The sequence below is a fragment of the Mesorhizobium sp. M1342 genome (genome assembly GCF_040317955.1).
Lineage (GTDB): Bacteria > Pseudomonadota > Alphaproteobacteria > Rhizobiales > Rhizobiaceae > Mesorhizobium.
The window spans coordinates 114,615-158,255 of sequence record NZ_JAMYLI010000016.1; the positions used below are offsets into that span (position 1 = coordinate 114,615).

The 43,641-nt window shown below is 63.3% G+C and carries 31 protein-coding genes (1 of these 31 cut by a window edge); 24 read left to right on the forward strand and 7 right to left on the reverse strand.

Annotated elements, in window-relative coordinates; translation table 11 throughout:
* The 3 genes in view from NKH06_RS18295 to NKH06_RS18305 are tightly spaced (at most 6 nt apart) and all read left to right on the forward strand, a layout consistent with a single transcriptional unit that may run on beyond the window.
* Positions 1-2,093, forward strand: partial view of a transglutaminase family protein gene (locus NKH06_RS18295; RefSeq protein ID WP_352893628.1) — the 3' portion only. It extends 1,267 nt beyond the left edge of the window; the window shows 2,093 of its 3,360 coding nt (coding positions 1,268-3,360); its start codon lies off the left edge, out of view; the stop codon is at positions 2,091-2,093.
* 6 nt (positions 2,094-2,099) lie between these two features.
* Entirely contained in the window at positions 2,100-4,511 is a 2,412-nt protein-coding gene (locus NKH06_RS18300) for a circularly permuted type 2 ATP-grasp protein (RefSeq protein ID WP_023809975.1), read from the forward strand.
* Between the two features lie 3 nt (positions 4,512-4,514).
* Positions 4,515-5,399, forward strand: a complete 885-nt coding sequence (locus NKH06_RS18305) for a transglutaminase family protein (RefSeq protein ID WP_023809974.1) — start codon at positions 4,515-4,517, stop codon at positions 5,397-5,399.
* 56 nt (positions 5,400-5,455) lie between these two features.
* Here the strand turns inward: NKH06_RS18305 and NKH06_RS18310 are convergent, their stop codons facing one another.
* Entirely contained in the window at positions 5,456-5,632 is a 177-nt protein-coding gene (locus tag NKH06_RS18310; RefSeq protein ID WP_245463595.1) for a hypothetical protein, read from the reverse strand.
* On the opposite strand from NKH06_RS18310, the gene NKH06_RS18315 reads away from it, so the two are divergent.
* From NKH06_RS18315 to amaB, 5 genes are all read left to right on the forward strand, one after another.
* Positions 5,601-6,479, forward strand: a complete 879-nt coding sequence (locus NKH06_RS18315) for a glycosyltransferase family 2 protein (protein WP_352893635.1) — start codon at positions 5,601-5,603, stop codon at positions 6,477-6,479. The genes NKH06_RS18310 and NKH06_RS18315 overlap by 32 nt on opposite strands.
* Before the next feature lie 99 nt (positions 6,480-6,578).
* On the forward strand, positions 6,579-7,685 hold the full coding sequence (locus NKH06_RS18320) for a DNA topoisomerase IB (protein ID WP_352794715.1): 1,107 nt from the start codon (positions 6,579-6,581) through the stop codon (positions 7,683-7,685).
* 107 nt (positions 7,686-7,792) lie between these two features.
* Positions 7,793-8,167, forward strand: a complete 375-nt coding sequence (locus tag NKH06_RS18325) for a YciI family protein (protein WP_023809971.1) — start codon at positions 7,793-7,795, stop codon at positions 8,165-8,167.
* Positions 8,164-9,438, forward strand: coding sequence for an RNA polymerase sigma factor (locus tag NKH06_RS18330; protein ID WP_023809970.1), 1,275 nt, complete (start codon positions 8,164-8,166; stop codon positions 9,436-9,438). Before NKH06_RS18325 ends, NKH06_RS18330 begins: the two co-directional genes overlap by 4 nt.
* Before the next feature lie 230 nt (positions 9,439-9,668).
* Positions 9,669-11,183 carry an L-piperidine-6-carboxylate dehydrogenase gene (gene amaB / locus NKH06_RS18335; RefSeq protein WP_502895292.1) on the forward strand — a complete coding sequence of 505 codons (1,515 nt, stop codon included), beginning with the start codon at positions 9,669-9,671 and terminating at the stop codon, positions 11,181-11,183.
* A 44-nt stretch (positions 11,184-11,227) separates the two neighbouring features.
* On the opposite strand, the gene NKH06_RS18340 is transcribed toward amaB, so the two are convergent.
* Together NKH06_RS18340 and NKH06_RS18345 are read right to left on the reverse strand one after the other, a co-directional pair.
* Positions 11,228-12,082 carry a hypothetical protein gene (locus NKH06_RS18340; RefSeq protein ID WP_502914500.1) on the reverse strand — a complete coding sequence of 285 codons (855 nt, stop codon included), beginning with the start codon at positions 12,080-12,082 and terminating at the stop codon, positions 11,228-11,230.
* Positions 12,083-12,246: 164 nt separating this feature from the next.
* Positions 12,247-13,110 (reverse strand): hypothetical protein, encoded by an 864-nt coding sequence (locus tag NKH06_RS18345; RefSeq protein ID WP_164893012.1) that lies wholly within the window; start codon positions 13,108-13,110, stop codon positions 12,247-12,249.
* A 368-nt stretch (positions 13,111-13,478) separates the two neighbouring features.
* On the opposite strand from NKH06_RS18345, the gene NKH06_RS18350 reads away from it, so the two are divergent.
* The 3 genes from NKH06_RS18350 to NKH06_RS18360 are packed head-to-tail and all read left to right on the forward strand — an operon-like array spanning position 13,479 to position 21,961.
* Complete coding sequence (locus tag NKH06_RS18350; RefSeq protein ID WP_352892952.1) at positions 13,479-15,269, forward strand: ShlB/FhaC/HecB family hemolysin secretion/activation protein; 1,791 nt, start codon at positions 13,479-13,481, stop codon at positions 15,267-15,269.
* Positions 15,270-15,279: 10 nt separating this feature from the next.
* Positions 15,280-18,711: a two-partner secretion domain-containing protein gene (locus NKH06_RS18355; RefSeq protein ID WP_352893631.1), complete on the forward strand. Its 3,432-nt coding sequence runs from the start codon at positions 15,280-15,282 to the stop codon at positions 18,709-18,711.
* Positions 18,668-21,961, forward strand: a complete 3,294-nt coding sequence (locus NKH06_RS18360) for a beta strand repeat-containing protein (RefSeq protein WP_352893632.1) — start codon at positions 18,668-18,670, stop codon at positions 21,959-21,961. Before NKH06_RS18355 ends, NKH06_RS18360 begins: the two co-directional genes overlap by 44 nt.
* 288 nt (positions 21,962-22,249) lie before the next feature.
* Here the strand turns inward: NKH06_RS18360 and NKH06_RS18365 are convergent, their stop codons facing one another.
* The 3 genes from NKH06_RS18365 to NKH06_RS18375 all read right to left on the reverse strand — a co-directional run bounded on the left by NKH06_RS18365 (position 22,250) and on the right by NKH06_RS18375 (position 25,070).
* Positions 22,250-22,585 carry a hypothetical protein gene (locus tag NKH06_RS18365; protein WP_128304944.1) on the reverse strand — a complete coding sequence of 112 codons (336 nt, stop codon included), beginning with the start codon at positions 22,583-22,585 and terminating at the stop codon, positions 22,250-22,252.
* Between the two features lie 62 nt (positions 22,586-22,647).
* A complete protein-coding gene (locus NKH06_RS18370) occupies positions 22,648-23,496 on the reverse strand; it encodes an endonuclease/exonuclease/phosphatase family protein (RefSeq protein WP_352722599.1) in 849 nt (282 codons plus the stop codon).
* Between the two features lie 110 nt (positions 23,497-23,606).
* The gene (locus NKH06_RS18375; protein ID WP_352441926.1) at positions 23,607-25,070 is read right to left on the reverse strand and encodes a phospholipase D-like domain-containing protein; all 1,464 of its coding nucleotides are present in this window, start codon (positions 25,068-25,070) and stop codon (positions 23,607-23,609) included.
* A 304-nt stretch (positions 25,071-25,374) separates the two neighbouring features.
* Here NKH06_RS18375 and NKH06_RS18380 point away from each other — a divergent pair, with 304 nt between their 5' ends.
* The 12 genes from NKH06_RS18380 (at position 25,375) to NKH06_RS18435 (ending at position 40,414) form a co-directional block, all read left to right on the forward strand.
* Complete coding sequence (locus NKH06_RS18380; protein ID WP_164779989.1) at positions 25,375-25,578, forward strand: hypothetical protein; 204 nt, start codon at positions 25,375-25,377, stop codon at positions 25,576-25,578.
* Between the two features lie 437 nt (positions 25,579-26,015).
* Entirely contained in the window at positions 26,016-26,504 is a 489-nt protein-coding gene (locus tag NKH06_RS18385; protein ID WP_352722597.1) for a hypothetical protein, read from the forward strand.
* Between the two features lie 190 nt (positions 26,505-26,694).
* Positions 26,695-27,210, forward strand: coding sequence for a helix-turn-helix domain-containing protein (locus NKH06_RS18390; protein ID WP_352866544.1), 516 nt, complete (start codon positions 26,695-26,697; stop codon positions 27,208-27,210).
* A 313-nt stretch (positions 27,211-27,523) separates the two neighbouring features.
* Positions 27,524-32,134: a YadA-like family protein gene (locus tag NKH06_RS18395; RefSeq protein ID WP_502896764.1), complete on the forward strand. Its 4,611-nt coding sequence runs from the start codon at positions 27,524-27,526 to the stop codon at positions 32,132-32,134.
* A 7-nt stretch (positions 32,135-32,141) separates the two neighbouring features.
* Positions 32,142-32,699, forward strand: a complete 558-nt coding sequence (locus NKH06_RS18400; protein WP_023809958.1) for an invasion associated locus B family protein — start codon at positions 32,142-32,144, stop codon at positions 32,697-32,699.
* 13 nt (positions 32,700-32,712) lie between these two features.
* Complete coding sequence (locus tag NKH06_RS18405) at positions 32,713-33,381, forward strand: hypothetical protein (RefSeq protein ID WP_023809957.1); 669 nt, start codon at positions 32,713-32,715, stop codon at positions 33,379-33,381.
* 38 nt (positions 33,382-33,419) lie between these two features.
* Positions 33,420-33,881, forward strand: coding sequence for a DUF4189 domain-containing protein (locus tag NKH06_RS18410; protein ID WP_023809956.1), 462 nt, complete (start codon positions 33,420-33,422; stop codon positions 33,879-33,881).
* Positions 33,851-34,414 carry an invasion associated locus B family protein gene (locus NKH06_RS18415; RefSeq protein ID WP_196815310.1) on the forward strand — a complete coding sequence of 188 codons (564 nt, stop codon included), beginning with the start codon at positions 33,851-33,853 and terminating at the stop codon, positions 34,412-34,414. The genes NKH06_RS18410 and NKH06_RS18415 overlap by 31 nt, the downstream gene beginning before the upstream one ends.
* A 419-nt stretch (positions 34,415-34,833) precedes the next feature.
* The gene (locus tag NKH06_RS18420) at positions 34,834-36,282 is read left to right on the forward strand and encodes a TolC family protein (RefSeq protein WP_128304949.1); all 1,449 of its coding nucleotides are present in this window, start codon (positions 34,834-34,836) and stop codon (positions 36,280-36,282) included.
* Between the two features lie 39 nt (positions 36,283-36,321).
* Positions 36,322-38,454 (forward strand): type I secretion system permease/ATPase, encoded by a 2,133-nt coding sequence (locus NKH06_RS18425; protein ID WP_023809953.1) that lies wholly within the window; start codon positions 36,322-36,324, stop codon positions 38,452-38,454.
* A 42-nt stretch (positions 38,455-38,496) separates the two neighbouring features.
* Positions 38,497-39,786 (forward strand): HlyD family type I secretion periplasmic adaptor subunit, encoded by a 1,290-nt coding sequence (locus NKH06_RS18430; protein WP_352441934.1) that lies wholly within the window; start codon positions 38,497-38,499, stop codon positions 39,784-39,786.
* Positions 39,776-40,414 carry a ribbon-helix-helix domain-containing protein gene (locus NKH06_RS18435; protein ID WP_128304952.1) on the forward strand — a complete coding sequence of 213 codons (639 nt, stop codon included), beginning with the start codon at positions 39,776-39,778 and terminating at the stop codon, positions 40,412-40,414. The genes NKH06_RS18430 and NKH06_RS18435 overlap by 11 nt, the downstream gene beginning before the upstream one ends.
* A gap of 23 nt (positions 40,415-40,437) precedes the next feature.
* Here the strand turns inward: NKH06_RS18435 and NKH06_RS18440 are convergent, their stop codons facing one another.
* Positions 40,438-41,370 carry a transglutaminase-like cysteine peptidase gene (locus tag NKH06_RS18440; RefSeq protein ID WP_352441935.1) on the reverse strand — a complete coding sequence of 311 codons (933 nt, stop codon included), beginning with the start codon at positions 41,368-41,370 and terminating at the stop codon, positions 40,438-40,440.
* A gap of 324 nt (positions 41,371-41,694) precedes the next feature.
* On the opposite strand from NKH06_RS18440, the gene NKH06_RS18445 reads away from it, so the two are divergent.
* Positions 41,695-43,641 (forward strand): Ig-like domain-containing protein (locus tag NKH06_RS18445; RefSeq protein WP_352722591.1); only part of this gene is annotated, 1,947 nt, incomplete at its 3' end.

The following is a 43,641-nucleotide window of genomic DNA, read 5'->3' on the forward strand; positions in this document are numbered from 1 at the left end:
CGAAGCAGGCCGAAAGCCTGCTCACCGCGATTGCCGGCGAACTCGGCATCGACAAGGCCATGGTCAGCGAAGCCTATGAGGATCCGGCCGAATGGCTGCTCAAGGAAGGCAAGCTGCCCGACAATGTCGATCCGTCCAACTCCAGGCTGGAGGATCCGGAAGAACGCAGCCGCATGGCGAAAGTGTTCGAACGCGGGCTGACCAAACCGTCCGGCTATGTGCTGCCCGTCCAGCGCTGGAACAGCCAGGCATCGGATCCGCGCTGGCGCTCGGAAAAATGGAAGACGCGGCGCGGCCGGCTGTTCCTGGTGCCAGGCGATTCACCGGTCGGCTACCGGCTGCCGCTCGGCACGTTGCCCTATGTGCCGCCCGAGCAATTCCCCTATATCGTGCCGGTCGACCCGTCGCTACCACGCGGCCCGCTGCCCGCGCGTGAAGCCATACTGGCCGGACCGACTCCAGCCGAACTCGAAGGCGCCGACGAGATGGCGCGCCGCCAGCAGGCGGCATCGTTCACCGCTGCGACCGGCCAGCAGGAGCGGGTCGAGCAGGAGATCACCGAGATTGGCGGCGCTGTGCGCACCGCGCTTTCGGTCGAACCGCGCGACGGGCGGCTGTGCGTGTTCATGCCGCCTGTCGAGGCGCTGGAAGACTATCTCGAACTGGTCGCGGCGGCCGAGAACGCGGCAAAGGCGATCGGCCTTCCCGTGCATATCGAGGGCTACGGCCCGCCTCACGATCCGCGCCTCAACGTCATCCGCGTTGCGCCTGATCCCGGCGTCATCGAGGTCAACATCCATCCTGCTTCCAACTGGCAGGATTGCGTGGCGACGACGACGGCGATCTATGAGGAAGCGCGGCAGACACGGCTTGGCGCCGACAAGTTCATGATCGATGGGCGCCACACCGGCACCGGCGGCGGCAACCATGTCGTGGTCGGCGGTGCGACACCCAATGACAGCCCGTTCCTGCGAAGGCCGGACCTGTTGAAGAGCCTGGTGCTGCAATGGCAGCGCCATCCGTCGCTGTCCTATCTGTTCTCTGGCCTGTTCATCGGGCCGACCAGCCAGGCGCCACGCTTCGACGAAGCGCGTCACGACTCGCTCTACGAGCTTGAGATCGCGATGGCGCAGGTGCCGCATCCAGACCAGGGCAACGCACCCTTGCCATGGCTGGTCGACCGGCTGTTCCGCAATTTGTTGACCGACGTCACCGGCAATACGCATCGTTCGGAAATCTGCATCGACAAGCTGTTTTCGCCGGACGGACCGACCGGTCGGCTGGGGCTGGTCGAATTCCGCGGCTTCGAGATGCCGCCCAATGCACGCATGTCGCTGGCGCAGCAACTGTTGGTGCGCGCCATCATCGCACGTGCGTGGAAAGGCCCGCTCGATGGCCGCTTCGTGCGTTGGGGCACCTCACTGCACGATCGTTTCATGCTGCCGCATCATGTCTGGGCCGATTTCCTCGACGTGCTCGACGACCTCAAGCTCAACGGCTTCGAATTCAGGCCCGAATGGTTCGACGCCCAGCTCGAATTCCGTTTCCCGTTCTGCGGCGAGGTTCAGCATGCCGGCATCAAGCTGGAGCTGCGCCAGGCGCTGGAGCCGTGGCATGTGATGGGCGAGCAAGGCGCGATCGGCGGCACCGTGCGCTTCGTCGATTCCTCGGTCGAACGGCTGCAGGTCAAGACCGAAGGGCTGAACCCGGAGCGCCACGCAGTCGTCTGCAACGGCCGCATCGTGCCGATGAAGGTCACTGATAATCGCGAAGTGGCGGTGGCGGGTGTCCGCTTCAAGGCCTGGCAGCCGGCATCGGGCCTGCATCCGGCGCTGCCGGTCAACACGCCACTGGTCTTCGACATCTATGACCGCTGGTCGGGGCGTGCGGTCGGCGGCTGCGTCTACCATGTCGCCCATCCCGGCGGGCGCAATTACGACACCTTTCCGGTCAATGGCAACGAGGCGGAAGCTCGGCGGCTCGCCCGCTTCGAACCGCGCGGCCATACGCCATCCGCCTATGTGATCCGTGAAGAACAACCGGCGGAAGATTTCCCGATGACCCTTGACCTTCGGCGGCCGGCAAGACTCTGATCAGCGATGGCAAAGGGGAATCACAAGAGGGGACACGGCAAGCCGCGGACCCACAGCCTGCTGGAGCACTACCAGCCGATCGACGGCGTCGTCGACGAGATGGTCGATGCGTCAGGCAATCCTCGCCCGGTCTGGAAGCATTTTGTCGAGGCGCTCGAGGAACTCGGCGCTGAAAAGCTCGGCCAGCGCTTTGCCCGCGCCGACCAGTATCTGCGCGATGCCGGCGTTTATTACCGCGTCTACGACAAGGCCGGTGCCAATGAGCGCGAATGGCCGCTGGCGCATGTCCCGGTTCTCATCGAGGAGAGCGAGTGGGCGGCGATCAGCGCCGGCCTCGTGCAGCGCGCCGAACTGTTCGAGGAAACCATCGCCGATATCTACGGGCCGAACCGGCTGGTCGAGAAAGGCATCCTGCCGGCGGGATTGATCGCCGCCAGCCCCGAATATTTGCGGCCTGTCGTCGGCACCAGGCCGGCCGGCGGCCACTTCCTGCATTTCTGCGCCTTCGAGCTCGGCCGTGGACCTGACGGCCAGTGGTGGGTGCTGGGCGATCGCACGCAGGCGCCGTCCGGCGCCGGTTTCGCACTGGAAAACCGCGTCGCCACCACACGCGCGCTGTCCGACATCTATGGCGAGATGCATGTGCACCGCCTTGCCGGCTTTTTCCGCCGTTTTCGCGATGCGTTGATCGGCATGGCCAAGGAGACCGACGGCCGCGTCGCCATCCTGACGCCGGGGCCGCTCAACGAAACCTATTACGAACACGCCTACATCGCCCGCTACCTCGGCATCATGCTGCTCGAAGGCGAGGATTTGACCGTCTCCGACAGCCGGCTGATGGTGCGCACGGTTTCCGGCCTGATGCCGATCAGCGTGTTGTGGCGGCGGCTCGACGCCGCTTTCGCCGACCCGCTCGAACTGCGCCCGGATTCGCAGATCGGAACGCCGGGCCTGGTCGAGGCGATCCGCCAGGGCGCGGTTGCTACCGTCAATGCGCTGGGCTCTGGCCTGATGGAGACGCGCGCGCTGCTTGCCTTCCTGCCCAAGATTTCACGGGCCTTGCGTGGCGAGGAATTGCTGCTGCCAAGTGTCGCGACATGGTGGTGCGGGCAAGCTACCGAGCGCGCGCATGTGCTGGCCAATATCGATCGCATGGTGATCGGGCCGGCGCTGTCGACGAGGCTTGCCTTCGAGGACGACGATTCAACGAAGCTAGGCTCGGCTCTGTCGGCCGGGGAGCGGGCGGAACTGGTGGCGCGCATCGAACGTGATGGCGGCGATTTCGTCGGCCAGGAAGCGGTGACGCTTTCGACGACGCCCGTCTATGTCGGCGGCTGGCTGGAGCCGCGGCCAGCGAGCCTGCGCGTCTACCTGGCGCGAACGCCGGAGGGCTGGACGGTGATGCCGGGCGGTTTTGCCCGTATCGGCCTGTCGCTCGACCCGACGGCGATCGCCATGCAGCGTGGCGGCCAGGCGGCGGATGTCTGGGTTGTCAGCGACAAACCGGTGGAGCGCGAGACGCTGCTGCCGCAAGAAGGCGACAGTTTCAGCCGCACCAGGCCCGGCAGCCTGCCCAGTCGCGCGGCGGAGAACCTGACCTGGCTCGGCCGCTATATCGAGCGCTCGGAAGACACGGTGCGCATCCTGCGCGCCTACCATGTGCGGCTGGCCGAAACCTCCGACCCGGATATGCCGCTGCTCGCCGACATCAGGGATTATCTCGAACCTTTCGGCATCGATGTGGAGACAGCGATCCCGTCAGGGCTGATCGGCACGCTGGATAGCGCGGTCTACAGTGCCGGGCAGATCCGCGACCGCTTCTCGCCCGATGGCTGGCTGGCGCTGAAGGACCTGTCGAAAACCATCCATCAGTTCGCAACGACGGTCGCGCCCGGCGACGACGCGACCCGGGCGATGACAGTCATCCTGCGTAAGCTCGCCGGCTTTTCCGGCCTGCTGCACGAGAACATGTACCGCTTCGCCGGTTGGCGCTTCCTCGAGATTGGCCGCCGGCTGGAGCGCGGTATCCAGATCTCCCGCACGCTGTCGCGGCTGACCAGCGCCAAGGCGCCGGACGGCGCGCTCGACATGATGCTGGAAATCGGCGACAGCGTGATGACCCATCGCCGCCAATATCCGGTGCAGGCCGGTCGGCGCACGGTGATCGACCTGCTGGCGCTCGATCCGCTTAACCCGCGCTCCATCCTGTTCCAACTTGAAAGGCTGAAGGCCGAAATCGGCCTGTTGCCGTCGCTCGGCGGGGAGGGGCAAATGTCGCCGGCGGCGAAGGAAATCCTGCAGCTCAACACCCAGATCGCCATCAAGGAGCCTTCGGACATGACCGCAAAGGCGCTGGACGACCTCGCCTATGAAATCGGCGGCCTCTACAACAGCCTCGCCAAAGCCTATTTCGGATAAAGCATGCTCTACGACATCAGGCTTCATCTGCATTACGATTACGCTGCGGCGGCCGGCGGCGGTCGTCATCAGGTGCGCGTACTGCCGTCGACGATACCGGGCGTGCAGCGTGTCATCGCCGCATCCCTGTCCTTTGCGCCGGCACCCAACGAGCGTTCCGACTTTTCCGATTTCTTCGGCAACAATGTCACCTCGATCGTCTTTCGCGACGCGCATGACGCGCTCGACATCAGGATGAGCGCCCGCGTGTCGGTGTCTCGGCCCGAGCCCGGGCTCGACGTGTCGCCCGATATCGCCCGGCTGAGGCAGGAGCTCGCCGCGGTGCGGTCTCTGGCACCTGATGCACCGCACCATTTCCTGACGGCCAGCACCCATGCCGGCATCGACGATGCGATCACCGCTTACGCACGCGACAGCATCGCCGGCTCTGCCGCCGGCACGGTCATGAGCCTGTGCAATCGCATCCATCGCGATTTCACCTATGACGGCGAAGCGACAACGGTGCGGACCCGGGCCAGTGATGCCTTCAAGTTGAAGCGCGGCGTCTGCCAGGACTTTTCGCACATCATGATCGCCGGCCTGCGCGGGCTCGGTATTCCGGCCGGCTATGTCAGCGGCTTCTTGCGCACCATCCCGCCGAAGGGCAAGCCCCGGCTGGAAGGCGCCGATGCCATGCATGCCTGGGTCAAGGTCTGGTGCGGGCGCGATGCAGGCTGGCAGGAATTCGATCCGACCAACGGCATGCGGGCCAGCAACGACCATATCACCGTCGGCCACGGCCGCGACTATTCGGACGTGGCGCCGATCGTCGGCGTGCTCAAGACCACGGGGGGACAAGTTGGCGAGCAAGCTGTCGACGTCATTCCGGTCGTGCTCGAAAGAGCCTGAAGCAGGTCGTACACGCAGGTATTTGCGCTGCAATTCGGGATGGACAAGACTGCTTCTCAAATACCGATGCGGCCGCTAGTCTGTATTCGTTTCGGGGTGACGGTAGTTGTATCCTCAAGCGCATGGCGCGAGGTTTTGTAATTGAGAGCAATCAGCGTCGTCATTCCTGCCTGTAACGCGGCGGCGACCATCGCTGCAACGCTGGCGTCGCTACGCAGCGAGGCCGAGATCATCGGCGAGATCTTGCTGGTCGACGATGCGTCGATCGATGGGACGGCAACCATCGCGCGGGAGGCCGCGGCGCAACTGTCGTTGCCGCTGCGCGTGCTGTCGGCCAAATGCCGCGATGCAGGCGGTGCCCGCAATTTGGCGCTGGCCGAAGCGGTCTATTCCTGGGTCTACCTGATCGATGCCGACGACCTGCATCTGCGGGGCGGGTTGCGCGCACTGCTCCGCAAGGCCCGGGAGCAGCCGGAGGCCGACATGATCGTGGGTGCCTACCGGCGACGGGTGAACGGCCAGGACCGGCAGATCAAGATGCCGAACGGCTACCAGGCTGCGTGCCTGGCAAATGCTTCGGCCTATGTCAAAGGCGACATACGTTCGGTCGCCGTGGGCAGCGTTCTGGCATCCCGGACGCTGATCGGCGAGACGCGGTTCCCGATCGGAATGGCCTATGACGAGGACACGCTGTTCTGGGCACGGCTGATGAGCAAGGCATCGCTCGCCATGGTTTCGCAACCTGTCATGGTCTACGAGGTTTCGCCGGTACGTTCCGATGACCGCTTTGCCCTCAATCCGGTGCGGCGCTTCCTGGACTGGCGCCGGGAACTGCGCACACTCACCGACTGCAACATCCCGTTGTCGGCCCTCAAGGCCAGGGAAGGCCTTGTCGCCCTCAAGATCGCCCGGGTCCACTATGCGCGCGGCGATCTGGGCACCGCGGCGCGCTTCCTGGCGGTAGCCGCGGCCGCGCCAAAGCGGCGCTCAGAAGCTTGGCGCTGCCTGCGCTACAGGTTCAAGCTCGCGGCGCGGCGGCGTTTGTCCGCGCCGCCGATCAAGCTGGAAGGCGCTCTGTAGGCGCCAGCCAACACGATATCGGCGCGAGACGCTTTTCGGACGGCGCGTGGAACCAGCGGTCGGCCAGTGGCTTATCTACGGAATTCGCGTGGAGCCGACATGTTGCAAAAATCCGGATTGTCGCCCAGCCGACCGGCTGGCCAGGATGCTGTGTCGCCAGATGGCGCGCCCAAAAACGGGGCACAAAGCTCGGCCGACCATGCGTCGCTTAGCTATGTCAGTGATGCTGAGCCCGGTATCCGGCGGCTGAAAACAGGCAAGGGGTTTTCCTACCAGGGACCGGACGGAGGGACAGTTTCGGACACTACCAGGGCCCGCATCGAGGCGATCGTCATTCCGCCGGCCTGGACCGATGTGTGGATTTCGCCGGATGCGGACGGCCATATCCAGGCAACCGGCAGGGACCAGCGCGGACGCAAGCAATACCGCTATCATCCGCAATGGGCCGAAGAGCGCGATGGTGCCAAATATTCGAGCCTGGTTGCTTTCGCCGAGAGCCTGCCGGACCTGCGGCACAGGATCGACAGCGATCTGCGCCGTCGTGGCCTGCCGTTCGAGCGTGTCGTCGCCGCGGTCGTCTGGCTGCTCGACAACACGATGATCCGCGTCGGCAATGCCGCCTACGCCCGTGACAACAAGAGTTTCGGGTTGACCACGTTGCGCGACCGGCATGTGGATATTGTCGGTTCAAGCCTGCGCTTTGCCTTCAAGGGCAAGTCGGGCAAGGAGTGGAAGCTGAAGCTGGTCGACCGCCGCATCGCCAGGATTGTGCGCGGCGCGCAGGACCTGCCAGGCCAGAAGCTGTTCCAGTATCTCGATGAGGACGGCAACAGGCGGCCGGTCCGCTCCGAGGACGTCAACCGCTATATCCGTGAGGCGGTCGGTGACGCCTTCAGTTCGAAGCATTTCCGCACCTGGGGCGGCACCATTCACGCCGCGTCGCTGTTTGCCCAAACGGAACTGCCGCAAAGCCCGGCGCAGCGAAACAGGGCGATGAACAGCGTTATCGACAAGGTTGCCGAGCGGCTGGGCAATACGCGTGCCGTCTGCCGCAAATGCTATATCCACCCGCGGGTCTTCGAAGCGTGGTCGCAGGGGCGGTTGCTGAATGAAATGGCGCAAGCCAACAAACGCAAACGCTCCATCGATGGTCTCGATGACGAGGAAGCTCTCGTGCTGCGATGGCTGAAACCGCGAGAAAGCTGACCAGCGCGGCCGGCTGTGGCCAAATCCGCCACATCTGGATTTTTTTATCGACGTCGTGTCGGGATCGGTCTTACTGTTTCGTCCTTTGACAGAGAAAAGGACCAGCCATGCTCTACGCAATCCTCTGCTATGCTTCCGAAGATGTCGTCTGCTCCTGGAGCAAGGCACAGGACGACGAGGTCATGGCCAATATCCTCGGCGTTCAGGAAAAATATGCCAAGGCCGGCCGGCTTGGCCCGGTGGCACGACTTCTGCCGACGACCGCCGCGACGACCCTGAGAAAGGTCAAGGGTGAATCGGTCGTCATCGATGGGCCGTTCGCCGAGACCAAGGAACAGTTTCTCGGCTTCTACACGCTCGAATGCGCTGATCTCGACGAGGCGGTGGAGTTCGCCCGCGAGCTTTCCGAGGTCAACCCGAGCGGTGGGTCGTATGAAATCCGGCCGGTTTCGGTCTTTAACCCAACAAGGGTTTCCGCATGACCGAAATGGCCTGGATAAGCTCCGCGATCAGCGCCGCCCGCCCGCAGGCCATGGGTGCGCTGCTGCGTTATTTCCGCGATCTCGATACGGCGGAGGAAGCTTTCCAGGACGCGTGCCTCAGGGCGCTGAAGAACTGGCCGCAGAACGGGCCGCCGCGCGACCCGGCGGCCTGGTTGATCTTCGTCGGTCGCAACAGCGGCATCGATGCGGTGCGCAAGCGCGCCAAGCAGGCGCCGATGCCGGAGGAAGACCAGGTTTCCGATCTGGAAGACGCCGAGAGCGATATCGCCGAGCGGCTGGACGGGGCGCACTACCGCGACGACATATTGCGGCTGCTGTTCATCTGCTGCCATCCTGATCTGCCGGCAACGCAGCAGATCGCGGTGGCGCTGCGCATCGTCTCCGGTCTTACGGTCAAGCAGATCGCGCGCGCCTTCCTGGTTGGCGAAAGTGCCATGGAGCAGCGCATCACTCGCGCCAAGGCGCGCATTGCGGACGCCGGCGTGCCGTTCGAGACGCCGGGCGCGGTCGAGCGGTCGGAACGGCTCGCCGCCGTCGCCGCCATGGTCTACTTGGTCTTCAACGAGGGCTATTCGACCAACAGCGGCGAGGCGCCGGCCCGCGCACCGCTGTGCGAGGAGGCAATCCGGCTGGCACGGCTGTTGCTGCGGCTGTTTCAGACCGAGCCGGAGATCATGGGGCTGACGGCGCTGTTGCTTCTGCAGCATGCGCGCGCACCGGCCCGTTTCGACGAGAGCGGCGAGATCGTGCTGCTCGAAGACCAGGATCGCAGCCTGTGGAGCCGCAAGATGATCGATGAGGGGCTGGCGCTGGTCGACAAGGCGCTGCGCCATCGCAAGCCCGGCCCCTACCAGGTGCAAGCGGCGATTGCCGCGCTGCATGCGCGGGCCGAAAAGGCCGAGGACACCGACTGGAACGAGATCGATCTGCTCTATCGCTTGCTCGAGCAGATGCAGCCGTCGCCGGTGGTCACGCTCAACCGGGCCGTCGCGGTCTCGAAGGTGCGTGGACCGGCAGAGGCGCTCGCCATGATCGAGCCGCTGGAAGAACGGCTTTCCGGCTATTTCCATTTTTTCGGTCTCAAGGGCGGCCTTTTGATGCAACTCGACCGGGGCGACGAGGCGCGCGTCGCCTTCGACCGCGCCATAGCGCTTGCGAACACGGCGGCGGAAGCTGCCCATATCCGCATGCATATCGACCGGCTGATCAAGGACGGTGCGGTACGCCCAGCGGCCAAGAAGGCAAACTGAGCGCCATCTGGCTCAATCGTGCAGTTTGGGCTTAGACCATGCCGGGGTGGTGATTTTCCCTTGAACCGAGTAATGCCACGCGATGATCGTGTCTGAGGTGCCTTTGTGCACGCGGGCAGCATGGCGCCAGGCTTTGACCGGCGTGCCTTTTGTGCATGTCGTTGTCCCAAAACCGCTGGGCACTTTTGGGCGACATGCATTATGAGCGACTGGATCTGAAAGGGACAAGAATGACGATAGGCAAGGAAACGACCGAACTGCTGGCGAAACTGGGTGTGGCCAAGGAGACGCTTGTCGGCGGCGACCTGATCGTGCGCAGCCCGGTGACGGGCGAGCAGATCGCGGCGCTGAAGACGATCTCACCGGCTGACGCGGCCAAGGTGATCGATGCCGCGCACAAGGCCTTCCAGGCCTGGCGCATGGTGCCAGGCCCGCGGCGTGGCGAACTGGTGCGGCTGCTCGGCGAGGAGCTGCGTACGCACAAGGCCGAGCTTGGCCGGCTGGTCTCGATCGAGGTCGGCAAGATCCCGTCCGAGGGGCTCGGCGAAGTGCAGGAGATGATCGACATCTGTGATTTCGCCGTAGGCCTCTCCCGGCAATTGTACGGCCTGACCATCGCCACCGAGCGCCCAGGCCATCGAATGATGGAAACCTGGCATCCGCTCGGCGTCGTCGGCGTCATTTCCGCCTTCAACTTCCCGGTGGCTGTGTGGTCGTGGAATGCCGCCCTGGCACTGGTCTGCGGCGACGCAGTGGTGTGGAAGCCGTCGGAAAAGACGCCGCTGACCGCACTTGCTTGCGAAGCCATCTTCAAACGTGCGGTCAAGCGCTTCGGCGCGGACGCACCTGATGGCCTGGCGCCGGTGCTGATCGGCGATCGCGCCGTCGGCGAGATACTGGTCGATCACCCTAAAGTGCCGCTGGTTTCGGCGACCGGCTCGACCCGCATGGGCCGCGACGTCGGTCCGCGGCTGGCCAAGCGCTTTGCGCGCGCGGTGCTGGAACTCGGCGGCAACAATGCAGGCATCGTCTGCCCGACCGCCGATCTCGACATGGCGCTGCGCGCGATTGCCTTTGGAGCGATGGGCACGGCCGGCCAGCGCTGCACGACGCTGCGGCGCCTGTTCGTGCATGACAGCGTCTACGACGCCTTGGTTCCGCGCCTCAAAAAGGCCTACGAGAGTGTGTCTGTCGGCAATCCGCTGGAGACCTCCTCGCTGGTCGGGCCGCTGATCGACAAGGCGGCCTTCGATGCCATGCAGAAGGCGCTGAAGGAAGCCGCCGCCCATGACGGCAAGGTGACCGGCGGCACGCGGGTCGAGAACGGCCACCCCGATGCCTACTACGTGCACCCGGCGCTGGTCGAAATGCCAAGCCAGGTATCCCCGGTGACGGAAGAGACCTTCGCGCCGATCCTCTATGTGATGAAATATTCGGATTTCGACGCCGTGCTCCACGAGCACAATGCGGTGGGCGCCGGCCTGTCGTCGTCCATCTTCACCCGAGACCTGCAGGAATCCGAGCGTTTCCTGGGTGTCGACGGATCGGATTGCGGCATTGCCAATGTCAACATCGGCACCTCGGGCGCCGAGATCGGCGGTGCCTTTGGCGGCGAAAAGGAAACCGGGGGCGGCCGCGAGAGCGGCTCCGACGCATGGAAGGCCTATATGCGGCGCGCCACCAACACGGTGAACTATTCCAAGGCGCTGCCGCTCGCCCAGGGCGTGTCGTTCGACATCGACTGAAGGGCTCGCCGGCTTGGGCATCCCGCACGGGGGATGCCCACCGGTCAGCTGCCTGCTGGCGAGTCAAAGGCCTTGACGAACGCGGCATCGATGATAGCCAGCTTGACGGCCTGGGCGGTCATGTACTCCCGGTAGAAATCGCCCGACACCCACATCACCGAATTGCCGCGCTGGCCAAGCCAGCCAACGCTGCCGAGGTCTTCGGCATCCCGCAGTTTGCGTGCCAGGTGGGTTCGCGACAGCTTGAGCCATTTGGCGAAATCGCCGATCGAGACGACGCCAGTCGGTATTGCAGCGAGGCCGGCATGGTCGGGATCGACGCCCGATATCAGCCAGTCCATGACGACGCCGCCATTGTTAAGCCAGGTGAACAGCGAAAAGGTCTGCTTGGGCTCGCGCACGGGACTGGAGGAGATCAGCCCGTCAGCCACCAGCGGTTGCACCCTGGCGAGCGCATAGGGCCGCTCCAGAAACGTTGCCAGACGGTTCGCGCCGTCGAGACTGTCCAGTGTGTGCAGATGAGCCATCATCCAGCCGGCGAGCGTGTCCAGCGTGTTCACTGTAGGCTGTATGGGGCGGATGCGGCCATCCTGAGCTGCCGAGAGGTGCTCGATGAAATTGTAGTGCAGCATCTCCTTGAGGAAGGCGTCGGCGGTGTTGCGGCTGGCGACGGAATTCTCCCGGATGACGTCGATGAAACGCGCCGCCGTCAACTGCTTGCGGTAGTCATCGGGCTCCCGTCTGAAATGCAGGGCAAGGCCGATATGCGCCATCAGCCAACGCTGCTGGGTGGCAAATATCGAGGCAAGCCTCGGGTTCGTCTCGTAGGTCTGGATAAGCGCCTGCGCCTGGGCACGGAAACAGCGATGCAATGCCGGGTGACCGGCAATATGGTCCAAGGTCAGCGCTATTCTCCCCCCGTGCGTCAAGCCCCCCAACGCGAAGACGCAGATCACATTTTCAGCCTTCAAGGCCCGTGTCCAGACGCGCCCGCTCTATAACAGGTTATGATCGCCAGTAGACAATGTTCACGGCCCGGGCAGATATCGATCGCGCCGATCCTTCAGCGGTCTTCCGGAGCTGGAAAACAGGCGTCGAAGGCCGCATCGACAATGGCCAGCTTGGCGGCCTGGACGGTCATGTACTCCTGGTAGAAAGTGTTCGATACCCACATCACCGAATGGCCGCGCTGGCCGAGCCAGCCGATGCTGCCGAGTTCCTCGGCAGCGCGCAGCTTGCGGGCGAGGTGGGTCCGCGACAGCTTGAGCCATCTGGCGAAATCTCCGATCGAAACCACGCTGGTCGGAATCCGGTCCAGGCCGGCATGATCGGGGTCGATGCCCGACATCAGCCAGTCCATGACGATGCCGCCATTGTTGAGCCAGATGAACAGGGAAAAAGTCTGGTTGGGCTCGCGCACCGGCTTGGAGGCAAGCAGGCCGTCCGCCACCAGAGGCTGCAGCCTGACAACCATGTCGGGCCGCTCCAGGAACCTGGCCAGCCGGTTGCCACCGTCGAGATGATCCAGCGTCTGCAGATGGGCAAGGACCCAGCCGGTGAAAGTCTGCACGGTTGCCGCCGTTGGCTGCAAAGGGTGCGTGCGCCCGTCGCCACCCGAAACATACTCGGCGACATGATAGTGCAGCATCTCCTTGATGAAAGCGTCCGCCGTGTTGCGGCTGGCCACCGCGTGCTGGTGTACGAACTCGATGAAACGCGATACCGTCAGCTCCTTGCGGCGGTCGTGCGGATCGCGCCTGAAATGCATGGCAAGGCCGACATGACCCATCAGCCAACGCTGCTGCGTGGCGAAAATGGAAGCCAGTCGCGGGCTCGTTTCATAGATGTTGATCAGCGCCAACGACTGTGCCTGGACACAGCGATGCAGGGCCGGATGGCCGGCAATGTCTTCCAGATTCAGCGCCATCCTCCTCATGTTCCGAGTTAACTCCAACAGCGGAGTCGCGTCCACATTTTCCAGCCTTCGATAGCTGTGTCCAGAGGCACCAAATGCGAAGAGCAAGCCCAACCCGAACATGGGGCCGGCCACGATCGGTTCATGGGATCCGCTAACCGATTGCTATGGCTTGGAAAACCCCTCCCAATAATAGTCAGCCGGAGGGCCGCCCGTTGAATTGACCTTCACCAGGGCCCGGCATAGTTTCCGCGACATCCGAGCGGCGGGGGCACGCCTTCCCGGAAGTGAGTTCGAAAGCAGAAGCCAATTAACGAGCGATGAAATCTCGCGCGGTGGCGAAGCTTTGCCGAACTCTACCTCGAAGGACGAGTGATTGAGTGAAGTATACAAGCAAGATCGCGGTTGGCAGAGATAACGACTGTCACCCAGTTTTCGGCGGGCTGGCAGCCCGTAAGGGATGGTTGATCCTGTTTGCCGTCTCGGCGTGCCTGTGGCTTCAAGCCGGCGCGTTTGCGCAGACAGCCAGCCAGATCACGCCGCCCAGCTTTCGGCCGCCGCCGGCAGCCAACACGGCAGGTGTTTCCATTCCCGAAGGTGAGGGCCTCGAGGCGCCGGCGGGCGCCGGGAAGCTCAGGGTCAAGCTCGGGGATGTCAGGGTCGAAGGCGGCTTGCCCGACATGGCTGACGCAACACGCAAGATCGTTGCCGGCCTTGCGCACCGCACGGTGACGGCGGCGGAAATCTTTGCTGCGGCGCGAAAACTCGAAACCGAATATGGACGGGCCGGCTATGCGCTGGTGCGGGTGGTGCTGCCGGCGCAGAAGCTCAACTACGGCGCAGGGCTCCGGCTGGTCGTCGTCGACGGCTTTCTCGAACGGATCGACACCAGCAATCTGCCCGAGCGCATACGCGGGCGGGTCGAGGCAACGCTGGCGCCGCTCGTTGGACAAAAGAGCATCAAGCTGTCGGCGATCGAACGCAAGCTGCTGCTGGCTGGTGATACGCCCGGCGCCCGGCTGCGCTCGACCTTGCAGGCCGGGACAGCCAAAGGCGCCAGCGTGCTTGTCATCGACGGCAAATATCGCCCGATCGGCGGCCAGGCGACCGTGGACAACTCGTTATCGCCGTCGTTGCAGCGCTGGTCTACGGGCATCGGCGTCGATTTCAACTCATTGCTCGGCCTCGGCGAACTCGTCTATGTCAGGGCAGGCGGCTACCCCGATGGCGGCGAGAGCGGCCTGTTCACGGATGGCCCACGCAATCGCAATTATGCCGCCGGCATCGTCGTGCCGATCGGCTATGACGGGCTGACGCTCAACCTGGAAGCCAGCCGCACGCAGGCCAATCCGACAGCCGAGCCCGGCACGCTCGGCTTCGGCAGCGCCTTCGAGCGTTATTCGGCGCGGCTTCGATATCCCTGGATCCGCAGCCGTGCGCTTACGATCAGCACCGAACTGTCCTTCGACGTGCAGAACGACACGCTCGACGCGGTGACGCCGATTTCGCTGCCGATCGCCGAGGACCGGCTGCGCATTGCCCGGCTCGGTCTCGACGGCACCTGGTTCACACCGCTTGGCGGTGTCTTCATCGGCAATGTCGTTGCGTCGTTCGGCATCGACGGGCTCGGCGCGCGCTCGGCCGCCGATGCCACGCCGCTTTTGCCGCTGTCGCGCCAGGGGGCCGACGCGGCGTTCCAGAAGCTGGAGGTCTCCGCCAGTTACAGCCAGCCGCTGGCTACCCATCTCGGCCTCGACCTCTACGCCCGCGCGCAGACCTCGTTCGGCAAGCCGCTGCTGCAGTCGGAACAGATCGGGCTGGTCGGGGCGAGCGGCCTGTCGAGCTTCGACGCCGGCGCGCTGCAGGGCGATTCCGGCTATGTGCTGCGCGGCGAGCTGTCCTCACCCTGGTACGTGCCGTTCACTGGCGGCATCGTTTCGGTGTCGCCCTACGTGTTCGGCGCTGTCGGCCAGGTGCATCTCGAAATGCCGACCGCGCTCGAGACGGCCAACATCGTCGGCGCGTCATACGGGCTTGGCCTGAAGGTCGGCACCGCGCTGGCGGGCGACGCGACCAACGCCAGCCTGACGCTGGAATGGGGCCGCCAGCATCGTGACGACCAGTTGCCGACAAGCGATCGCTTTTCGCTCAGCGGCGCCGTCCAATTCTAGAGAGATGACCATGCAGCGCAAAGCCCACCTCCCACGGCGGCACCTGAACCGCACCGGCGCGCCGTTGATGGCGCTGCTTTTGACGTCGACGGCGCTTGTCGGCTTCACGTCGGCGCGGGCACAGGAACTGCCGACCGGCGGCAGCGTAGCATCCGGCGGCGTCACCATCGCCAACCCATCGTCGTCGCAACTGAACATCAGGCAGTCGACCAGTTCGGCGATCGTCAACTGGCAGAGTTTTTCGATCGGTGCCGGCGCGACAGTCACTATCGACCAGCCATCATCCTCGGCAACGATGCTGAACCGCGTCACCGGCGGTACCAAATCGACCATTGCAGGCCAGCTCAATGCCAATGGCCAGGTGTTCCTGGTCAATCCCAACGGCATTGCCATCTCCAAGACCGGCAAGGTTAGTGCCGCCGGCTTCGTCGCGTCCTCGCTGGGCATCAGCGACGAGGATTTTGGGGCCGGAAAGCTGGAATTCGAGGGCAAGGGAGCTTCAGCCGCCGTCTCCAACCAGGGTGCGGTCAGCATCGGGCGTGGCGGCTATGCCGCATTGATCGGCGGCAGCGTCGACAATGCCGGCTCGATCACCGTGCCGCTTGGCAAGGTCGGGCTCGGATCGGGTGAGAAGGCAACACTTGATTTGTCCGGCGACGGCTTCCTGCAGGTTTCCGTGCCGAGCAAGGCTGACGGCAGCAATGCGCTGGTCAGCAATTCCGGCTTGATCAGTGCCGATGGCGGGCTGGTCGAACTCAAGGCGGCTGCGGTGCGCGATGCCGCACGCCAAGCCGTCAACATGTCCGGTGTCATCGAGGCACGCACGGTGTCTGGCCAATCCGGTGCCATCGTGCTCGGCGGCGATGAAGGCTCGGTCGAAATCACCGGCATGCTCGACGCTTCGGCCCAGACCGGCGGCAAGGGCGGCAAGGTCACGGTCACCGGCCGCAAACTGAAGCTCAGGGCGGCCAAGGTCGATGCCTCGGGCAAGGATGGCGGCGGCACGGTCAGGATCGGCGGTGACAAGCAGGGCAAGGGCACCTTGCAACGCGCGGTCGCAACCGAGATCGATGCGAAGACGACAATCAGTGCCGATGCGACCGGCAACGGCACTGGCGGCACGGTCATCGTCTGGTCCGACGCGCAAACAAAATTCGCCGGCAAGATTTCCGCACGCGGCGGCGATGACGGCGGCAATGGTGGCTTCGCGGAAGTGTCCGGCAAACAGCGCCTCGACTTCACCGGTGAGGTCGACCTGCGGGCACGGTTCGGCGACACCGGCGACCTTTTGCTCGATCCCTACAACGTCACTATATCGAACGCTGCCGGCAACACCGGCGGCAGCATGTCCGCCAACACCAATGACAGCGTCATCAACGTCACCACGCTGCAGAACCTTCTTGCAACGGCAAACGTCACCATCTCGACCGGCAGCGGCGGTTCCCAGGCCGGCGACATCACCATTGCCGCGCCGATCGCCTGGAACACCAACACGCTGACGCTCAGCGCCTCTCATTCGATCGTCTTCAATGCGAACGCCACGATCGGCGGCGTCGGCGGACTGGCGCTCATCACCAACAATGGCGGCACCGGCGGCACGATCTCCTATGCCTTGGGCGCATCGGCGACCTTCACCGGCACGCCCGGTGCGCAGGCGCTGTCGGTCAACGGCCAGAGCTACACGCTGATCTATGATGTCAACGGCCTGCAGGCGATCAACAGCGGGCTCACCGGCAGCTACGCGCTGGCCAAGAATATCGATGCCAGCTCCACGTCCAGCTGGAATAGCGGTCTCGGCTTCATATCGCTGGGCACCGACGGCAACAGCAACATCCAGAACGGCGGCAACGGCTTCACCGGCTCGTTCGACGGGCTCGGCCACACCGTCGACAGCCTGTCGGTGACGCAGTCCGCTGCCCAGTATGTCGGCCTATTCGGCTATATCGGCGCGGGCGGCCTGGTCCAGAATGTCGGCGTCACCAATGTGACGGTCCGGGGGTTTAGGACCCTTGGCGGGATCGCCGGGTTCAATGCCGGCACGGTGGCCCAGAGTTATTCGACTGGTCAGCTGTTCACCACGCAATACGGGTCCACCTCAGGCGGTCTGATCGGCGAGAACGATGGCGCACTCTCCGACAGCTTCTCGACAGTGGTCATCAACGCACGCGACACAAATGCCGCGGGCGGCGCGGTGGGCTTCAACAATTTCGGCACCATCGATCGCGTCTATGCCATGGGCGCTGTCGATATCGGCAGCGGCGGCGCGGCCGTCGGCGGCCTCGTCGGATCGAATTATGGCTATTCGTTTGTCGGCGAGGGCGGCAGGATAACCGACAGCTATTCGACCGGCGCGGTCAGCGGCGGATGGAATGTCGGCGCGTTCATCGGCAACAACCTTTACGATGGCGTGGTCACGGGCGCGTACGACACGTCGACATCCGGCCCCTACAACACCACATCCAGCGCCAAGCCTGCGATCGGCGGTGGCACCACCGGCCCCAATGTCAATGTCGTCGGCCTGTCGACCTCCAGCTTCCAGAATGGCGGCGCCAATGGACTGAGTGCCGCCTTTGGCGGCGGGACTGGCGGCCTCTATCCCTATCTGAAGAGCTTCTACCCCAATGGCGTTCAGGCGATCTCCGGAATTGCTTACAAGGATGCCGGCAACACGCCGCTGATTTCCGGTACCGGCCAACCCTATTACACAAAGAATCCCGGGCTGGTGTCCGTCGTCTCCGGCGGCGTGAACCTCGGCACAGTCTCGACCGGCGTCAACGGCTACTATTATCTCGCTCTGCCGGCCGGCGCGGTCTCGAACTCGGTGCTCGCTTACACCGTTGCCGAAGCGGACTCGGGCGCCAAGAATGGCGTGACCTTCCGGACCGGCCTGTCCGGCAGCAATGTCTCGAACCTCAACGTCTATGGCGACTGGCGGCTCGACGAGGCGGATGGCTCGATCGCCTCGCTGTCGGCGCTGAGCAGCGCCTATAGCGCGGCGATTGGGTCAGCCTCTGTCGGCAGCCTGTCCTTCGCCAATCGCCAGATTGAAACCGCAGCAGCCACCTTCGCCCTCAACCAGGCGCTGTCGGTCGGCACCGGCACGCTGGCGCTGTCGTCGAACGGCGTGGTGACGCAGACTAGTGGCCTGACGGCGGCGTCGCTGGTTCTCGGTGGCACGGGTAGCTTCACCCTGACCAACGCCGGCAACCAGGTCGGCAACGTCGCCGGCAGCGCCGGTTCCAGTCGATCTGCGCGATGGCGCAAGCCTGACGATCGCCAGTGCTTCCAGCGCCCGCGGGGTTACGGCGACCGGGGTGAACACCACCGGTTCGGTGAAGCTTCAGACGACGGGCGATTTGACCATTGCGGCAAATGCGACAATCAGCGGAACGGATCCAGTGCTCTCGGCCGCTGGCCTGTTCGTCAACAACCGGGGCAGTGACGCCGTCGCCGCCACTAGCGGACGCTGGCTGATCTATGCGGCAAATCCCACCGGCAATACATTCGGCAATCTGGACAGTGGCAACACGGCCGTCTGGAACACGTCGGCGGGTGGTCCGGTGAGTGCGACAGGCAACCGCTATGTCTTTGCCTATCAGCCGACACTGACCTTCAAATCCAGCAATGCGACCAAAACCTATGGCGATACCGCCCTGCCGGCACTGACCTATTCAGTGGCGGGCTACCAGGCAGGCGTGATCGGCGCCTATCTCGGCGACACCGCCGCCACGACCTTCAGCGGTGGCCCAAGCGTCACGTCCGTCAACCCGCCGGGCAATACACAGGTCGGAGCAGGATCCTATGCAATCACCGTCGGCGCCGGCAATCTCGCGGCGTTGAGCGGCTATGGCTTCGCCTACAACAGCGCGGGCCTGCTTACCATCGGCAAGCGCGCGGTGACGGTGACGGTGACGCCGGGCCAGGGCAAGATCTATGGCGATGCCAATCCATCATCCTATGCATACACCGTTTCGGATCTCGGCGCCGGCACGGCTCTGGTCGGTAGCCTTAGCCGCACGGCAGGGAACAGCGCCGGGACTTATGCCATCAACCAGGGCAGCATCACCAACACCAGCAATTCGAACTACGACATCACCTATGTCGACGCCAATTTCACCATCGCCAAGCGCGCGATCACGGTAACGGCCGATGCCAAGAGCCGTACCTATGGCAACTCTAATCCGACGCTGACCTATCAACTCACAACAGGCAACCTCGTCAGTGGCGACAGCTTGGGCGGTTCTCTGACGACATCGGCGACGACGGCATCCGGTGTCGGCAGCTACGGCATCGCGCAGGGCACACTCAACAACAACAACTATGCGATCAGCTATGTCGGCGCCAATCTGTCGGTTACGCCGCGCGCGATCACGGTGACGGCGAATGCCAAGAGCCGTGCCTATGGCGACGCCAATCCGGCGCTGACCTATCAGCTGACATCAGGCAATTTCGTCAATGGCGACAGCCTGAGCGGCGCACTGGCAACAACGGCGACGACGGCATCCGGTGTCGGCAGCTACGGCATCACGCAGGGCACACTCGCCAACGGCAACTATACGATCAGCTATGTCGGCGCCAATCTGTCGGTGGCGAAGCGCGCCATCACGGTGACAGCCGATGCCAAGAGCCGCATCTATGGCGATGCCATTCCAACGCTGACCTATCAGCTGACCACGGGCAATTTCGTCAATGGCGACAGCCTGAGCGGCGCGCTGGCGACGTCGGCCACGACAGCATCCGGTGTCGGCAGTTACGGCATCACGCAAGGCACACTCGCCAACAGCAACTATGCGATCAGCTATGCCGGCGCCAATCTGTCGGTGACGAAACGGGCGATCACGGTGACGGCCGATGCCAAGAGCCGCATCTATGGCGACGCCAATCCGGCGCTGACCTATCAGCTGACCTCGGGCAATTTCGTCAATGGCGACAGTCTCGCCGGTGCGCTCGCTACAACGGCCACGACAGCATCCGGTGTCGGCAGCTACGGCATCACGCAAGGCACACTCGCCAACAGCAATTATGCGATCAGCTATGTCGGCGGCAATCTCGCGTTGACCCCGCGCGCGATCACGGTGACGGCCGATGCCAAGAGCCGCATTTATGGCGATGCCAACCCGGCGCTGACCTATCAGCTGACATCAGGCAATTTCGTCAATGGCGACAGCCTGAACGGTGCGCTGGCGACGTCGGCAACGACAGCATCCGATGTCGGCAGCTACGGCATCACGCAGGGCACGCTCGCCAACAGCAACTACGCGATCAGCTATGTCGGCGGTAATCTGGCGGTGACGCAGCGCGCCATTACGCTAACGGCCGATGCCAAGAGCCGTGTCTATGGCGATGACAATCCAACGCTGACCTATCAGCTGACCTCGGGCGATTTCGCCAATGGCGACAGTCTGAGCGGTGCGCTGGCAACGACCGCCACGGCATCATCCGATGTCGGCGGCTACAGCATCACGCAAGGCACGCTTGCCAACGGCAATTACGCCATCAGCTATATCGGCGCGGACCTTTCGGTGACACAGCGCGCGATCACGGTCACGGCCGATGCGGGCCAGAGCAAGATCTATGGGGACAGTGATCCGCTGTCCTACGGCTATGCGGTTTCCCGTCTTGGCGGCGGGACGGCGCTGGTCGGCACGCTTGATCGCGCCGAGGGCGAGAATGTCGGGACCTATGACATTGGCCGCGGCACCCTCAGCGATGCTGCCAACGGCAATTACGACATCACCTATGTCGGTGCCGGTTTCAGCATCGGCAAGCGATCCGTGACCGTCACTGCCAGCTCGGGTCAGGGCAAGACCTACGGCAATGCCGATCCGTCGTCCTATGGCTACACCTTCACCGATCTCGGCAATGGTGCGGCGCTGGTTGGCGCTCTCGACCGCACGACCGGCGAAGATGTCGGCGCCTATCAGATCGGGCAGGGCACACTCGCCAACGCGGCCAACTCGAACTACGACATCAGCTATGTCGGCGCCGATTTCAGCATCGGCAGGCGTGCCGTGACAGTCACGGCCAATTCGGGCCAGGGCAAGATTTACGGCGATGCCGACCCGTCCTCCTATGGCTACACCAGCACCGATCTCGGCAGTGGTGTGGCGTTGGTCGGCGCTCTCGATCGCGCCTTGGGAGAGAACGCCGGAGCCTACGCGATCGGCCAGGGCACGCTCACCGACAACGCCAATGCGAACTACGAGATCAGCTATGCCGGTGCCGACTTCAGCATCGGCAAGCGGGCGATCACTGTGGTGGCGGATGCGCAGAGCCGGCCCCAAGGCATGCCCAATCCGCCACTCACCTATTCGATCGGCGGTCTGGGGTTGGTCAACGGGGATACATTCCTTGGCGCGCTCTCGACTGAGGCGACACCCGCTAGCCCTGCTGGCAACTATGCCATCGAACAGGGGAGCCTGACCCTCTCGGCCAACTATGAGCTGACCTATGTCGGTGCCGATCTGGTGGTCTCGCCGCCCAACACCGTGCCGGCACCGGATGCGGCCAGCACGGTCGCGTACAACGCCGATGCCCATACTGCCGGCGGGCCGGCTCGGGTTTTCTTCACCGGGCAGCCGGTGGATGGCGATGCGCAAACGCTGGTCGAAGACCCGCGGCTTGACGGTCCCGCCTTCTGCCAGGGCGTGGCGGACGCAGCTTCCGTCTGCAGCGTTGCCTCGGTCCGGTAGAAAATGGGGACGCCTTGACCGCGTTGCCGGCGAGACTGTCGGGCAGCTATCCCATCGCCAGGGCGGCATCACCAACGCCGCCAATCCGAACGGCGATATCACCTATGACCTAATGCCATGGCCGCCTGGGACCCGGCCGTCCTTGCCGCGTTTGCCACGGTCCGGTGAGCGTGCGGGCGACCACGATTTGACGCGGTCAATTATCACCTCTCACATCGGCGCTATTTCGTCAGCCGATCATGCACGATGAACCGGCCGGCTTTCGCCGGCCGGTTGCTCCGATCGGGATCAGCCGCAGACGCGGACCTCTTCGATCACCCTGTGGTGGTGGCGCCAATGCTTGACCAGTTCGATATGGCAGCGATGATGCCGGTGATGGCGGCGATATTCGCCGTACCGGTATTCGCCATTGTCATACTGAACATTCTGGTCGCCATCATACTGATCGTCATAATAGCGATCGCGGTGATGACGGCGAATAACGATCCCACTATCGGAATCGTCATCCGGCAAATATCGGTCGCCGTCGTCGGACTGGATGGTCACGCTTGCCGCTTGCGTCGGCGCAGTGATCGCCGCGGTCGCGGCCAATGCCAACAGGGAAGCCAGAATCAGCTTTTTCATCTCGTCCTCCTGCGTATTCAAGACATGTTAACTCGCGGAAGAACCGGGCGTTCCGCCTAATTTTACACGCTTTGCGACGCGGAAGACATCAAGGCGTTATCGTCCACCCGCTCCAGGCGCACGAAGGCCGTCAGCGGCAGGTGGTCGGAGGCAACGCGCGAAAGCGGCGTGTCATGCGCGTTGATGGCGGCAATCATGCCGTGCCTGTTGGCCATGATCCGGTCGAGCGCCAGCAGCGGCAGGTTCGACGGGAAGGTGGGGACCGCCGGCGGCTGCGGGCCGAACGTCGCATGCAGCGTGTTGAGAGCGGAGCGGTTGCCGAGCCGCCATTCGTTGAGGTCGCCGAGCAGCAAGGTCGGTCTTTCGTCCGGGCTGTTCATCAGGTCGAGCACGACGCGCGCCTGCTGGGAGCGCGAGCGGCGCAGCAGGCCAAGATGGGCGGCGATGATGCGCAGCGTCCGGCTTCCATCGAGGTCGATTTCCGCCACCACCGCGCCGCGCGGCTCCAGTCCCGGAAGCTTGATCTGGTGCACGTCGCGAACGACGCCCTTCTTGAACAGCAGGACGTTGCCATGCCAGCCATGGCCCTTGCCGGTGGCCGAAATCGGCACCGGAATCAGGCCGGTTTCCCGCTCGAGCCGGGGCAGGTCGAGAAGCCCGACACGGTCGCCGAAGCGATTGTCGGCTTCCTGCAGCGCAATGACATCCGGATCGATTTCGCGGATGACGCGGATGATCCGCTCCGGGTCGAATTTCCTGTCGACGCCGATGCATTTGTGGACATTGTAGGAGGCAACCAGCGTGCCGGTGGTGGCTGTCGTCTTGAGTGCTGCGGCGTTAGCCTTCTGCATCCGGCGGTCACGAAGGGACAGAAGCATGCTTGCCGGGAGGCTGCGTCCAATTCTGTGCATCTCTGTGCTGCTCGTCCTCGCTGGTTTCAATTCAGAAGCGGGATAAAGTGAAAATAGGCAATTTCGGCGTATGTTCCATGACAGACGAGTTCCTCAAGCACACCTCCGCCTTAGAGATAGGGTGAACCGAGCCATAGTACCCGGTCGAACAGCCTGATAAGAAACGGCCGGGCTCGCAAGGCTTCCAGCGTCACCGGCACGGCGGAGGCAATCGCCGACCCGATCCGCGTCTCGATCTCGCTGGCAAAGCCGGCATCGAGCACCTCCAGGTCGATCTCGAAATTCAGCCGCAGCGATCGGGCATCAAGATTGGAAGATCCGACATAGGCCCACACGCCGTCGATCGAAAGCAGCTTCGAATGGTCGAACGGTCCCTCGGTTCGCCAGACACGGCAATAGTGTTTGAGCACCTGATCGAACTGCGCCATCATCGCGCGGTCGACGAGGAAAAGATTGTTCACCGCCGGCACCACGATGTCGATTTCGACCCCGCGCCTGCCGGCGGTGATCAGCGCGCTGATCAGTTCCCGATCCGGCAGGAAATAGGGCGACATCACGCGTATAGACTTGCGGGCGACCGAGAATGCACCGATCAGCAGCTTGTGGTTGGTCTCGTTGCTGGCATCCGGGCCGGACGCGACTGCCCGCACCATCATCGGTGCGCCTGGCGGTGGCGACAGCGGGGCGATGCGCCAGGCGTCGCCCTTCAGCGCCTCGTTGGTGGCGAAGCGCCAGTCCTCGGCGGCGACCGAAAAGAGGTCGGCGACGATCGGACCGGTCACCCGGAAATGTGTGTCCCTGGCGCTGTTGGAGCCGGCGAATTCGGCTGAGAAGCCTTTTCGGATGTTCATGCCCCCGGTGAAGGCGGCGATGCCGTCGACCACCAGGATCTTCCGGTGGGTCCTCAGATTGGCGTAGGGCAGGCGCAGGCCCATGACGATGTTGCCGTTGAAGACATCGGCGGGGATGTTGGCCTCGCGCAAATGCCCCAGGATGCTCGGCACCGAGTAGCGGGCGCCGACGGCATCGATCAGCACGCGGACGGTGACGCCGCGCCGGACGGCGCCGGCCAGCGCCTCGACGAAGAGCAGGCCGACGGCGTCATTGTCGAAAATATAGGTCTCGAGCAGGACGCTGCGCTCGGCGCCATCGATCGCCGCGCACATGGCGGCATAGGCCTCGTCGCCGGTCTCCAGCACATCGATTGCATTTCCAGGATTGAGCGTGCGCCGCGCCACCCTGTCGCCCAGTGTCCGCAAGCCCGTGAACCGTTGCCCGTAGCGCTCGACGATCAGGGCCTCTTCGACAGCGACGTTGCGCTCGTGCTTGGCGGACACCGCGCCGTCGGCAAACGGGCGCTGGGCGGTGATCGTGGCGCGGCGGATGCGGTTGATGCCGGCGATGGCATAGATCAGCACGCCAAGGATGGGGGACAGCACCATCACGCCGACCCAGCCGGTGGCGGCGCGGACATCTTCCTTGGTCATGACGGCATGGACGATGCCGACCGTCGCCATCACCACGGAGATGATGGCTAGAATTTGAGGCCAGTGAGTCGCCAGGGTCTCCAACATGCCGAGACTATCCAGCGAGCGGTTGCAGAAGGCAATGCAGCCGCTCGTGCCGCGCATTCGGTGGATGGTGGCATGCGGCCCTGGCTGAAGAGTTCGACCAGCCGCAGAGATCGATGGGTTGAAGCACCCCGATAGATCCTGTTCAGAAGGACAAACCTGACCAGAGGAAGCATAGAGCCTGGCATCGTCCTGTTCTGCCCGGGGCCTCCGAAGCCTCTTATGCTTTGGTACCACCTCTATTGTATATCAGGAGGAATGATTTTAGTGATATAAACACTTTGATTGATGGCGAGGGGGGCGCCGAATGATGAAATTCAACTTCGATGGACCTCCCGGCGATGACGCAGCTGCCGACACGTCGGCAGAATGCCAACGCCAATTGCTGCCTCTCGTCCGTGAGATCGTTCAGGCAGCCGTCGCTGCCGGGTGGAGCGAGGAAGACGTTCTTCTGGGTTTTGTGGAACTTACATGGGATTTGTATGAGAATCGTCGCGACGATCTGCAATGACCGGCGGCAAATCCGGTAGCTCTACATTGTTGAATGGCCGCCGAAATGGCCAAACTGTCCCCTGAAGCAGGGCCCCGAATTCAGGTCAACCAGAGGCCTCGCGGCAGTTGGCAACTTTTGCGCACGCAGCTTTTCACGATAGGAATTTTTTCTTGACTCGATGACCTCAGCTATAGTACATATTCGCCCATGGTGCTGATTTGCGCCAGTGACCCGCCGCGCAGGCGGGTTTTTCGTTGATGCTCCGTCAGCCAATGCGCCGGCGAAGGTGTCGAAAAATGTTCCAGTCCCTCCCTTGTGACTGGTTCCTCTTATCCCGAACAAAATTTTTTCTTTGCGTACGGATGTTATTCACTATCCGCGGCATGTGCGTTACGCTGGGTCCGGGTCGGGCTAAGGGGGATTTCAGGCAGCGGACAAAGCGGCAGAGGCCAGGCATGAAAAATACGGACGATGCTCGGGACAGCGGCGATTCCCGGGGCGTCAATCGAGAACGGACAGCTCGATATGTCCTGGACATAATTCCTGAAAGCGCAGGTCCCAGGAGGGCCACCACGCGGAGGAGTGTCATATACTCCGTCCGCGATCCCGTCCCGCAGAAATTCCTGGCCAAGAAGCATTCCACCGGAATTGTGCTGAGGCCCGCACGCGGAATGAGAGCCTCGCCCGGCAGCGACAAGATCACGGAATACGTGGCGCGGCGCGTGCGGGAATATCTCGACGAAAACGTCGTGCGAAAAGTCATCGCCGAATTGGCATCCTTCGCAGGGGTTTCATCCAACCATATCATAGCAACGTTCGGCGTGCCGCCGCATTGCGGTGAGTTGCCGATTGCCGAAGTCGCCTGTCTCGCCGGTTCTTCGGATCGGAGCCATCTGCCTGTGAGAACGCCGACCGGGGCCGGGCATGCTTCCCTCAAGAACTGAGGGCCCGGCCATGGCAAAATGGCAACGCCTGCTCGCCCGCGACGCAAGACCGGAATTTTCTACAAGGCTTGCTGAGTTTTTCAAAATACGTCCCGCTGCAAATCTGCCCCAAGCTCCGCAGGAGTCCTCTGGAATGTCATGCAGTCCGCGCATTGTTCGCCGTCCGGCCGGAACGATCCGATGAGTGGCGATGCCGGTCAGCTTCGATCAATCACGAATTGTTTTTCAGGGGAACATGGAAGGAAGCCTTGGGTTGAACCTCATCTGGGACGTATCGGGAGGCCGAAAAATGCCGGGCGATGATGGTTTCCCCGGACCGGTTTCCGGAACCAACTCGCGACAGCCGACGCTCAACGCGAAAGGCGGGCTTTCCGTCCGCGCCGCGCGCCGCGTGCAGCAATTCCTGGACGAGAACTTTACGCGCAAGCTGGCGCTGGCTGATATGGCCGCGGTTTGCGGGCTTTCCCCCTATCATTTTGTGCGGGCTTTCTCGATGACGTTCGGAATGCCGCCGCACCAGTACGTCCTCGACCTGCGGCTGGATTTCGCTGAAAGACTGCTTGCGGACAGCCGCATGACGATCGCGGATATCGCCCACTCGAGCGGGTTTTCAAGTCAGAGTCATTTTACCACCGTGATGAAGAAATACCGGCAGAGGACGCCGTTGCAGGCACGGGTGGGAAAGCTTAACGCCAAGGTTAGGTGAGGCGACGCTTATTTCATTGCTTGGTTTCTTGGTTTTAAAGCATTGGCTAAGGTAACAAGCCGTTAACCTCTGTAGGTTTGCTACGCTCTTTTCTCACAAGGCAGCAATTTCGTGAAATACCGTGGGCAGGAATCATGTCTTCCTGCGGTGGAGCGGAATTGTCAGACATTTCGTGCCGGCCAGCGGAGAGGGAACCATGACCGACAATCACATTTCGAACGGCTCGCTTCTTGTTCAGCGTCGCGCGGCGCATTTCGCCGGGCACTGGATCGCGGGGGCCGATCATGGCTCACGCTCGACGCGCCGCCGCTTGATGGCGGTGCTGCGCATGGCGCATCGGGTGCTGGGCCTCGGCCGCAAGAACATGGGACTGGGAACATTGGGCGTCGGCGGCAGTGTGCGTTCGGCGCTGGCCTCATCCGTCAGCCCGGCCAGCATCATCGGTGGCCTGGCGGCGATCGCCGCGCTCGGCCTCGCCACGCCCGCGCAGGCACAATATCAGGCCGGCGGCGGGTCGGCGACCGCTCCCGAGGCCGTGGCGATCGGAAACGGCTCAACCGCCAGCCTTAACTGGGCCATAGCGCTCGGCTTCCAGGCCAATTCGTCGGCGCAATACGGGATCGCTATCGGTCGCACAGCATCGGCTACCGGTACCGGCGGCGCGATAGCACTGGGCTCCGCCACGGTCTCGAACAACATCAATACGGTAGCGATCGGCGTCAACGCCAATGCCACCGGTGCCGGCGCCAGCGCGCTCGGCACCTTCTCCGTTGCTTCGGGTGGCAACTCCACCGCAGTCGGCGTCAGCTCCCTGGCCAGCGGCAACATATCGTTCGCGGGAGGCTGGGGGTCCCAGGCCACCGGGACGCGCGCCATCGCGATCGGGAGCCAGGCGGTCTCGTCGGGACTGGACACCGTTGCCCAAGGTACCAACACCATTGCAAACAGCCAGAATGCCATCGCTGTCGGCTTCCAGTCGACCGCAACCGCGATAAATGCCGTCTATCTCGGCTCGCGTACTGGCGCCGGAACCGGAGCGCTGGCCCAGAGTGCCATCGCCATCGGTACGGATGTGACGGCGTCTCAGGTTGACTCCACTGCGATCGGGCGCGCGAGCAAGGCAACGGGAACGTCCGCCATAGCGATGGGCGCGACCTCGATTGCGAGCGGCTCTGCCAGCACCGCGGTCGGCAACGCGTCCGCTGCCAGCGGCATAAACGCCTCCTCATTCGGGACGGGTGCAAATGCGATAGGAGACAATTCTCTCGCAGCCGGCGTCAGTGCCAACGCCGGCGGCGTCGGCAGCACCGCGCTCGGCATAGGTACGTCGGCTGGCGGCGCCAGTTCGGCAGCCGTGGGCTTCCAGGCCCAGGCCGCCGGCACCAATGCCGCAGCCGTTGGTCCCCAGGCAAATGCATCGGCGATAAACTCGGCAGCGTTCGGCAACGTCGCCACGGCTTCGGGCCAATTCGCGCTGGCCCTGGGCAATTCGGCCGTATCGAGCGGAGTAGGCTCGGTCGCGGCGGGCTCTGGAGCCCAGGCCACGGACGTCTCCACCACGGCTTTGGGTAACAACGCCGCGGCGACCGCCGCAAATGCCAGTGCGCTGGGATTGGGCGCCACGGCCAGCGGAGTGTACGCCACTTCGCTCGGTTCCACATCCAAGGCCACCGGTGCCCGTGCGTTCGCCGGTGGCCGTTCGTCCACTGCGGGAGGCGACGACTCCATTGCCATAGGCACGACATCCATCGCGACAGCGGCGAGCTCGACAGCAGTTGGAGCGGGCGCTGTGGCACAAGACGTCAATGCGATTGCCATCGGTACCGCCGCCGGCGCTATCTCCGCCGACTCCGTCGCCATCGGCACGGGCGCGACCGCCGATGGCGGCAAGGCGGTCGCGATCGGCTACGGCAACGTTGCCTATGGCGACGGCGCGGTCGCCATAGGCGATCCGAGCTATGCCAGCGGCACCGGCGCCTTCACCGGTGGCGCCAACAACATCGCCAACAGTGACGGCACGGCGAGCGCCACCGCGGCCAATACGGCCAACGGCGCCGTCGCCATCGGCAACAACAACAAGGCCATCGGGCAGGGCTCGGTGGCACTGGGCAACGGCTCGACCGCGGGTGCGGCCGGCCTCGCCGGCAATGTCGCGCTGGGTAATGGCGCGACAGCGGCGGCGAGCTCCGGCGACGTGGCGCTCGGCTCCGGCTCGGTGACCACCACGGCCGTCGGCACGGCGAGCGGCGTGGTCAACGGCACGACCTACGCCTTCCAGGGCACCAACCCGCTCTCGACCGTCAGCATCGGCGCGGTCGGTGCGGAACGCACGCTCACCAACCTGGCGGCGGGGCGCGTCAGCGCGCTCTCGACCGATGCGATCAACGGCTCTCAGCTCTTCGCCACCAACCAGGCCGTCGACGCCATTGGCGTCACGCTCAGCAACATCAATGTCGGCGGCGGCATCAAGTATTTCCACGCCAACTCGACCCTGGCGGATTCACAGGCTCTCGGAACGGATTCCGTCGCGGTCGGCCCGAACGCCGTGGCCAACAATGACGGCGACGTGGCGATCGGCCTGAATTCGACATCGGGCGCAACGACCGCCGTCGGTGGCACAACGATCGGCGGCGTCAACTACACCTTTGCCGGCGCCACACCGGCCGGTGCCTTCTCGGTCGGCTCGGCGGGCGCCGAACGCCAGATCCAGAATGTCGCGGCCGGGCAGTTGAACGGCGGTTCGACCGATGCGGTCAATGGTTCGCAGCTCTTCGCCACCAACCAGCAGGTCACGCAGAATACGACCGATATCGCCAATATCGGCAGTGGCGTGACCGATCTCGGCAACACGATCAACAACATCGCCGGCGACACGTCGACCGCCTATACCGACGCCAATGGTGTGGGCATCCGCTACGCCCGCACCAACGAGGCAGGCTTGGCGCAAACCGATTCCTTCGCACAAGGCGTCGGCTCCACCGCCGTCGGCTACCAGGCGACCGCCACCGGCGTCAGCGCACTGGCGCTCGGCCGCGACAGCAATGTCAGCATCGACGGCGGCGTGGCGCTTGGCTCGGGTTCGGTCTCCGATCGCGCGATCGCTCCGCTTACCGGGCAACTGCCCGCCGGCCCAGCCAACTTCATCCAGTACAACACGACCGACAAGACGCTGCTCGGCGCCGTTTCGGTCGGCGACGCTACCTCGTATCGGCAGATCACCAATGTGGCCGACGGCACGCAATCTCAGGATGCGGTAACGCTTCGGCAGCTGCAGGGCGCCATCGCCTCCGTCTCGGTGACGTCGACGAAATACTTCCATGCCAATTCGGCGGCGGGCGACTCGCTGGCGGTCGGCGCGGAATCGGTCGCGGTCGGCCCGACGACGGTCGTCAACGGCGACAACGGCATCGGCATCGGCAATGGCGCCACTGTCGAGCAGGATGCACCCGGCGGCACAGCGATCGGCCAAGGCGCCCACGTGATGCTGGCCGACGGCCTGGCGCTCGGCACCAATTCGCTGGCGTCCGGCATCCAGTCGGTGGCGCTCGGCGCCGGCGCCCAGAGCACCTTCATCAACAGCGTTGCGCTCGGCGCGCAGTCCATCACCAGCGTCGGCGCGCAGGCCGGCTACACGGCCTTTGCGCTCGCCGGTTCGCAGACCTCGGTCGGCGAGGTGTCGATCGGCGCCGCCGGGGCCGAACGCAAGCTCACCAACGTCGCGGCGGGCTCGGCCGATACCGACGGCGTCAACGTCTCGCAATTGCGCGGCGTGACGCAAAACGTCAGCAACCTGTTCGGCGGCGGCACGACCGTCAATCCCGACGGCTCCATCACCGGCCCGACCTACACCATCCAGGGCAACAATTATTCCACCGTCTATGACGGCTTCACGGCCGTCGACAATGCGCTGACCAGCATCAGCAATGGCGGCGGCATCAAATATTTCCACGCCAACTCGACGCTGGCCGACAGCATCGCCGGCGGCACCAACGCCGTGGCGATCGGGCCGGAGAGTGTGGCGAGCGGCACCGACAGCCTGGCTGCGGGACATGGCTCGACGGCCACCGGGCAGGGCGCCGTCGCGCTCGGCCAAGGCGCCAAGGCCAACAACGCCAACGATGTGGCGCTCGGTTCCGGTTCGGTGACACAGACCGCCGTCGGGACCTCCAGCACCGTCATCAACGGCAAGACCTACACTTATGCCGGGACGACGCCGACCGGAACCGTCAGCGTCGGCGACGCCGGCGCCGAGCGGACGATCACCAATGTCGCCGCCGGCCGCGTCGATGCCGGCAGCACCGATGCGATCAACGGCTCGCAGCTCTACGCCACCAACACGGCGATCGAGGATCTGAAAGCCGGCGTCGGAAACCTTACCCAGAACGCGGTGACCTATGACACCCAGGGCGGCAACAAGACGAACACCATCACGCTGCAAGGTGGCGACGTCAACGCGCCGGTCGTCATCTCCAATGTCGGCCCCGGCGTCAAAGGGACCGATGCGGTCAACGTCGACCAGATGAACCAGGGCCTGACCGCGGGCAAGAGCTATACGGACAACCGCGTGGCCTACGCTATCGATACGTCCAACGACTACACCGACAAGGTGGCGGTCACGACCTTGCAGCAGGCCAACGACTATACCGACCAGAAGCTCAGCCAGCTCAATTCGGACATCAGCGGCATCCGCGACGAGGCGCGGCAGGCGGCCGCGATAGGCCTTGCGGCCGCCTCGCTGCGCTATGACGACCGGCCCGGAAAGCTGAGCGTCGCGGCGGGTGGCGGCTTGTGGCGGGACGCAGGCGCGTTCGCCTTCGGCGCTGGTTACACCAGTGAAGACGGCCGCATCCGGGGCAATCTGTCGGGCACGGCCGCGGGTGGGCATGTCGGTGTCGGCGCCGGCATCAGCTTCACCTTGAACTGAGGCAGGAATGAAAGGACTTGTTGCCCTGACCTGCCTGGCGCTCTGCGGCGGCCTCGTGCCGTCCGCCGGGCAGGTCGCGTCGACCTACAGGATCAAGCCATCGGACGTAGTGGTGCCGCCCGAGGTCAAGCTCGGAGACTATCAGCGCACCATCCGCCCATTCGATAACTGGACGCTGATCTGCGACGAGAACCTCAAGGCTCGCAAGAAGGTCTGCAACGTCTCGCAGATCATCGAGGACGCATCAGGCAAGATGGCTTTCAGCTGGTCGCTCGCCGCCACCCAGGACGGCAAGCCGTATATGATCCTGCGCACCGCTCCGAACGCCAGGAGCGATGGCCTGGTGTCACTGAAGTTCGATGGACAGAAGCAGCCGATCGACGTGCACCTGAACGGCTGCAACGAAATGGTCTGCGTCGGCATGTTGCCGGTAGGCCCCGTCATGCGCCGACAGATCTCGCAGAATGCGACACCGGCGATCTCCTATTCGACGGTCGACGGTCAGACGATCACCGTGACCGCAACGCTCAAGGGGCTGTCAGAGGCCCTTTCACCACTCAAATAACCGGGGCATCACCATGAGCCAGCAGGACCAGTTCACGTCCGCGAAACGCACTGCGACCGTCGAGGCGGATCGGCAGAGGCGGGCCGAGTCCCCAAGGCGGCGCTGGCCACGCGTGGCCGGATATTCACTTCTGGGATTGGTCGTGGCGGGCCTTGGCTTCGCCGCAGGGAACTATGCCGCCATCGCCAATCTGGTCGGCGGCGCGACGGCCGCACCCGCAGAAACTGCGGCGGCCCCCGTGCTTCCGGACACGCCCTTCCTCGAGCATGTCAAGCAGGCCGGAGTGCAGGCCTGCTCGACCGTCTATCCGGCGCTCGGACAGATTCTGACGAACGGCACGAAATACAGCGTCAAATCCCTGTGGAACGACCAGGCCGCCGACAAGCACGCCATCCAGGCCTTTGTCGGCATGGATTATGCGTCGGAACGCTATAGCGGACCGGCCGCCGGCATCGTCTTCGCATCGCCCACCGCCACGGGTTGCGAAGGGGCGATGGTGCGGGTGGCGCCATTCGCCAGCCCGTGCGCCGACATCGCATCCATCCTGCCGCAGGGCAGCAAGATTACCGACCATCTCGGGCAGGTCGAGGTCTACGAGCTCGGCGGCAATGCCGGTGAAGCGCTTCTCCTGCCGACGGGCAAAAGCTGTGTGGTGATCTCCCTCGCTTCGGCGGCGAAGTAGGACGCGAAGCGATTGAGGTTAAGGAAAGGATGCCGACCATGAGATTGCAGGCTTTGGCAGTTTTGGGCTTGACCCTGTTGTGGAGCGGACAAGTCGTCTCGGCCGACCTTGTGGCCCCATCGGAACCGCAACAGGAGGAAAAAGGCATCTGGGCGGCCATTGCCTATTCGCAGGCCGATAGCAAATACGGCTTCTTCTGGGGCGCCGACAAGCGGCAGGAAGCGAAGGACATCGCACAGAAATATTGCGAGAACGCGGGCGGAAAGGCCTGCAACGTCGTCACCGTCTTCCGCAACCACCGCCATTGGAATGATGACGACGAGACCGGCTTTCCCTACAAGCACTGCGGTGCACTCGCCGTGGCAGACAAGGTGGAGAACCGTTTCACGCCCTGGGGCGTGAACTCGGCCGAGACCCGTCGCGAAGCGGAGGATCTCGCTTTGCAGGCCTGCGAGGCGGCGGGAGAGAAATGCAAGATCCGCGAGTGGGTCTGCACATGAAGCCTGGCCCGAAGGCCGTCTCCGCATGTGGGGCAATTCTATTCTCGTTGATGTCGCCGGTGTCTGCCCAGCAACAGGTGGCGGCTGTCCCGGATGGACCCTCATCGCTGCGTGAAGTCTATCAGGATTGGAGTGTGACCTGCTCGGTTCGAGAGAAGGCGAGAGTGTGCTCGCTCGCGCAAGATCAGGTCCAGCAGAACGGGCAGAGGCTTCTTGCCGTGGAGATCGCGGCACGCCCGGACGGCTCGACGACGGCTACCCTGCTTCTGCCCTTCGGCATCCTGCTCGACCCGGGCGTGACGCTGCAGATCGACGATCAGCCGCCACTGTCCCCGCAGCGCTTCAGGACCTGCCTGCCGACGGGTTGCGTCTCGGTCTTTACCGTCGATCGGCCGACGCTCGGAAAGCTGAGGGGAGGCTCGGTGCTGAAGCTCAATGTGACGACGGACGCCGAGACCCCGCTGAGCTTCCCGGTCTCGCTTCGCGGCCTGACCGCGGCGCTCGACCGCATGGTGGCGTTGAGCGCAAATTAGGGTGCGCGCTGACCCAGCTTTTGGCCGCAATCAGCGACATGACGCGCACGCCGGCCGCCGCGACGGAGTATTTTGGGGCGGCTGCCGAGAGGGCGTACCTGAAAATGGCTCAACTTCAGGTTGGGTCATCAACAGCCGCCATACCCACATGGCATGATTCTGGCCATATCGGCCCACTGACCTGCCGTTTTTCGGGCTATCCCGCAGAGTGCGGCGTCCGGATACAACCGGAGCGAGCCGACGTTATGTGCTATTTTTGCTACATCTCGCAGCCTTGTTGCCCAAAAAGGCTATTTAGCGACCTCTAAATCAATAATCGCTCACATATTTCGTGAATTTGTGAATAATCCACCGACGGGCAGGCCTTGGCTTGGTTAGCGCTCTGAAAAGGACGCTGGGGAAACGTTAGGGTGGGATTGATGAATACGACAAACATGTCGACCATAGGCAGGCGCCTTGGTCTTTTGATGGCGGCCACCATGCTGACCTGCGGGAGTGCTCATGCGCTTACGCTCAAGGAGGCGATGGCTGTCGCGGTGGAATCCAATCCCGAGATTGGACAGGCGATCGAAAATCGCGAAGCAATCGAGTTCGAGTTGCGGCAGGCCAAGGGCCTTTATCTTCCCAGTGTCGATGTCGAGGCATCGGCCGGCGTTCGCCGGCTCGACAATTCATCCCGGCGCTCCCTTTCCATCGAAGACGACGCGCTCTATCCGGCTGAAACGGATCTTACCGTTTCGCAGACGCTTTATGACAGCGGCGCAAGGCGGGCCGAATTGAACCGTCAGGCATCGCGCGTCGATGGCGCTTCGTTCCGGGTGCTGGAACGGTCCGAATTCATCGGGCTGTCCGTTGTCCAGGACTATCTGGAATACATGCTGCAGGCTTCGATCGTTGTCGAAGCGAAGAAAAATCTCGGCTTCCACCAGGGAATTCTCGGCGACATCCGGCAAGGCATTTCGGGCGGCGCGCTGAACGAGGCCGACCGGCAGCAGGCCGAGGAACGGCTGTTTGCCGCCAAGGCGCGCATGCAGGAGGCGACCGAGGAACTGGAAGCGGCCAAGATCCGCTTCTTCAAGACCGTCGGAAAGCCACTGACCAGCCCATCGAGGCCGGGCGATGTCTCGGCTGCGCTCCCGCGATCGCTTGACGAGGCAATAGGGTTGGCGCGCGAAAGCAATCCGCGCGTGCACATGGCCAACAGCGACATCGACGCGGCGGCTTCCCTCGTGGATGCCGCACGGGCTAAATTCGGCCCCTCCATCATCGCTGAAGGTCGCGCCCGGGCGGGAACTGACATTGACGGCGACGATGGCGACACCAGCGACCTGCAGGCACGCGTGGTCCTGCGGTGGAATCTCTACCGCGGTGGTATCGACAAGGCCAACGAGCAGGAGCAGATCCGCCGCACCAGCGAACAGCGTCTGGCGCTGCATCAGGTGCAGCGCGAAATCGAGGAAGCCGTTCGCACGTCGTGGGATCGTCGTTTCCGACAAGCCGATCTGGCGAAGACCCTGAGGCAGCAAGCCGCCGCCAATGAGAAGCTGGTCGCTTCCTATCGCGAGCAGTTCAAGGTTGGACAGCGCTCGCTGCTCGACGTGCTCGACGCGCAGAATACGCGGTTCAACACGGCAACGCTGGCGGATACCGCGTCCTACGCATCGCTGTTTGCCCAGTACCGGCTTCTGGCCGCGACCGGACAGTTGCTGAAAACGATGAACCTTCAGCCGGCAAAGCAGGCGACAGCCTATGCACGCACCGAGTTCGCAGCACCGGAAACCGCGGACACCGAGACCTATGCGCGGACGCCGTCGGAGCAGAAGAGCGACCTGCCTTTCGACATCCTCGCTCCGGTGAGGAAGAAATAAGACGACGCAAGGTCCAGCGAGCGTCCTGACGGGCAGATCGTGAACCAGCAACCCAACATCCTCTCCCCCAAGGAGGCGTTCAAGGCCTGTTTCTCAGCCGTTGCCGGATATCTCGGCAGGCCGAGCGCGGAGACCGTGCTGTTTGCCGGCGTGCCGCTCTCGGACACGCGAATTGCGGTCGACGACATCAGGCACCTTGCCGAACGCATCGGCCTGGAAGTCACCGAGTTCAACCACCGGGATTTTCTCAGGGGGCGTATCGATCTGCCCGCAATCGTCTTTCGCGTCAGCCAATTGCCCGTTGCCCTGCTCGCTCTAGGCGAAGACGATGCGTATATCACCGCGCCCCAGGAAGACGGCCGCACCGCGATCGGCCGATCGGAACTGGCCGCCAGCTACATCAGCGGCGGCGCTTCCTTCTCGATCACCTACGCCAATGCCGCCGAGACCATGTCGGTCGGCTCGGCGGCCAGGATCGAGCGGAGACATTGGCTCACGGGGACGATGGGCGCTTTCTGGCGCACCTATTCGAAAGTCGTCCTGGCGGCGGTGTTCATCAATCTGCTGGCCATAGCCTCGCCGATCTTCACCATGAACGTCTACGACAGGATCCTGCCGAACAAGGCAATATCGACACTGTGGGTGCTGGCTCTCGGCATCGGTGCGGTCATCCTGTTCGACCTGCTTTTGAAGACGGCCAGGGCTTCCCTCATCGACTATGCCGGGCGCAAGGCGGATCTCCGAATATCCTATCTGCTGTTCGAGAAAGTGCTGAACTCGTCGCTGTCGGCGCGCCCCGGTTCGACCGGTGAATACGCAAACAGGGTCACGCAATATGAATTCGTCAGGGAGTTCTTCACCTCCAACACCATAAGCGTGTTCATCGACACGGCATTCGTCTTCGTCTTTCTCCTTGTGATCTATGCAATTGGCGGCTGGCTGGTGATCATACCGGCGCTGGCCTTCGTGATGTCCGTCATCGTCGGCCTGGTCACCCAGCGCCGCATCGGCAAGCGCGTCGCCGCCTCGATGAACGAAGCATCGCAGCGCCAGGCACTGCTGGTCGAATCCATCTCGACGCTGGAGACGATCAAGTCGCTGCGCGCCGAGGCGTATCTGCTGCGAAAATGGGGGGAGCACTCCAAGAACGCCGCCAACACGTCCGAGAAGATCAAGCAGCTTTCGGCGGCGGCGGGCAACATCACCCAGTCCATACAACAGCTGGTGACCGTCGCCCTGGTCGTGGCCGGCGCCTATGCCTTCTCGGAAGGGCATGTTTCGACAGGAGCAATCATAGGAACGGTGATGCTGGCGAGCAGGGCCGTGGCGCCGCTCGGCCAGATCGCCATAACGTTGTCCCGGTTTCGCCAGGCCATGCTCTCGCTGAGAATGGTGAATTCGATCATGGCTCAACCGGAAGACCGACCTGACACGGTGGGTTTCGTCAACCGCCCCATTCGCAAGGGGGCGATGGTGTTCAGGAACGTCGGGTTCGTCTATCCCGGCTCGGAGAACGAGGTTCTGACCGGCCTGAATTTCTCGGTGAAGCCAGGGGAGCGGATCGGCATCATCGGCCGCATAGGATCGGGAAAGACGACGATGGGGCGGCTGATCGGCCGGCTCTTCCTGCCGACTTCCGGTGAGTTGCTGCTGGATGGGATCGACATTCGCCAGTATCACCCGTCCGAGGTTCGCGCCGCGGTCGGCATCGTTGCGCAGGCCGGCGACCTGTTCTCGGGCACCATCAAGGAAAACCTCCTGATGGCATGCCCCGAGGCTACAGACGAACAGATCATCGAAGCTGCAAAGGCGGCCGGCGTCGACGATTTCGTTTCACGCCACCCGCGCGGCTACGACATGAATGTCGGCGAGCGCGGCACCAATCTTTCCGGCGGCCAGAGGCAGACCGTGGCGATCGCACGCCTGCTTTTGACCAAACCGAAAATCGTCTTTCTGGATGAGCCGTCGGGCTCGATGGATCTTGCCTCGGAACGCCAGTTGATCAAGCAGCTCAAAGTCGCTTTCGACCGCGACACGACGCTGATCGTCTCCACACATCGGTTCAGCATGCTTGAGCTGGCCGACCGCCTGATCGTTATCGAACGGGGCAAGATCGTTGCCGACGGACCGAAGGACCAAGTCATACAGGCGTTGCAGAAAACAAGCGCCTGACAAAACAATTATTGCTGCATCCAATGCGTTGGGGCGTGGGAAATGCTTGCCAGGGAAGATCGACCGCCGCTGTTTGCGTCGGCGTCCATATTCATCATCGGAGCGCTCTTCGTCGTTTTTGTCGCTTGGGCGTCCTTTGCCGAGGTCGATGAGATCGCACGCGGCGATGGCAAGGTCATACCCGCTTCCAAGACCCAGATCATTCAGGCGAGCGAGGCCGGCGTCGTTCAGGAAATCGCAGTCACGATTGGCCAGATCGTCAAGAAGAACGATCTCATCATCCGCCTGGACAACACGCTCAACACATCCAGCCTTGGCGAGCAGCAGGCCAAGGCGCGCGCGCTGGAAGTGCGCATAGCAAGGCTGAAATACGAACAGGCCGGCAATCTCTCAGGCCCATTTCCGTGCCCGCCGGACATTCAGTCGGTCGCTCCGCAGATTTGCGACAATGAACAGAAGCTGCTCATTGCCCGGCGCGGGAACTTCGACAACAAGCTGTCCGTGCTCAAGTCACGCCTCGATCAGCGCGAGAGGGAACTGGCCGAGGCGGTGGCCAATTCCGACCGTCTGACCAAGAACCTGGTCGTCAGCGACCAGGAGGCAAAACTGGTCGACGCGATGGTCAAGAAAGGCCTGATGGCAAGGACCGAGCAGCTCCGGGTAGAGCGCGAACAGACCGAGCTCAACGGCCAGCTGAACCTGGCCGGCGAAACAATAAAGAAGATCAAATCGTCGATCACGGAAGCCCAGCTGCAGGTCGAGGAACTCGGCTTGCAACTGCAGCAGGAGGCGTTGGACGACCTTACCCAGGCGCTGGCGGAACTTTCGGTAGTGGATGAAACCATAAGGGGGGCCACCGACAAGGTCGCGCGCACCGACATCCGGTCTCCCGTGGATGGCATCGTCAACACGCTGGAGCTCAACACGGTCGGCGCTTTCGTCCAGCCTGGCGCCGTCGTCGCCGGCATCGTGCCGACCTCCGAGACGTTGCTGGTGGAGGCACGGGTCTCGCCACGGGATGTCGCGTTCATCCGTCCCGACCAGGAGGCCCTTATCAAGGTCACCGCCTATGATTTCTCGATCTTCGGCGGCATCGAGGGCAAGGTCTCCAACATCACAGCCGACAGCCTGGTCGATCAGAAAACGGGGGAACCCTACTATCAGGTGCGCGTGGCGACGGACAAATCGACCCTTCAAAGAGACGGCAAGGCCTATTCGATCATTCCCGGCATGATCTGCTCGGTCGACATCAAGACCGGGCGCAAGACGATCCTGCACTACCTCCTGAAGCCGATCAACAAGGCGCGCGAGGAGGCGATGAGTGAGCGGTAGCGCCAGCCCTCATCCTGATGGCGAGCGACTGCTTCCGCCAGTCGCGGCCGAGGATTTCGGGCTTGAATTTCGGGTCGTGGCGCGTGGCGGCATAAGACGCGGCATCCGCTTGGAGCGGGCATTCTGGTTGTCGCTGAAGCAGATGGCCGAACGCAGGAAATGCACGATCGGCATGCTCATCGACGAGATCGCCGAAAGCCAGGCACAGACAGGCAATTTGACATCCGCGATCCGGGTGGCCTGCATGCGTGGATTGGCGGATGAAAACCTGACCTTGCGAAGGCTTGCATCGATCAACACCATCAACGCCATACTCGTCGCTTGCCCGTCCCCGGCCTTTGCCCTGGCATCGTCGAAGAAGATCCTGTCGTTCAACGCGCCGTTCCAGCAACTGGTCAAACGTCAATTGCCGATAGCCCCAAGCGATGACGCACGGCACGATCTCAAGCTGGCATTGGACCTCAACGTAGCCGACATCTTCGCGCGGCTCGATGCCAATGGCGAATCGCCGGTGGCCACCGGCTTTGTCATCGGTGCGGGTGACCGTCGTTACCGGGGGCAATTGAATGCGGTGCGGGCTCCGGTGCTCGAGCCAGAGCTGCTGATGGCGTTCGTCTTCGGCGGTTGAATCACCACCAATCCAACGAGAACTTATGGCTGAAAACCTTCGCCAGGTGCGACGGTTGCGAAACCGCCTTTGATGTCAGCCATCTGGGCTCCGCCCGGTCTTGAACCGTGGATCCAGGCCCGGTCCGTGCTGAACGAATAAAGCGGAACATAATCCGGGAGATCGCTGTCACGCACCACAGTGTTGCTGAGGCTGTCGAGAATGAAGGTGCCGCTGCCTGTGCTCACCGACAGCACTGCGTGAAAGAAGCCTCGCTTGCGATCCTGGAGGACGACAAGCGCCATGCTCTGCGTCGGGATGCCGGCCCTCAGCAGGGCCGTCATCTTGAGAATGGCGAAATCCTCGCAATCGCCGGCTCGCCGCTCGAGAATCTCCGAAGGCTTCGCCCAATAGTCGAGCTTGCCGTAGACGACGCTATCTTTCCTGTAGGCGATCAGGCGATTTACGCTGCTGTTGACGAAGGACAGCTTCTCGCTGAATCCCTTGCCTTGAGCGGCGGCGACCATGCCGGCAAAAGCTGTGCTCTTGCGCTCGCAGGGGCTGCCCGCCGAACAAGCGGTGATTGCCCGGTACACGGGCGCCCAGCGCGCCGCGACGGGAAAATTGCGCATGGACAAGGCAACCGATCCGAAGACCCCCGGAATGATCGACGCGGTCTGCACCGGATCTATCCCGGCGTCATCTCGCGCCGTTGACGAGCCATCCCCGCGGTCAGCATCTGCCGGGCCATAGCTGCTGATGACCTGACCGATCCGGTAAGCGCCCGCAGGCTGCCTGGGCTGGGGCCTCGCCAGCGAAACACCGCCGAGACAGGGCGGCGTCTGGACCTTCTCCTGAGGCCAGCCGGATGCGGCGATATCGCTCGCGAATGACGGCCCCGCCAGGCCGACAAGCCCGATTGCCAGCAGGAGCATCTGGAGCCGGGTTTTTCCCGGAACTGTTTTTTGCTTTTTCATAACGCCCACCTTTGACTGTGGACGCTACCAATCTTGTCTCAAATTATTGGAAAGGAAGGTGGATAAATATCCAGCAACTGTCTTTATCCAGTTTGTCTAAAATTTTATTCAAATTTATACTTTGGTTCACCAAAAAGATGCCGACTAGTCATCCGTCAACCAGACCTCCAGAAACCAACATATATCAGGTTATATTGTTGCGGTTTACCACGTGTAAAAAATGCCGGGCAATGCATATCATAATATATGAAATAGATTAGGGGGCAGTTGCAAAGTAGAAGTGGCCGCTGTCTCTATCCGGTAAATATCGGAGGGGTTTCAGCCATGACGAACAATATCGAGTTGGACAGCTTTTCGGCTTCCTTGAACGAGCATTCCGCGTCCAATGAACACGCCGATCAGGCGTCGCCGGCGGAGATCCGGGTCGCACAGGCAAATTCGACGCAGCCCGCGCCGGCAGCGTCCGAACCGGTGCCGGTCGATGTCGGCGGCGGAGCGCCTGTCAAGCCAGAAGCCCCCGCGGAAGCAAAGGCACCGCCGGCAGCTGCGCCGCACGAATACGTAGCCGACGCCAGCCATGTGGTGAGGCTTCCCGCCAACGCCTCCATCGACAACATCAAGGTCGATGGCCAAAACCTTCTGCTCGAACAGGCCGACGGCTCGGTAATCGTGGTCAAGGATGGCGCCCTGAACGTGCCGACCTTCATCATCGGCGACGTCGAGGTGCCGCGCGTTGCTTTGCTGGCGGCACTCGAAGCCAGCCATGTCGATGTCGCCTTCGGCGCCGACGGCTCCATGTCGGCCGGCCCGGGCGGTTCGAATTCAAGCGCAGGCGGAGATTTCTCGGTTCCCCCCGGCGGCATCGGCGACGGGTTCGACCTGTCGGCCCTGTTGCCCCCGACGGCTCTGCAGTTCGGGCTTCTGGAGCGGCGCGAGCTGTTTCCCTCGATCGTCGACAGGCAGGTTTCAGTGACGGCCACGTCACTGCTTGCCCCGACCGAAGCGGCTAGTGAAACTGGCCTCGATGGCGGTGGGGCGCAAACTCCGGGTAGCGAAGCGCCGACCGACAAAGAAACGTCCAGCACTGGAACGATCAGCATCGACGCGCCGGATGGAATTGGCTCGATCGTCATCAACGGTGTCACCGTCACCGGCGTCGATCAGCACATCCCAGGGCAGTACGGTTACCTGACGATCGTCTCCTTCAATCCGAGCACCGGTGCCATCGAATACAATTATACGGTGACCGAATCGGTTTCCCATACGGATCAGACACCCGGCTATGATCCTAGCACCGACACGGTTCCTGAGAATTTCACCATCACTGTCACGGATGTCGACGGCGATACTGCCAGCACCACCTTCGCCGTCGCCATCGTCGACGATGTGCCAACGGCGCACGCCGACACCGACAGCATCGCGGCCGGCCAGTTCGGCCCGGCGACAGGCAATGTACTGGCTGGCGGAACCGATGCCGGCGACGCCAACGCGACGGACGGCGTTGCCGACACCAAGGGCGCCGATGGCGCGACTGTGGTTGGCGTGCAGGCCGGCAACACCAATACCGATGTCGACAATGCGGCCACGCTGAACGCGCCGATCCAGGGCAGCTACGGCACGCTGACACTGCTGGCGGACGGCTCCTACAGCTATGTGCGCGCTGCCGGCACGCCCGGCGGCGTCAACGACGTGTTCACCTACACGATCAAGGATGGCGACGGCGACACCTCGCATACCACGCTGACGATTTCGATCGGCAACTCGACGCCTGTGATCACCGACCTGACGCCGGAGGCCACCGGCGGCGACGTCGTCGTCAACGAGGCGGCGTTGAATATCGGCACGCCGGGCGGGCCTGGGTCCGATCCGGCAAGCACGGCCGAGGCCGGCGCCGGCACCTTCACCGTCTCCTCGCCCGACGGCATCCACTCGCTGGCGATCGACGGCAACGCCTTCATCACCGATGGCGTGTTCACGGGCGGCTCGTTCACGACGACGCTCGGCAACACGCTGACGGTGACAGGCTACAATGCCGCCACCGGTGAGGTGAGCTACACCTACACACTGCTCGACAACGAGGGGCATGACCCCATCCAGGGCACCAACAACCTCTTCGAGAACTTCACCGTCACGCTGACCGACCAGGATCTGCAGAGCGCCAACGCCACGCTCTCCGTGAAAATTATCGACGACATTCCGACGGCACATGCCGACACCAACAGCGTTGTCGAGGGCGGCATCGTGAGCGGCAACGTGCTGACGGACGGCACG

What these genes read in the sequence shown, in the direction of transcription:
- NKH06_RS18300 (WP_023809975.1), top strand. Translation starts at nt 2,100, where the DNA reads ATGGCAAAGGGGAATCACAAGAGGGGACACGGCAAGCCGCGGACCCAC.
- NKH06_RS18305 (WP_023809974.1), top strand. Translation starts at nt 4,515, where the DNA reads ATGCTCTACGACATCAGGCTTCATCTGCATTACGATTACGCTGCGGCG.
- NKH06_RS18310 (WP_245463595.1), bottom strand. Translation starts at nt 5,632, where the DNA reads ATGATCTCGGCCTCGCTGCGTAGCGACGCCAGCGTTGCAGCGATGGTC.
- NKH06_RS18320 (WP_352794715.1), top strand. Translation starts at nt 6,579, where the DNA reads ATGTTGCAAAAATCCGGATTGTCGCCCAGCCGACCGGCTGGCCAGGAT.
- NKH06_RS18325 (WP_023809971.1), top strand. Translation starts at nt 7,793, where the DNA reads ATGCTCTACGCAATCCTCTGCTATGCTTCCGAAGATGTCGTCTGCTCC.
- NKH06_RS18330 (WP_023809970.1), top strand. Translation starts at nt 8,164, where the DNA reads ATGACCGAAATGGCCTGGATAAGCTCCGCGATCAGCGCCGCCCGCCCG.
- amaB (WP_502895292.1), top strand. Translation starts at nt 9,669, where the DNA reads ATGACGATAGGCAAGGAAACGACCGAACTGCTGGCGAAACTGGGTGTG.
- NKH06_RS18345 (WP_164893012.1), bottom strand. Translation starts at nt 13,110, where the DNA reads ATGGCGCTGAATCTGGAAGACATTGCCGGCCATCCGGCCCTGCATCGC.
- NKH06_RS18355 (WP_352893631.1), top strand. Translation starts at nt 15,280, where the DNA reads ATGCAGCGCAAAGCCCACCTCCCACGGCGGCACCTGAACCGCACCGGC.
- NKH06_RS18365 (WP_128304944.1), bottom strand. Translation starts at nt 22,585, where the DNA reads ATGAAAAAGCTGATTCTGGCTTCCCTGTTGGCATTGGCCGCGACCGCG.
- NKH06_RS18370 (WP_352722599.1), bottom strand. Translation starts at nt 23,496, where the DNA reads ATGCACAGAATTGGACGCAGCCTCCCGGCAAGCATGCTTCTGTCCCTT.
- NKH06_RS18375 (WP_352441926.1), bottom strand. Translation starts at nt 25,070, where the DNA reads ATGTTGGAGACCCTGGCGACTCACTGGCCTCAAATTCTAGCCATCATC.
- NKH06_RS18380 (WP_164779989.1), top strand. Translation starts at nt 25,375, where the DNA reads ATGATGAAATTCAACTTCGATGGACCTCCCGGCGATGACGCAGCTGCC.
- NKH06_RS18385 (WP_352722597.1), top strand. Translation starts at nt 26,016, where the DNA reads ATGAAAAATACGGACGATGCTCGGGACAGCGGCGATTCCCGGGGCGTC.
- NKH06_RS18390 (WP_352866544.1), top strand. Translation starts at nt 26,695, where the DNA reads ATGCCGGTCAGCTTCGATCAATCACGAATTGTTTTTCAGGGGAACATG.
- NKH06_RS18395 (WP_502896764.1), top strand. Translation starts at nt 27,524, where the DNA reads ATGGCGGTGCTGCGCATGGCGCATCGGGTGCTGGGCCTCGGCCGCAAG.
- NKH06_RS18400 (WP_023809958.1), top strand. Translation starts at nt 32,142, where the DNA reads ATGAAAGGACTTGTTGCCCTGACCTGCCTGGCGCTCTGCGGCGGCCTC.
- NKH06_RS18405 (WP_023809957.1), top strand. Translation starts at nt 32,713, where the DNA reads ATGAGCCAGCAGGACCAGTTCACGTCCGCGAAACGCACTGCGACCGTC.
- NKH06_RS18410 (WP_023809956.1), top strand. Translation starts at nt 33,420, where the DNA reads ATGAGATTGCAGGCTTTGGCAGTTTTGGGCTTGACCCTGTTGTGGAGC.
- NKH06_RS18415 (WP_196815310.1), top strand. Translation starts at nt 33,851, where the DNA reads ATGCAAGATCCGCGAGTGGGTCTGCACATGAAGCCTGGCCCGAAGGCC.
- NKH06_RS18420 (WP_128304949.1), top strand. Translation starts at nt 34,834, where the DNA reads ATGAATACGACAAACATGTCGACCATAGGCAGGCGCCTTGGTCTTTTG.
- NKH06_RS18430 (WP_352441934.1), top strand. Translation starts at nt 38,497, where the DNA reads ATGCTTGCCAGGGAAGATCGACCGCCGCTGTTTGCGTCGGCGTCCATA.
- NKH06_RS18440 (WP_352441935.1), bottom strand. Translation starts at nt 41,370, where the DNA reads ATGAAAAAGCAAAAAACAGTTCCGGGAAAAACCCGGCTCCAGATGCTC.